43 protein-coding genes and 1 tRNA gene (1 of these 44 cut by a window edge) are annotated in these 57671 nt (G+C 73.2%); 16 read left to right on the top strand and 28 right to left on the bottom strand.

Translation table 11 applies throughout. The features are described 5' to 3' along the window. The 7 genes from rho to ACFWIS_RS03335 all read right to left on the bottom strand — a co-directional run. Positions 1–941, bottom strand: the 5' portion of a protein-coding gene (gene rho / locus ACFWIS_RS03365; RefSeq protein WP_380452888.1) for a transcription termination factor Rho. 1159 nt of this gene lie to the left of the window's left edge; only the first 941 of its 2100 coding nucleotides appear in the window; it begins with the start codon at positions 939–941; its stop codon lies beyond the left edge, outside the window. Between the two features lie 578 nt (positions 942–1519). After that, the gene (thrB, locus tag ACFWIS_RS03360; RefSeq protein ID WP_380452886.1) at positions 1520–2458 is read right to left on the bottom strand and encodes a homoserine kinase; all 939 of its coding nucleotides are present in this window, start codon (positions 2456–2458) and stop codon (positions 1520–1522) included. A 366-nt stretch (positions 2459–2824) separates the two neighbouring features. Beyond that, on the bottom strand, positions 2825–3922 hold the full coding sequence (gene thrC / locus ACFWIS_RS03355; protein ID WP_380452884.1) for a threonine synthase: 1098 nt from the start codon (positions 3920–3922) through the stop codon (positions 2825–2827). Between the two features lie 10 nt (positions 3923–3932). Next, a complete protein-coding gene (locus tag ACFWIS_RS03350) occupies positions 3933–5225 on the bottom strand; it encodes a homoserine dehydrogenase (protein ID WP_380452882.1) in 1293 nt (430 codons plus the stop codon). 138 nt (positions 5226–5363) lie between these two features. Next, entirely contained in the window at positions 5364–6755 is a 1392-nt protein-coding gene (gene lysA, locus ACFWIS_RS03345) for a diaminopimelate decarboxylase (protein WP_380452880.1), read from the bottom strand. Between the two features lie 91 nt (positions 6756–6846). Then, on the bottom strand, positions 6847–8508 hold the full coding sequence (gene argS / locus ACFWIS_RS03340) for an arginine--tRNA ligase (protein ID WP_380452878.1): 1662 nt from the start codon (positions 8506–8508) through the stop codon (positions 6847–6849). 85 nt (positions 8509–8593) lie between these two features. Then, the gene (locus ACFWIS_RS03335) at positions 8594–9022 is read right to left on the bottom strand and encodes a response regulator (protein ID WP_380452876.1); all 429 of its coding nucleotides are present in this window, start codon (positions 9020–9022) and stop codon (positions 8594–8596) included. Between the two features lie 171 nt (positions 9023–9193). Here ACFWIS_RS03335 and ACFWIS_RS03330 point away from each other — a divergent pair. Beyond that, positions 9194–9265: transfer RNA gene (locus tag ACFWIS_RS03330), tRNA-Arg, on the top strand. Between the two features lie 137 nt (positions 9266–9402). On the opposite strand, the gene ACFWIS_RS03325 is transcribed toward ACFWIS_RS03330, so the two are convergent. From ACFWIS_RS03325 to ACFWIS_RS03310, 4 genes are all read right to left on the bottom strand, one after another. Further along, positions 9403–10389: a trypsin-like serine peptidase gene (locus ACFWIS_RS03325; RefSeq protein WP_380452874.1), complete on the bottom strand. Its 987-nt coding sequence runs from the start codon at positions 10387–10389 to the stop codon at positions 9403–9405. A 110-nt stretch (positions 10390–10499) separates the two neighbouring features. Further along, positions 10500–11441: a carbohydrate kinase family protein gene (locus ACFWIS_RS03320; RefSeq protein ID WP_380452985.1), complete on the bottom strand. Its 942-nt coding sequence runs from the start codon at positions 11439–11441 to the stop codon at positions 10500–10502. A 101-nt stretch (positions 11442–11542) separates the two neighbouring features. Continuing rightward, the gene (locus ACFWIS_RS03315) at positions 11543–13213 is read right to left on the bottom strand and encodes an MFS transporter (protein ID WP_380452872.1); all 1671 of its coding nucleotides are present in this window, start codon (positions 13211–13213) and stop codon (positions 11543–11545) included. A 185-nt stretch (positions 13214–13398) separates the two neighbouring features. Then, entirely contained in the window at positions 13399–15105 is a 1707-nt protein-coding gene (locus ACFWIS_RS03310) for a DUF885 domain-containing protein (RefSeq protein WP_380452870.1), read from the bottom strand. A 164-nt stretch (positions 15106–15269) separates the two neighbouring features. Between ACFWIS_RS03310 and ACFWIS_RS03305 the strand changes: the two genes are divergently transcribed. Next, complete coding sequence (locus ACFWIS_RS03305; RefSeq protein ID WP_380452869.1) at positions 15270–16040, top strand: TetR/AcrR family transcriptional regulator; 771 nt, start codon at positions 15270–15272, stop codon at positions 16038–16040. Positions 16041–16088: 48 nt separating this feature from the next. Here ACFWIS_RS03305 and ACFWIS_RS03300 read toward each other — a convergent pair whose 3' ends face one another. Further along, positions 16089–16940, bottom strand: a complete 852-nt coding sequence (locus ACFWIS_RS03300; protein WP_380452867.1) for a fumarylacetoacetate hydrolase family protein — start codon at positions 16938–16940, stop codon at positions 16089–16091. 281 nt (positions 16941–17221) lie between these two features. Here ACFWIS_RS03300 and ACFWIS_RS03295 point away from each other — a divergent pair, with 281 nt between their 5' ends. Further along, positions 17222–17920 (top strand): MBL fold metallo-hydrolase, encoded by a 699-nt coding sequence (locus ACFWIS_RS03295; RefSeq protein ID WP_380452865.1) that lies wholly within the window; start codon positions 17222–17224, stop codon positions 17918–17920. Here ACFWIS_RS03295 and ACFWIS_RS03290 read toward each other — a convergent pair. The 7 genes from ACFWIS_RS03290 to ACFWIS_RS03260 all read right to left on the bottom strand — a co-directional run bounded on the left by ACFWIS_RS03290 (position 17876) and on the right by ACFWIS_RS03260 (position 24834). Next, on the bottom strand, positions 17876–19087 hold the full coding sequence (locus tag ACFWIS_RS03290) for a serine/threonine-protein kinase (RefSeq protein ID WP_380452863.1): 1212 nt from the start codon (positions 19085–19087) through the stop codon (positions 17876–17878). The two genes, ACFWIS_RS03295 and ACFWIS_RS03290, sit on opposite strands and share 45 nt — an antisense overlap. 100 nt (positions 19088–19187) lie before the next feature. Then, complete coding sequence (locus ACFWIS_RS03285) at positions 19188–20177, bottom strand: ABC transporter substrate-binding protein (RefSeq protein WP_380452861.1); 990 nt, start codon at positions 20175–20177, stop codon at positions 19188–19190. A 55-nt stretch (positions 20178–20232) separates the two neighbouring features. After that, positions 20233–20985: an amino acid ABC transporter ATP-binding protein gene (locus tag ACFWIS_RS03280; protein ID WP_380452983.1), complete on the bottom strand. Its 753-nt coding sequence runs from the start codon at positions 20983–20985 to the stop codon at positions 20233–20235. A 98-nt stretch (positions 20986–21083) separates the two neighbouring features. Next, entirely contained in the window at positions 21084–22130 is a 1047-nt protein-coding gene (locus ACFWIS_RS03275) for an amino acid ABC transporter permease (protein WP_380452859.1), read from the bottom strand. A 28-nt stretch (positions 22131–22158) separates the two neighbouring features. Further along, positions 22159–23103, bottom strand: a complete 945-nt coding sequence (locus ACFWIS_RS03270; RefSeq protein ID WP_380452857.1) for an ABC transporter substrate-binding protein — start codon at positions 23101–23103, stop codon at positions 22159–22161. A gap of 10 nt (positions 23104–23113) precedes the next feature. Then, entirely contained in the window at positions 23114–23638 is a 525-nt protein-coding gene (locus ACFWIS_RS03265) for a GNAT family N-acetyltransferase (RefSeq protein ID WP_380452855.1), read from the bottom strand. Positions 23639–23649: 11 nt separating this feature from the next. Beyond that, entirely contained in the window at positions 23650–24834 is a 1185-nt protein-coding gene (locus tag ACFWIS_RS03260) for an LLM class flavin-dependent oxidoreductase (RefSeq protein WP_380452853.1), read from the bottom strand. Between the two features lie 781 nt (positions 24835–25615). On the opposite strand from ACFWIS_RS03260, the gene ACFWIS_RS03255 reads away from it, so the two are divergent. After that, a complete protein-coding gene (locus ACFWIS_RS03255; RefSeq protein ID WP_380452851.1) occupies positions 25616–26575 on the top strand; it encodes an amino acid ABC transporter permease in 960 nt (319 codons plus the stop codon). Beyond that, positions 26572–28497 carry an FAD/NAD(P)-binding protein gene (locus ACFWIS_RS03250; protein WP_380452849.1) on the top strand — a complete coding sequence of 642 codons (1926 nt, stop codon included), beginning with the start codon at positions 26572–26574 and terminating at the stop codon, positions 28495–28497. The genes ACFWIS_RS03255 and ACFWIS_RS03250 overlap by 4 nt, the downstream gene beginning before the upstream one ends. 39 nt (positions 28498–28536) lie before the next feature. On the opposite strand, the gene ACFWIS_RS03245 is transcribed toward ACFWIS_RS03250, so the two are convergent. Continuing rightward, positions 28537–30498 carry a protein kinase gene (locus tag ACFWIS_RS03245; protein WP_380452847.1) on the bottom strand — a complete coding sequence of 654 codons (1962 nt, stop codon included), beginning with the start codon at positions 30496–30498 and terminating at the stop codon, positions 28537–28539. Between the two features lie 138 nt (positions 30499–30636). On the opposite strand from ACFWIS_RS03245, the gene ACFWIS_RS03240 reads away from it, so the two are divergent. Beyond that, complete coding sequence (locus ACFWIS_RS03240) at positions 30637–32922, top strand: FdhF/YdeP family oxidoreductase (RefSeq protein WP_380452845.1); 2286 nt, start codon at positions 30637–30639, stop codon at positions 32920–32922. Positions 32923–33012: 90 nt separating this feature from the next. Here ACFWIS_RS03240 and ACFWIS_RS03235 read toward each other — a convergent pair whose 3' ends face one another. Next, complete coding sequence (locus ACFWIS_RS03235; RefSeq protein ID WP_380452844.1) at positions 33013–34545, bottom strand: NlpC/P60 family protein; 1533 nt, start codon at positions 34543–34545, stop codon at positions 33013–33015. 367 nt (positions 34546–34912) lie between these two features. On the opposite strand from ACFWIS_RS03235, the gene ACFWIS_RS03230 reads away from it, so the two are divergent. Continuing rightward, positions 34913–36097, top strand: a complete 1185-nt coding sequence (locus tag ACFWIS_RS03230; protein WP_380452842.1) for an anion permease — start codon at positions 34913–34915, stop codon at positions 36095–36097. Between the two features lie 25 nt (positions 36098–36122). Next, entirely contained in the window at positions 36123–36371 is a 249-nt protein-coding gene (locus ACFWIS_RS03225) for a hypothetical protein (RefSeq protein WP_380452840.1), read from the top strand. 98 nt (positions 36372–36469) lie between these two features. Here the strand turns inward: ACFWIS_RS03225 and ACFWIS_RS03220 are convergent, their stop codons facing one another. Together ACFWIS_RS03220 and ACFWIS_RS03215 are read right to left on the bottom strand one after the other, a co-directional pair. After that, positions 36470–38023: an MDR family MFS transporter gene (locus tag ACFWIS_RS03220; RefSeq protein ID WP_380452838.1), complete on the bottom strand. Its 1554-nt coding sequence runs from the start codon at positions 38021–38023 to the stop codon at positions 36470–36472. A gap of 153 nt (positions 38024–38176) precedes the next feature. Further along, positions 38177–38626 (bottom strand): MarR family winged helix-turn-helix transcriptional regulator, encoded by a 450-nt coding sequence (locus ACFWIS_RS03215; protein WP_380452836.1) that lies wholly within the window; start codon positions 38624–38626, stop codon positions 38177–38179. A gap of 112 nt (positions 38627–38738) precedes the next feature. Between ACFWIS_RS03215 and ACFWIS_RS03210 the strand changes: the two genes are divergently transcribed. Further along, complete coding sequence (locus tag ACFWIS_RS03210; protein ID WP_380452834.1) at positions 38739–39797, top strand: ABC transporter permease; 1059 nt, start codon at positions 38739–38741, stop codon at positions 39795–39797. A 102-nt stretch (positions 39798–39899) separates the two neighbouring features. Here ACFWIS_RS03210 and ACFWIS_RS03205 read toward each other — a convergent pair whose 3' ends face one another. The 4 genes from ACFWIS_RS03205 to ACFWIS_RS03190 all read right to left on the bottom strand — a co-directional run bounded on the left by ACFWIS_RS03205 (position 39900) and on the right by ACFWIS_RS03190 (position 45109). After that, positions 39900–41111, bottom strand: a complete 1212-nt coding sequence (locus ACFWIS_RS03205; RefSeq protein ID WP_380452833.1) for an ROK family protein — start codon at positions 41109–41111, stop codon at positions 39900–39902. An 89-nt stretch (positions 41112–41200) separates the two neighbouring features. After that, positions 41201–41743, bottom strand: a complete 543-nt coding sequence (locus ACFWIS_RS03200) for a GtrA family protein (RefSeq protein WP_380452831.1) — start codon at positions 41741–41743, stop codon at positions 41201–41203. A 45-nt stretch (positions 41744–41788) separates the two neighbouring features. After that, positions 41789–44185, bottom strand: coding sequence for an endopeptidase La (gene lon / locus ACFWIS_RS03195; protein WP_380452829.1), 2397 nt, complete (start codon positions 44183–44185; stop codon positions 41789–41791). 165 nt (positions 44186–44350) lie between these two features. Then, positions 44351–45109, bottom strand: coding sequence for a rhomboid-like protein (locus ACFWIS_RS03190; protein WP_380452981.1), 759 nt, complete (start codon positions 45107–45109; stop codon positions 44351–44353). A 619-nt stretch (positions 45110–45728) separates the two neighbouring features. Between ACFWIS_RS03190 and ACFWIS_RS03185 the strand changes: the two genes are divergently transcribed. The 7 genes from ACFWIS_RS03185 to ACFWIS_RS03155 all read left to right on the top strand — a co-directional run bounded on the left by ACFWIS_RS03185 (position 45729) and on the right by ACFWIS_RS03155 (position 56276). Next, positions 45729–46466: a response regulator transcription factor gene (locus ACFWIS_RS03185; RefSeq protein ID WP_094742879.1), complete on the top strand. Its 738-nt coding sequence runs from the start codon at positions 45729–45731 to the stop codon at positions 46464–46466. Between the two features lie 79 nt (positions 46467–46545). Further along, on the top strand, positions 46546–47676 hold the full coding sequence (locus ACFWIS_RS03180; RefSeq protein WP_380452827.1) for a sensor histidine kinase: 1131 nt from the start codon (positions 46546–46548) through the stop codon (positions 47674–47676). Between the two features lie 285 nt (positions 47677–47961). Further along, positions 47962–51720, top strand: a complete 3759-nt coding sequence (locus ACFWIS_RS03175) for a multifunctional oxoglutarate decarboxylase/oxoglutarate dehydrogenase thiamine pyrophosphate-binding subunit/dihydrolipoyllysine-residue succinyltransferase subunit (RefSeq protein WP_380523464.1) — start codon at positions 47962–47964, stop codon at positions 51718–51720. 249 nt (positions 51721–51969) lie between these two features. Next, positions 51970–53889 carry a protein kinase gene (locus tag ACFWIS_RS03170; protein WP_380464108.1) on the top strand — a complete coding sequence of 640 codons (1920 nt, stop codon included), beginning with the start codon at positions 51970–51972 and terminating at the stop codon, positions 53887–53889. 33 nt (positions 53890–53922) lie between these two features. Beyond that, positions 53923–54105: a DUF6104 family protein gene (locus ACFWIS_RS03165; RefSeq protein ID WP_350504423.1), complete on the top strand. Its 183-nt coding sequence runs from the start codon at positions 53923–53925 to the stop codon at positions 54103–54105. 193 nt (positions 54106–54298) lie between these two features. Continuing rightward, positions 54299–55222, top strand: a complete 924-nt coding sequence (locus tag ACFWIS_RS03160; RefSeq protein WP_380462648.1) for a DUF4097 domain-containing protein — start codon at positions 54299–54301, stop codon at positions 55220–55222. Between the two features lies 1 nt (position 55223). Beyond that, positions 55224–56276, top strand: coding sequence for a PadR family transcriptional regulator (locus ACFWIS_RS03155; protein WP_380462646.1), 1053 nt, complete (start codon positions 55224–55226; stop codon positions 56274–56276). 61 nt (positions 56277–56337) lie between these two features. Here the strand turns inward: ACFWIS_RS03155 and ACFWIS_RS03150 are convergent, their stop codons facing one another. Beyond that, positions 56338–57300, bottom strand: coding sequence for a zinc-binding dehydrogenase (locus tag ACFWIS_RS03150; protein WP_380462644.1), 963 nt, complete (start codon positions 57298–57300; stop codon positions 56338–56340). Positions 57301–57671 lie beyond the last annotated feature (371 nt).

Below are 57671 nucleotides of genomic sequence, written 5' to 3'. Positions count from 1 at the left end.
GGGCCGGCCTCGAAGCCCTCGCGGCCGCGACGGCCCCGGCGGTCGCGGTACCGGCCGCGACGGCCCCGACGGCCCTCGCCGAACTCGTCGTCGTCGTAGCCGCCCTGCTGGGCCTGCGGCTGCTGGGCCTGCTGGGCCTGGCCGCCCTCGCGGCGCGGCTGGCTCTCGCCCTGACCCTGCTGCTGACCCTGCTGGCCGCCCTGGCGGTCGGTCCGCTCGCGGCGGTTGCGGCGGTCGCGGCGCGACTCGCGGCCGTCGGCGTCCTGCCCGGCCTGAGCCTCGCCGGCGTCCTGCCGCTCGGTGCGCTCGCCGCCGTCGCGGCGGTCGCGGCGCTCGCGGCGGTCACGACGGGTCTCACGGCCCTCCTCCCGGCCCTCGAAGGCACGGGTCTCGGCAGGACGGTCGGCCTGCTTGGGCTCGGCCACCGCGACGGTGGCGGCCTCGGCGGGGGCCTCGGCGGCCGCGACCGGGGCGGTGGGGGCGCCGGCGGCCGAGGTGGCGCGGCGGCGGGTGCGCTCGGCACGGGCCGGCGCGGCGGTCTCGGCGGCGGCCTGGACCGGGATCTCGATCTGGGCCTGCGGCTCGGCGGCCGGGGCCGCGGCTGCGGCGGCGGCGGCCTTGGTGCGGCGGGCCGGCTTCTCGGCCGGGGCCTCGGCGTCCGCCTTGGCGGCGGTGCGCTTGGCGGCCGGGGCGCCACCGGCGGCGAGCAGCGGGTCCCCGCCGCTCTTCTCCTTGATGGTCTCGATCAGCTGGCTCTTGCGCATGCGTCCGGTACCGGTGATGCCCAGGTCCGCGGCGAGCTTCTGCAGCTCGGCGAGGACCATGCCGTCCAGGCCCGCGGCGGCACTGCGGCGGCGGCGGGCCGGGGCAGCGGGGGCGGCGGCTGCGTCCGACGCCTCGGCGTCCGGGCGCGCGCCCATCAGATCGGTGGAGTCGCTCACTAAGGGTCCTTCCCTGGAGCGGACGTCGGCCTGTCTGGCTCGGCGACCGGTTGTGCTGTCCTGACCAACGCTCGACTGCGTCGGTCCGAGGCGGTGATCCCTCGAATGGCGGGAGCCCGTCGAGGGAGAGCTGCGAGGTGCGGTGCATGAAGCACGGTGGTGCTGAGGTGGCGCGTGGGCGGCCGTGTATCGGCCTCCCCAGAGGGCGTTGCCCCCACGCTGCCTGCGAATCCCGGGCCCCCGTCGCGTGACGGTGGCCCGCGCTCCGCCCGTCCTGTGCCTCCAGGTGGGAGGCCGCGGGTGGGAGTCAGGTGCCGTCACGGCTTCGGGATGCGGCCGCGTGTCGCGCAGGCAGGCTGCGTACGCGCTGCGGTGGGCTCCCGGAGAATCGTCGCCCCGGACATCGCGGCGGTTCCACGGCAGTGGAGCGCTGGGATCGGGACGCGGCGCACCGAGCCCCGGAGGGCACCTGGTGCAGCAATGAGGTTAACACTACCGACCCCCTCAGACATTCCCCGACCTCGGGCTTGCCAATCGTGTCCGGACGGCCCGGCTCGACGCCGGGCCGAACCCGCAGCTCAGACGTCCAACGGGAGCACGGTGGCCCCGGTCCGGTCGACGCCGAGGCGGTGCGCGGCGAACGCCGGGTCGCCGCCGTGGCCGTGGTGCCCGGCGAAGGCGAGCACCTTGTCGACGCCCGCCTCGTCGGTGAGCGCCAGCACGGTCGGGCCGGCGCCGGAGATGACCGCGGGGACGCCCTCCGCGCGCAGCACGCCGACCAGCGCGGCGCTGTCCGGCATGGCGGAGGCGCGGTAGTCCTGGTGCAGCCGGTCCTCGGTGGCGGCGAGGAGCAGCTCGGGCCGCCGGGTCAACGCCTCCACCAGCAGCGCGGAACGGCCCGCGTTGACGGCGGCGTCGGCCAGCGGGACGGTCTTCGGCAGCAGGCCGCGGGCGGTCTCGGTGAGCACCTCGCCGGCCGGGACGAACACGACCGGGACGACCTGCTCGGAGGGCTCCAGGGCGACCGCCTTGGCCGACTCCTCGTCGGTCCAGGCGATGGTGAAGTTGCCGCGCAGGCAGGCCGCGACGTTGTCGGGGTGGCCCTCCAGCTCGGAGGCGAGGGCCAGCAGCGCGTCGTCGTCCAGCGCGGACGGGCCGCCGATGGTGACGGCGCGGGCGGCCACGATGCCGGCGCAGATGGCGGCCGAGGAGGAGCCCAGGCCGCGGCCGTGCGGTATCCGGTTGGCGCAGACCACTTCGAGGCCGCGCGGCTGGCCGCCGAGCCGGTCGAAGGCGGCCCGCATCGAGCGGACCAGCAGGTGGCGCTCGTCCCGGGGCAGCGTCCCGGCGCCCTCGCCGGCGATGTCGACGGCGAGTCCGGAGTCGGAGACCCGGACGACCACGTCGTCGTACAGACCCAGCGCGAGCCCGAAGGCGTCGAAGCCCGGGCCGAGATTGGCGCTGGTCGCGGGAACCCTGACCCGGACGGCGGCGGCACGGAACGCAGGACCGGCCATGCGGTGGACTCTCCTGGGGAAATCGGGCGGCGCGGAGCGCGTCGTCGGTGCGAGGGTGGGGGAAGGGCCGCGGGCCACTCGGGCCTGGCGGTCGCTGTCGTCGGCGCGGCCCGTACCAGGACGAGCCCGGGGCATGTGCCACACGGCCGGACCCAGAGTATCGAAGAGAGGTTCCCCAGTGGTACACCCCGTGGGCCTTCGATCTGGTGTGTTGCCGGTTCTGGCCGGAATGCGCACCCCTCCCGGTCGAAGAGCGGGAGGGAATCGGATCGGAATGCGAAGCGGAATTGACACAAAAGTGTCACCGGAGAACTTCGACGGGCCGCCCCTCGAAAGGGTCGGCCCGTCGAAATGTCCGACCCGCCGTCAGTCGAGCAGTCCGAGCTGCCGGGCCGCGGCCGCCGGGTCGACCGGGACGACCTGCGGCTGCGGCGCGCCGGCCACCGCCCAGTCCGGGTCCTTGAGGCCGTTGCCGGTCACCGTGCAGACGATCCGCTGGCCCGGGTCGACCAGGCCGGCCTCCGCCTTGGCCAGCAGACCGGCCACCGAGGCAGCCGAGGCGGGCTCCACGAAGACGCCCTCCTGCGAGGCCAACATCCGGTAGGCGGACAGGATCTGACGATCCGTCACCTTGTCGATGAGGCCGCCGGACTCGTCCCGCGCGGCGAGCGCGAAGTCCCAGGAGGCCGGGTTGCCGATCCGGATCGCGGTGGCGATGGTCTGCGGCTTGAGGACGGGCGCGCCGTCCACGATCGGGGCCGAACCGGCTGCCTGGAAGCCCCACATCCGCGGGGTGCGGGCGGCCATCCCGTCGGTGGCGTACTCCCGGTAGCCCTTCCAGTAGGCGGTGATGTTGCCCGCGTTGCCCACCGGCAGGACGTGGATGTCCGGGGCGTCGCCGAGCATGTCGACGATCTCGAAGGCCGCCGTCTTCTGACCCTCGATCCGCACCGGGTTCACCGAGTTGACCAGCGCCACCGGGTACTTCTCGGACAGTTCGCGGGCCAGCGTCAGGCAGTCGTCGAAGTTGCCGTCGACCTGCAGGATCCGGGCGCCGTGCACCAGCGCCTGGCCCATCTTGCCCAGGGCGATCTTGCCCTGCGGGACGAGCACCGCGCAGACCATCCCGGCCCGCACCGCGTACGCGGCGGCGGAGGCCGAAGTGTTGCCGGTGGACGCGCAGATGACGGCCTGCGCGCCCACCTCCTTGGCCTTGGAGATGGCCATCGTCATCCCGCGGTCCTTGAAGGAGCCGGTCGGGTTGGCGCCCTCGACCTTGAGGTAGACCTCGCAGCCGGTGCGCTCGGAGAGCACCTGCGCGGGTACCAGGGGCGTGCCGCCCTCCAGCAGGGTGACCACCGGGGTGGCCGCGGTGACCGGCAGGCGGTCCCGGTACTCCTCGATCAGGCCGCGCCACTGGTGGGTGTGCGCGCCTCGGACGACGTTCTCGGCAACGGCGTTCATGGCTGGTTCCTTATTCCCCTTCGACCCGCATGATGCTGGCCACGTCCCGCACGCTGTCCAGCGCGCGGAGCTTGTCGACCGTCGCCGACAGCGCGGCGTCGGTGGCACGGTGGGTGACCACGACGAGCGAGGCGTCGCCGTCGCGGCCCTGCTGGCGCACGGTGTCGATGGAGACGCCGTGCTCGGCGAAGACGGACGCGACCTGGGCGAGCACGCCCGCCCGGTCGTCCACGTCCAGGCTGACGTGGTAGCGGGTGACCACCTCGTCCATCGGCTTGGCGGGCAGCTGCGTGTACACGGAGTCACCGGGGCCGGTGGAGCCGGCCAGCTTGTTGCGGCAGACCGCGACCAGGTCGCCGAGCACCGCGGAGGCGGTCGGCGAGCCGCCCGCGCCGGGGCCGTAGAACATCAGCCGGCCGGCCGCCTCGGCCTCGACGAACACCGCGTTGTACGCCTCGCGGACGGACGCCAGCGGGTGCGAGAGCGGGATCATCGCCGGGTGGACGCGCGCGGTGACGGACTCGCCGTCGGCGGCCCGCTCGCAGATCGCGAGCAGCTTGACCACGGCGCCCATCTCCTTGGCGGAGGCGATGTCGGCGGCGGTCACCTCGGTGATGCCCTCGCGGTAGACGTCCGCCGCGGTGACCTTGGTGTGGAAGGCGATCCCGGCCAGGATCGCGGCCTTGGCGGCGGCGTCGAAGCCCTCGACGTCGGCCGTCGGGTCGGCCTCGGCGTAACCGAGCGCGGTGGCCTCCTCCAGCGCCTCCGAGTAACCGGCGCCGGTGGTGTCCATCTTGTCCAGGATGAAGTTGGTGGTGCCGTTGACGATGCCCAGCACCCGGTTCACCTTGTCCCCGGCGAGGGACTCGCGCAGCGGGCGCAGCAGCGGGATCGCGCCCGCCACCGCGGCCTCGTAGTACAGGTCCACACCGGCCGCGGCGGCGGCCGCGTGCAGCTCGGTGCCGTCCTGGGCGAGCAGCGCCTTGTTGGCGCTGACCACCGAGGCACCCTGCTCGAAGGCGGACAGGATCAGCGATTTGGAGGGCTCGATCCCGCCCACCACCTCGACCACCACGTCGATGTCGCCCCGGCCCACCAGGGCCTCGGCGTCGGTGGTGATCAGGTGCTCGGGCACCCCCGGGCGCACCCGGCCGGCCCGGCGGACCGCGATCCCGGCGAGCTCGACCGGGGCACCGATGCGAGCGGCGAGGTCGTCGGCCGTCGTCGTCATGATGCGCGCCACCTCGGAGCCCACCACACCACAACCCAGCAACGCCACCTTCAGCGGGCGCGTACGCATCATCCGACTCCGCTCTGCATTCTCGTGCTTCGGTATTTCCGGCGGCTTTTTCGGGGGCCGCCGGGAACTTCGGTCCGTACCAGTCTCGGGGACTTTCCGCACGGATCTACGGTCGTTCCATGATCTGAGACAAGGATTTCGTCATCCGATATCCAGACGCAGGAGATCCTCCTCCGTCTCGCGCCGGACGAGCACCCGGGCCGCACCGTCCTTGACGGCGAGCACCGGAGGCCTGAGGGCGTGGTTGTAGTTGCTCGCCATCGAACGGCAGTAGGCGCCGGTGGCGGGCACCGCGACAAGGTCGCCGGGGGCCAGGTCGGCCGGCAGGAAGGCGTCCTTGACCACGATGTCGCCGGACTCGCAGTGCTTGCCGACCACCCGGACCAGCATCGGCTCCGCGTCGCTGGTGCGCGACACCAGGGCCACCGAGTACTCGGCGTCGTACAGCGCGGTGCGGATGTTGTCGGACATCCCGCCGTCCACGCTGACGTAGGTGCGCAGGCCCTCCAACGGCTTGACCGTGCCGACCTCGTACAGGGTGAACGCGGTCGGGCCGACGATCGCTCGGCCCGGCTCCACGCTCAGCCGGGGGGCGCTCAGGTTCGCGGCGGCGCACTCGCGGCGGACGATCTCGGCCAGTGCGGCGGCGATCTCGGCCGGCTCGCGCGGGTCGTCCTCGCTGGTGTAGGCGATGCCCAGGCCGCCGCCGAGGTCGATCTCGGGCAGTTCCACGCCGTGCTCGTCGCGGATCCCGGCCAGCAGGCCGACCACCCGGCGGGCGGCGACCTCGAAGCCCGCCATGTCGAAGATCTGCGAGCCGATGTGCGAGTGGATGCCGCGCAGCTCCAGGCTGTCGTGGCCGAGCACCCGGCGCACCGCCTCGGCGGCCGCTCCGCCGGTCAGCGACAGGCCGAACTTCTGGTCCTCGTGCGCCGTGGCGATGAACTCGTGGGTGTGCGCCTCGACGCCGACGGTGATCCGGATCAGCACCTGCTGACGCACGCCGTGGCGGGCGGCGATCGCGGCCAGCCGCTCGATCTCCTCGTAGGAGTCGACCACGATGTGCCCGACCCCGGTCTTCACCGCGTGCTCGAGTTCGTCCACCGACTTGTTGTTGCCGTGCAGCGCGATCCGCTCCGGCGGCATCCCGGCGGCCAGTGCCACCGCCAGCTCGCCGGCGCTGCACACGTCGAGGTTGAGGCCCTCCTCGTGCAGCCAGCGCACGACCGCCTTGGAGAGGAACGCCTTTCCGGCGTAGTAGACGTCCGCGCCGGTGCCGAAGGCGTCCCGCCAGGCGCGGGCCCGGCTGCGGAAGTCCTCCTCGTCGAGCACGTAGGCCGGGGTGCCGAACTCGGCCGCCAGCCGCTTGACGTCGATCCCGCCGACGGTGGCCACGCCGTCGGCATCACGGGCTACGGTGCGCGACCAGACCTTCGGGTCGAGCGCGTTCAGGTCGGCCGGCGGGGCCTGGTAGTGGCCCTCGGGCAGGACGTCGCCGTGGCGGGGGCCTGCGGGGTGTGCGGAACGACTCATCGTTTAGCCAGTCCTTCGAGACCTATGGCGAGGGGCGGCGACGGTCCCCGTTGACCGTCAGCCGCCCCCGCCGTGCGCTTGGGGGTGGTGCTTACATCCGCTCGGGCGCCGTCACGCCCAGGAGCGTGAGGCCGTTGGCGACGACCGTGCGCGTCGCGTCGGCCAGCCAGAGGCGGGCGCGCGTGAGGTCGGTGACCTCCTCGTCGCCCCGGGGCAGGATGCGGCAGTTGTCGTAGAAGCGGTGGTACTTGGCCGCCAGCTCCTCCAGGTACACGGCGACCCGGTGCGGCTCGCGCAGCTCGCCGGCCGAGGCCAGCACGCGCGGGAACTCGCCGAGGTGGCCGAGCAGGTCGGACTCCCAGTCGGTGGCCAGCAGCTCCGGTTTGAAGTCCTCGGCCGCACCGCGCGTGATGCCCTGGTCGTCGGCGTTGCGCTGGACGGCGCACATCCGCGAGTGGGCGTACTGGACGTAGTAGACCCGGTTCTCGTTGGTCTGGCTGGTCAGGATGTTGATGTCCAGCGTGATCGTCGAGTCCGTGGAGGAGCGCGCCAGGGTGTAGCGGGCGGCGTCGACGCCGATCCACTCGACCACGTCGTCGATCGTGATGATGTTGCCGGCCCGCTTGGACATGCGGACCTCTTCGCCGTCGCGAAGCATCTTCACGAACTGGCCGATCTTCACCTCGATGTTGCGGTTCATGTCGTCGCCCGCGCAGGCCGAGATGGCCTTGAGGCGGTTGACGTAGCCGTGGTGGTCGGCGCCCAGCATGTAGAGCGCGACCTCGGCGCCGCGGTCCCGCTTGGACAGGTAGTACGCGGCGTCGGCGGCGAAGTAGGTCTTGTCGCCGTCGGCCTTGATCAGGACGCGGTCCTTGTCGTCGCCGAAGTCGGTGGTGCGCAGGAAGACCGCGCCGTCCTGCTCGAAGACGTGGCCCTGCTCGCGCAGCCGGTCGATGGCCTTCTCGACGGCGCCGGAGTCGTGCAGCGACTTCTCCGAGAACCACACGTCGAAGTGGGTGCCGAACTCGTCCATCGAGCGCTTGATCTCGGCCACCATGAGCTTGAGGCCCTCGGTGCGGAAGACCTCCAGCTGCTCGGCCTCGGGCAGGTCGAGCACGCCCGGGATCGCGTCGGTGAGGGTCTTGGCGATGTCGACGACGTACTCGCCGACGTAGCCGCCCTCGGGCACCTCGCGGCCGTTCGCGGCGGCCTGCAGGGAGGCGGCGAACTTGGTGATCTGCACGCCGGCGTCGTTGAGGTAGTACTCGGTGGTGACGTCGGCGCCGGAGGCCCGCAGCACGCGCGCCAGCGAGTCCCCGACGGCGGCCCAGCGGACGCCGCCGATGTGGATCGGGCCGGTCGGGTTGGCGGAGACGAACTCCAGGTTGATCTTCAGGCCCTTGAGGGCCTCGTTGCGGCCGTAGGCCTCGCCCGCCTCGACGATGGTGCGGGCGAGCGCACCGGCGGTGGCGGTGTCCAGGGTGATGTTCAGGAAGCCCGGACCGGCGATGTCGACCTCGGCCACGCCGGTGATCCCTCGCAGGCGCCCGGCCAGGACCTCGGCAATGGCTCGCGGCGGCTTGCCGGCCGCCTTGGCGAGCTGGAGGGCCACGTTCGTCGCGTAGTCGCCGTGGTCCCGGTTCTTGGGCCGCTCGACCGTCACGTGCTCGGGCACGGCGACGGCCAGTTCACCCGCCTCGACGGCGGAGCTCACTGCGGCCTGGATTGCCTGGGAAAGGTCTGCGGGGGTCACGACGCCAAGCGTAGGCGAGACGGGGTACCCGCCCGCCACCCGGTTTGCCGGTTGAGACGCCGCGGCACCCCCCGCGCGGGGGGTGTCAGCCGCGATCCGTCCGTTCTGTTCGCTCAGGGCGAAACGCGTCGGACCGTTCCCCCGTCCGCACCAGCCGCCGGACCAGCGCCACCAGATCGGCGGGGTCGAAGGGCTTGCCGAGGTAGCCGTCCACCCCGACCGCCTCCCCCAGGTCGAGGTCCGCCGGGGTGCAGGCGCTCACGATCGCGATCGGCAGCGCGCTGGTGTCCGGGGTCGCGCGCAGCCGGGCCGCCGTCCGCAGGCCGTCCAGCCGCGGCATCACCACGTCCAGCGTCACCACGTCGGGCTTCACCCGGCGGATGACCTCCAGGCACTCGGCGCCGTCGGCGGCGGTCACCACCTCGAAGCCCTCGAGCTCCAGGTTGACCCTGATCAGCTGGCGGATCACCTCGCTGTCGTCCACCACGAGGACCCGCCCGGACACTCCCGACACCTCACCGAGGGTATCGGCGGCCCCGTCGCCCCGTCCGGCCTTTGGGCACTTCCGCCCACCGGGCCACCGGGCCCGCCCCGACGATCTTTCCGGAAACCCGTGCACGAGCCCCGTCGGAAGCCTGGTAGTGTTCATTCCGTCGGAACGCGCAAGTGGCCGACAGGCCAACAGGCCCCCGTAGCTCAGGGGATAGAGCACCGCCCTCCGGAGGCGGGTGCGTAGGTTCGAATCCTACCGGGGGCACTTAGCGGTAAGTGCGACCGAGGCCCAGATCAGTGGAGTTGATCCACGGATCTGGGCCTTCGTCATGTCCGGGCACGGCCGCACGGGGCCGGTGCCGGCGGGCCCGGCCCCGTGGGGGTGGGGCCGGGGCCGCCGGATCAGGGGGCGCTGCCCTCGACCTGGGTGTACAGGGTGGCGATGGTGTGGTCGAAGTAGGCGCTGTACGAGGTGTCGTCGGAGTCGCCGCCCTGCTGGTAGCCGCCGATGGCGCCGACCACGTCACCGGTGGCGATGTCGATCCACGGGCCGCCGCTGGTGCCGGCCGGGTAGGACGGGCACTGGATGACGCGCTGGTAAGTGCTCTGCTGGCCGGTGGTGTTGGTGCACAGGTTGGGCTTCTCGGCGTCGGCCGGGTAGCCGTAGAGGCGGACGGTGGAGCCGAAGGGCTCGTCGGCACCCAGCTTGTTGCCGCCGACCACGTCCTCGACGTTGCGGCCGTTGTTGGGGGCGGTCTCCAGGATCGCGAAGTCCTCGTCCACGTCGCCGTTCTGGGACCAGCCGGAGGCGGTGTGCACCGCGGTCACCTGCCAGGTGCCGTACGGGGCGGAGCCGTCCCGGTAGCCGGGGGCGAAGGTCACCCCGCTCGCGCTGCTGAGGCAGTGCGCGGCGGTCAGCAGCAGGTTGCCGGTGGCGCTGTGCAGCACGCTGGCGGTGCAGAAGTGGTCGCCCGCCCCGACCGGGCCGCTGAACAGGGCGCCGACGGTGGAGGTCTCCCGGTTGTCGGCGGGGGCGGGGGCGGTCGTGCCGAGCACGGCGTCGCGCACGTCGGGGGTGGCGGCGGCGGTGGGCGTCGGAGTGTCGGCGGGGGTCGGCGTGGCGGCCGGAGTCGGGGTCGGGCTGCCGCTCGGGGTGGTGTCCGCGACCGGGGCGGGCTCCGCCGTGGTGGTGGCGGTCGGGGACGGCGCCGGGGCGGAGACGACGGGCCGGGTGCTGCGGGCGACCTTCCCGGCGGCCGACGCGTCGGCCGGGCTGAACCCGTGCGTCCCGGCGACCACCCCGGCCACCACGACCGCGGACAGCGCGGTGAACAGCGAGGGGGCCAGCAGACGGTGACGGCGTGACCTCGCGCGGCTGTGCTGGCCCATTCCTGACTCCCCTGCCCTGCTCGGCGCCTCGTTCGGTCAATGACTATGACGCCTCAGCCTGGAAGGCTCGTTACCGCAGGCTTGGAGCTCGATGAGAATCCCTCACCGGCTCAGACCGACCGGCGTTCGGGGGCCAGTCCGAGGAGGGTATCCAAGGCGGACGCCTCGATGAAGCCGGTGTGCGTCCCGGCGGAGGTGCAGGCGAAGGCCCCCGCGGCCGAGCCGGCCCGGGCGCAGTCCAGCGGCGGGTGGCCGCGGAACCAGGCGTACAGGAAGCCGGCGGCGAAGGCGTCCCCGGCGCCGTTGGTGTCCACCACCGGGCGGCCCGGGTCGACGGCGGGCAGGTGGCGCAGCACGCCGTCCTCGCGGGTGAGCAGGTGGCAGCCCTCGGCGCCCGCGGTGGCGACCACCACGGCGGCCCGGCCCTCGGCGAGGATCGCCCGCATCACCCGCTCGTAGCGGTCGCGGCAGCCGGCCACCGAGAGGAACACCAGGTCGGAGCCCAGGGCGTAGTCGCGGTGGTGCGGGTTCTCGCCGTCCCAGTCGTGCAGGTCGGTGGAGGTGGTGCGGCCGAGCCGGTGGAGGTCGCCGTACATGTCCCGGTTGACGCCGGTGATCGAGAGGTGGACGTGCCGGCTGCGCTCGGCGTACGGGAGGTGGAAGGCGCGCGGCAGCCGCAGGCCGGCGGGGTGGCGGCTGTCGAAGAAGGAGAACCGGCGGCCGGCCCGGTCCACCAGGTTGACCCCGCGCGGGGTGCCGTGCGGGCTGACCAGGTGGGCGAAGTGCAGGCCGTGCCGGTCGAGGGCGGCGCGGACCAGCTCGCCCTGGGGGTCGTCGCCGAGGAAGTCCAGCAGGGCGGTGCGCAGGCCGAGGCGGTGGGCGCCGAGGGCGACGCCGGTGCCGGTGTGGCCCAGGTGGTCGCGCACCGGCTCGACGTGGTGGGAGTCGCCGGGCGGCAGTTCCAGCCGGTCGACCCGGACGATGGTGTCGACACCGACCCCGCCGACCACCAGCAGGTCGAACTCGGGCTCCGGCACGACGGCTTGCGGCAGCACGACGGCGCCTCCTCGATCCCTGGACGGTGGCCAGGAGTCAAGCAGGCGCCGGAGGTTGACTGCAAGACCTTGCTGCAAAATTCAGTCGGCTACTCCCGTCAGTCGGCCGGCGGCCGTTCCGCGCCCTTCTCCGTGCGGATCCCGGGCCGCACATTGGCCCGCACATCGGCGATGGCCACGGCCCTGGGGCTCGGCCGGCCGTCCACGACGGCTCCGTCCGCGCCCGTTTCGTCCACGCCCGTTCCGTCCACCGGGGACCCGTCCACGGCGGTCGGTACCGCGACGGGCACCTCCACCGCACCCGGGACGGCGGTCCCCTCGCCGGGCGCCGGACGGTGGTCGATCATCAGGAAGGCGACCAGCGCGGCCAGCAGCAGTACGCCCATCGCCACCCAGGTCGCGACCACGTAGCCGTGCACCGCACCCTGGGCCCGCACCAGTGGACCGCTCGCGATCCGGGTGGACAGCCAGGTCGCGGTGGCGCTGGCGGCGATCGTGTTCAGCAGCGCCGTACCGAGCGAACCACCCACCTGCTGGGCCGAGTTGATGGTGGCCGAGGCCGCGCCGGCCTCGTTCGGGGCGACCCCGAGGGTGGCCAGGCTCATCGCCGGCATGAACACCAGGCCCATGCCGAAGCCGATCAGCAGCACCGAGGGCAGCACCATGGCGGCCCACGGGCTGTCCACCTTCATCTGGGTCAGCCAGGCCATGCCGCCCGCGGCCAGCAGCAGCCCGGGGGTGATCAGGGCCCGGGACGGCACCCTGGTCATCAGCCGCGCCGCGACACCGGTCGAACTCACGATGATGGCGGCCGTCATGGGCAGGAAGGAGATGCCCGAGACCACCGGCGAGAAGTGCTTGATCGCCTGCATGTAGTAGGTCAGGAACAGGAACAGGCCGAACATGCCGACCATGGCCAGGCCCACCGAGAGCGCGCCGCCGCCGCGGTTGCGCTCGGCCACGATGTGGATCGGCAGCAGCGGGTGCGAGGAGCGCTTCTCGACCAGGACGAACACCGCGAGCAGCGCCACGCCCAGCAGCAGCGAGCCGATCACCAGGGCGTCGCTCCAGCCCCGGGTGACGGCCTCGGAGGTGCCGAACACGATGGCCAGCAGGCCGCCGCAGCCGAGCAGCGCCCCGGGCAGGTCGAGCTTGATCCGGCGCCCCTTCGCGACGTGGTCGCGGTTGAGCACCCGGAACGCCGCGAAGGCGGTGACCACGGCGATCGGGGTGTTCACGAACAGGCACCAGCGCCAGTCCAGGTACTCGGTCAGCAGACCGCCGGCGATGAAGCCGATCGCGGCGCCGCCACCGGCGATCGCGCCGAAGATGCCGAAGGCCGTACTGCGTTCCTTCGGGTTCGAGAAGGTGGTGGAGAGCAGCCCCAGCGCGGACGGGGCGAGCAGGGCGCCGAACGCGCCCTGGAGGGCGCGGGCACCGAAGAGCATGGCTGGGCTGACCGACGCGCCGCCGAGGGCGGAGGCGAGGGCGAAGCCCAGCAGGCCGACGATGAAGACGCGCTTGCGGCCGAAGAGGTCGCCCAGCCGGCCGCCGAGCAGCAGCAGCCCGCCGAAGGCGAGGGTGTAGGCGGTGATCACCCACTGCCGGTCCGCGTCGGAGATGCCCAGGTCCCGCTGGGCCGACGGCAGGGCGATGTTCACGATGGTGATGTCCAGGACGATCATGAGCTGGGCGATGGCGATGATCGCCAGCGCCCACCAGCGGCGGCTGTCCGCTTCCTCATGACCGGTGACGGCTTGAGCAGACACTGGCCGAGCCTTCCGGAGGGGGTACGGAGCGGTCACGCAGTCGCCTTCCAGCCAAACCCCGGCTCCGGGGAAGCGCAAGGAAAAACCTGTACAAATCGACCCTTCTCGGACAAAAGGACCAGGGCCCCGGGACTCCTGGCCGAGTCCCGGGGCCCTGATCCCCACCACGTCCGCCGGACAGGCTCCTAGAGCGCGGACAGCTCCGCGACCAGGTCGTCCAGCCCCAGCGAGCCCTGCGAGAGCGCCGCCATGTGCCAGGCCTTGAGGTCGAACTCCTCGCCGCGCGCCTCGTGCGCCGCCCGCGCCGCCGCCCGGCCGCGCAGCCAGGCCCGCTCGCCCAGCTTGTAGCCGATCGCCTGGCCGGGCATGCCCAGGTAGCGGACCAGCTCGCTGTCCAGGAAGTCGGCGGACAGCCCGCAGTAGCGGCCGAAGAACTCCCGCGCGTGCTCCGGGCTCACCGGCTCACCCGGCCGGTACGGGGAGTCCGCCGGGAAGTCCAGGCCGACGTGCATGCCGATGTCGACGATGACCCGCAGCGCCCGCATCATCTGGGCGTTCAGGAAGCCCAGCCGGTGGCCCGGGTCGGTGAGGTAGCCGAGCTCGTCCATCAGGCGCTCGGCGTACAGCGCCCAGCCCTCCATGTTGGCGCTCACCCCGCCGAGGCTCACCTGGTAGTTGGAGAGCCGGTCCGCGACGTACACCCACTGCGCGAGCTGCAGGTGGTGGCCGGGGACGCCCTCGTGGTACCAGGTCGACACCAGGTCCCAGACCGGGAAGCGCTCCTCGCCGAGCACCGGCAGCCAGGTCCGCCCCGGGCGGCTGAAGTCCAGCGCCGGCTGGGTGTAGTACGGCGCGGCGGCGCTGCCGGGCGGGGCGATGCGCGACTCGACCCGGGTGACCGGCTCGGCCAGGTCGAAGTGGGTGCCCTGGAGGTCCCGGATGGCCTGGTCCATCAGGCCCTGGAGGTACTCCCGGGCCGCCTCGGCACCCTCGATCGACGGGCCGTCCGTCTCCAGCCACTTCATCGCCGCCATCGGGCCGACGCCCGGGCGGACCTTCTCGGCCTCGGCCTCCATCTGCGCGAGCAGGTCGTGGAACTCGCTCCAGGCCCAGGCGTAGGCCTCGTCCAGGTCCAGGTCGGCACCCGTCCAGTAGCGCACCCAGCGGGCGTAGCGCTCCCGGCCCGTGGTGTCCGGGGTGTCTGCCGCGGCCGGGCCGTACACGTCGCGCAGCCAGTCGCGCAGTGCGGCCAGCGCGTCGGCGGCGGCGACCGCGTGGCCGGTCAGCTCGGCCCGCACGCTCTCCGGCGCGGCCTGGACGAACTCGCCGAACCAGCCGCCGGCCACCTCACCGGACAGCCACTCGCCGAACTGCCCGACCACCGTCTCCACCTGGCGCGGGCCGGACAGCAGCCCGCGCTCGACGCCCTCGGCCAGCGTCCGCCGGTACTGCTCCAGCGCCAGCGGGAAGCGGGCCAGCCGGCGACCGATCAGCTGCCAGTCGGCCTCGGTGTCGGTGGCCATCAGCGTGAAGGCCTCCCGCGTGTTGTGCACCGGGGAACCCAGGTTGCGCACCGCGCGGTAGTCCTCCCCCGCGTCGTGCACGGCGAGTTCGGCGGTCAGCCGCTCGCGCAGCAGGCGGGCGCAGCGGCGCTCCGCCTCGTCGTCGGCGGCGCCGGACCGCTCGGCCTCGTCCAGCCGGGCCAGGGTGCGGCGGGCGAGGTCGGCGATGGCCTCGGCCCCGGCCGGGGACAGGTCGGGCAGCCGGTCGTCCTCCGGGTTGAGGCCGAGGTACACCGCGGTCAGCGGATCGAGGTCGGCCAGGGCCTGGACGTAACCGTCGGCGATGCGGCGGGGGGTGTCCCCGCCGGTGGTGATCAGTTCTTCAACCATTCGGACATCATCGCGGGGCCCGGGCCGATTGCAAGCCCCTTTGAGCGGTCCGTCGACCGGCCGCGGTCCGGTTCCGGCGCCCGGCACAGGACCTGAACACCCGTTCGGGGAGATCCGGTGCGCGACAGGTCCCGATCGGTCCGACGCCCATTACGCTGACGACCATGGAAGCCCGCCCCACCACGGCAACCGGGCCGGTGCCCGCCCAGGCCGCCCCCGAACCGCGTCCGCGCCGCTCCGGCTACCGGCGGCTACCGGTCGAACAGCGGCGCGAGCAGCTGATCGCGGTCGCCCTGGAGCTGTTCGCCTCCCGGCCGCCCGAGGAGGTCGGGCTGGACGACGTGGCCGAGGCCGCCGGCGCCTCCCGGCCGCTGGTCTACCGCTACTTCGCGGGCGGCAAGCAGCAGTTGTACGAGGCCGCGCTGCGCACCGCGGCGGACGAACTGACCGCCCGCTTCGCCGTCCCGCCGACCGGGACGCCGTCCGAGCAGCTGGCCTCCGCGCTGGACGGCTACTTCGCCTTCGTGGCCGAGCACGACGCCGGCTACTCGGCGCTGCTGCGCGGCGGTTCGGTGGTGGAGACGGCCCGCACCTCGGCGATCGTGGACGACGTCCGGCGGGCGGCGCTCAAGCGGACCCTGCGGCACCTGGGCGTGCGGGAGGCCGGGCCGCGGTTGACCCTGCTGGTGCGCTCGTGGATCGCGGTGGTCGAGGGCGCCTCGCTGAGCTGGCTGGACGAGGGGCGCGCGCTGCCGGTGGACGGGCTGCGGGACTGGCTGGTGGACCAGTTCACGGCGATGGCGGCGGCCACGGCGCTGCACGATCCGCAGACGGCGGAGGTGCTGGCGGGGCTGCTCGCGCTGGAGGGGCCGCGGGCGGAGCGGGCCGAGCGGCTGCGGGCGGTGCTCGGGGGCGCTTCCCCGGACGGGGACTGACGGCCTCCCGACCCCCGTGCCAAGGGTCGGGGCGGCGCGGCGCGGCGGTCAGGCCTTGCCGAGCACCTGGCGCTGGCGGCCGAGGCCGTCGATCTCGATCTCGACGACGTCCCCCGGGGCGAGGAACGGCTTGCCCGGGTGGCCCAGGGTGACCCCGGCCGGGGTGCCGGTGACGATCACGTCGCCGGGCTCCAGCACCATGAACTGGCTTGCGTAGCGGACGAGTTCGAGCACCGGAAAGATCATCTCGGCAGTGTTGCCGTGCTGTCGCCGCTCGCCGTTGACCCACAGCCGCAGTGCCAGGGACTGCGGGTCGGCCACCTCGTCGGCGGTGACCAGCCAGGGCCCGAGCGGGGTGAAGGTCTCCGCCGACTTGCCCTTGTCCCACTGGCCGCCGCGCTCGAACTGGAAGGCCCGTTCGGTGACGTCGTTGGCGATCGTGTAGCCGGCGATCACCCCGGCGGCCTCGGCGTGCGAGTCCAGGTAGCGGGCGGTGCGGCCGATCACGATCGCCAGCTCGGCCTCGTAGTCGGTCTTCTCGCCGCCGCGCGGCACCAGCACCTCGTCGTACGGGCCGACCACGGTGGAGCTCGGCTTGAGGAAGATCACCGGCTCGTCCGGGATCGCGGCCCCGGCCTCGGCCGCGTGGTCGCGGTAGTTGAGCCCGATGCCGACCACCTTGCCCGGTCGGGCCACCGGCGCGCCCACCCGCAGGCCGTCCAGGTCCACCACCGGCAGGACGCCGTCGGCCACCTCCCGGGCCAGCCCGGCGGTGTCCAGCCCGGACAGGAAGGCCCCGTCGAGGTCGCGGGCCCGCCCGGAGAGGTCGTACGCGGTGCCGTCCTCGCCCAGCACGACCGGGCGCTCGGCGCCCGGGGGTCCGACACGGAGGAGCTTCATCGATCCGTCACCAGCCTTTCGTCGCAGCTCACCGGGGCGGCGCGGACACCGCTCCCGAGTCTGGCAACGAGGTATATCAACGGCCCGGGTCGGTGGACCAGACCGTTCCGATGGGCGGATTCCCATCAAATCGCACAGCGGCACAGGGCCCCGAATCAGCGGCCCGTACGGTTGACAGCCGCCGGGCGCCCGACGTCACCCGGAGGATCCGCCGGCGAATCCGTACACGCCCAGGGCGAACGTCCGTGTGCCGGACCGCCGCGGGGCGCAGGATCCGGGACATGGAGATCACCCGGGTACGCGACGAATTGCACATGATCACCCTGGAGTTCGGCACCGCCTACCTCTGGCGGGACGACCACGGACTGACCCTGGTCGACACCGGCATCGCCGGATCGGCGGACGGGATCGAGAAGGGCATCCGCACCATCGGGCTGGAGCCGGCGGCGGTACGCCGGATCGTGCTCACCCACCACCACGAGGACCACACCGGCTCGGCCGCCGAGCTGGCCTGCCGCTGGAGCGCCGAGGTGGTGGCGCACCGGCTGGAGGCGCCGGTCGTCCGGCGCGAGCAGCCGGCGGCGCCGCCCGTGCTCAGCCCCTTCGAGCAGCAGTTGTGGGACGGGCTGCCGCCGATCCCGCCGGCCGAGCCCTGCCCGGTGCACCGCGAGGTCGAGGACGGGGACGTGCTGGACATCGGCGGCGGCGCGGTGGTGGTGCACGTGCCCGGCCACACCGACGGCAGCATCGCGCTGCACCTGCCCGGGCCCGGGGTGCTGTTCACCGGCGACGTGGTGTCCAACGTGCAGGGCCGGACCGGGCCCGGGGTGTTCCACACCGACCCGGCCCGCGCCCTCGCCTCCTTCCACCGGCTGGCCGCGCTGCCGGTGGAGACGGCAGTCTTCGGGCACGGCGACCCGATCGCCGCGGGTGCCTCAGCCGCGCTGCGCGCCGCCGCCGAGCAGCACCCGCAGGTCTAGCGCCTGCCCCGGGCCCGGGCCGAGCCGGGCGGCCTCCCGCTGCCAGTGGGCGAGGTCGCGCCGCAGGTCGGCCCGGGCCTCCGGGGTGGCGCCGGGCTGCTCCGCAAGCGCCTCCATCAGCGCGGCGCCGGCGCCCCGGAGGCCGTCCCGGGCAAGCCAGAGAGCCAGGTCGTGGCAGGTGCGCAGGGTGCGCGGGTCGGCCGGCCCGCAGATCCGGGCGAAGTCCGGGACGAGCTGCACCAGGATGTCCACCGCGTCCCCGGGCCGGCCCTCGGCGCCGTGCTGCCAGGCCAGGTCGGCCCGGCGGCGCAGCTGCTCCGGGCTGGGGTCGTCCGGCCGCAGCATCCCGGGGCGCACCGCGCTCAGCCGCTCCAGCACCTCGGCGGCGGTGGCGGGCCGGTCGGCGGGCCGCTTGGCGAGCAGCTGGGCGACCAGCTCGGCCAGGGCCGGGTCCTTGCCGCGCACCCGGGGCGGGGTCTCGGACATGTGCTTGCGCATGTAGTCGTACGGCGAGTCGGCGCGGAACGGGCGCCGGCCGGTGCTGACCTCGTACAGCATCACGCCGAAGGCGTAGAGGTCGGCCCGGCCGTCCACGGTGCCGCCGGACCAGCACTCGGGCGCCAGGTAGGGGACGGTGCCGACCACGCTGCCGGTGGAGGTGAGCCCGGTGGACTGGGTGAGCAGCCGGGCGATGCCGAAGTCCAGCACCTTGGCGCGGTTCCCGTTGTCCGCGATCATCACGTTCTCGGGCTTGATGTCCCGGTGGATGACACCGCTGCGGTGCGCGGCGTCCAGCGCCTCGCAGATCTGCGCCATCCAGGCGAGCGCCCGCCCGTGGTCGGGCAGGCCGTCCTTGAGGACCGCGGACAGCGGGCGGCCGCGGACCAGCTCCATCACCAGGTAGTGGAGCTCCCCGGAGAGGTCGGTGGCCCGGCCGTAGTCGTGCACCGTGACGATGTGCGGGTTGGACAGGTTGCCCGCCAGCTTGGCCTCCCGGACGAACCGGCCGACGGCCTCCCGGTCCGCGGCGTGCTCGGCCAGCAGCAGCTTGACCGCGACCGGCCGGTCCAGCACGGTGTCGGTCGCCCGCCAGACCACGCCGAAGCCGCCCTTGCCCAGCCACTCGTCCAGCCGGTAGCGTCCGCCGAGCACCTCTCCCTTGTGCATGCACTCCCCCAACGTGCCCGCGCCCGAACGGCGTTCGCCGTCGGCGGGGTCACCATAGCGGCGGTCGGGGACGAACGGGTGAACGAAGCCGGCCCCGGTGTCAGGGCTTGGGCTTGGGCAGGCCGACCGGGTTGATCTCGGAGGTCCGCACCGCCTCGTTCTCCAGGCCCCAGCGCTTGAGCACCTGCCCGTACGTGCCGTTCCTGATCGTCTCGTCGATCGCGCCGTTGAGCGCCTTGACCAGCCCGTTGTCCTTGCGGGTGGTCGCCGCGATCTTGCCGAGGACGTCGGCGCCGCCGCCCGAGTAGGTGCCGACCACCTCGGTCCGGCCGGTCTGCACGGCGTGGAAGGCCAGGCTGGGGTTGGGGCCGGTGTAGACGTCGATCCGGCCGGAGGAGAGCGCCAGGTAGTACTCGGTGCCGGAGAAGTACTTGATGTCGATCGGCTTGAGGCCGTTGCGGACGTTCTCCTCGCTCCAGGAGATCAGCAGCTTCTCCTGGTTGGTGCCGGTGGCGACGCCGACGGACCGGCCGGCCAGGTCCTTGGCACCGCCGACCTTGATCCCGCTGCCCTTCCTGGTCTCGAAGCCGAGGACGTCCAGCCGGTAGGTGGCGAAGTCGTACTTCTCCTTGCGCTCCTCGGTGACGGTGATGTTGGACAGGCCCGCGTCGTACTTGCCGCTGTCCAGGCCGACGAAGATGTTCTCCCAGGAGACCGGGTTGAACTCGACCTTGAGGCCGAGCACGTCGCCGATCAGCGAGGCGATGTCCGGCTCGACGCCGATGACGGTCCTGTCGTCGTCGGCGTAGAAGTCCAGCGGCGGGGTGGTACCGATGGAGGCGACGACCTTCAGGGTGCCCCTCTTCCGGATCTCCTCCGGCACCAGCGCCGCGATCGCGTCGACCTTGGGCGTGCCGACCCGGTTCTGCCGGGGCGAGAGGTTCACCACCGTGCCGTCGGGCGCGGTGCTGCCCTTGGCTCCGGCGAGGTCCGCCGAGGCGCCGGTCGCGCCGCTGCCGCAGCCGGCCAGCAGGAGGGCGGCGGCGAGCGGGCCGGCGGCGGCCACGAGGGCGCGACGGGGTAGGGACATGGCGGAACTCCTGCTCGGTGAAGGCGGGTTGGGGGGATCGCCGAGGGAAGGGCGACTACAGGACCTTGGCCAGGAAGGCCCGGGTGCGCTCGTGCCGCGGGCGGTCCAGGACCTCGGCGGGCGGGCCCTGCTCGACCACCACACCGCCGTCCATGAAGACCACGGTGTCGGCGACCTCGCGGGCGAAGCCGATCTCGTGGGTGACCACGACCATCGTGGTGCCGCTGCGGGCGAGGTCCTTGATGACGTCCAGCACCTCACCGACCAGCTCGGGGTCGAGCGCCGAGGTGGGCTCGTCGAACAGCAGCACCTTGGGCTCCAGCGCCAGCGCCCGGGCGATCGCCACCCGCTGCTGCTGGCCGCCGGACAGCTGCCGGGGGTACGTGGCGGCCTTGTCGGCGAGCCCGACCCGCTCCAGCAGGGCCAGCGCCACCGCCCTCGCCCCGGCCCGGGACCGGCCCAGCGCGGCGACCGGCGCCTCGACCAGGTTCTCCAGCACGGTCAGGTGCGGGAAGAGGTTGAAGTTCTGGAACACGAAGCCGATGCCGGTGCGCTGGCGCAGCACCTCGCGCTCCTTGAGCTCGTACAGCCGGTCGCCTGAGCGCCGGTAGCCGATCAGCTCGCCGTCGATGGCGACGTGGCCGCGGTCGAGTTTCTCCAGGTGGTTGATCGCCCGCAGCAGGGTGGACTTGCCGGAGCCGGACGGGCCGAGCACCACGGTGACCGAGCCGGCCGGGACGTCCAGGTCGACCCCGCGCAGCACCTCCAGCCGGCCGAAGCTCTTGTGCAGGCCGCGGACCTGCACCATCGGGGCGGCCTCGGTCGGCGCGGCCTCGGTCGGCGCGGTCGTGGTCGGCGCGGTCGTGGTCGGCGCGGTCGTGGTCGGCGCGGTCGTGGTCGGCGCGGTCACGGGGTCCCTCCAGGGGTACGGACGACGGTACGGACGGCGGTACGGACGGCGGCACGGGCACTGGTACGGGCGGGCAGGCTCCGCAGGAAGGTCCGCAGGCGCTGCGGCGGGGTGGGCGGCGGGGTGCGCCGGGTGCCGCGGGAGAAGTAGCGCTCGACGTAGTACTGGCCGATCGACAGCACCGTGGTCAGCACCACGTACCAGACGGTGGCGACCATCAGCAGCGGCACCACCCGGCCGGTCCGGCCGTAGATCACCTGGGCCTGGTAGAACAGCTCGCCGATGGCCATCACATAGACCACCGAGGTGCCCTTGAGCAGCGAGATCACCTCGTTGGCGGCGGCCGGCAGGATGCCCCGCATGGCCTGCGGCAGCACGATCCGCCAGGCCTGCCGCCGGCGCGGGATGCCGAGCGCGGCGGCGGCCTCGCGCTGTCCGGCGTCCACCGCGATGATGCCGCCGCGGATGATCTCGGCGGCGAACGCGGCCTGGTGCAGCCCGAGGCCGAGCACGGCGGCGCCGAGCGCGCCGAGCACGCCGACCGTCTCGAACTCGCCGAAGGTCGGGCCGAACGGGATGCCGAAGCCGAACCGCTTGTAGAGGTAGGAGAGGTTGAACCAGAACACCAGCTGGACGATCAGCGGGATCGAGCGGAACACCCAGACGTACGCCCAGGCGATGGTCCGCAGCACCGCGCTGCGGGACAGCCGCATCCCCGCCACCACGGCGCCGAGCAGGAAGCCCAGCGCGGTGCCGTAGGCGGTGAGTTCGAGGGTGCGGCCGATCGCCTGGAGGATGGTGTCGGCGGTGAAGTACCGCCGGAAGGTGGCCCAGTCCCAGGCGGGGTTGGTGGCCAGGCCGTGCAGGAACTGGGCCAGTACGACGAGGGCGGCGATCCCGGCCGCCCAGCGCCACGGGTGCCGGGCGGGGACGGTCCGCAGGCCGTCCAGTCCGGCGGCGTCCAGGCCGGGGCCGGTCGCGGGTCCGGTCGCCGGTCCGGGCGGGGACGGCGGTGCTGGGGTGTCGACGGTCACGGGGGTCATCTGGGGACTCCTTCAACGGGCCCTGGCGTCACGGGTGTTCGGGCGGGCTGAGCTGCGACTCCTGGATCGCCGAGTCGGTGAGCCCCCACTTGCGGAGGATCCGCTCGTACGTCCCGTCCTTGATCAGCTGATTGACGGCCGCCTGGAACGCCGGGGCGAACGGGGAGCCCTTCTTGAAGGCGAAGCCGACGTCCAGCCGGTGGAACTCGTTGAGGAAGCGCACCCCGGCGGCCTCCTGCGCGGCCTGGTGGCGCAGCCCGTTGATGGTGGACATCTCGACGTCGACCCGGCCCTGCTGGAGGCCGGTGAGCAGGGCGCCGCCCTCGCTGAACGCCTTGACCTCGTACGGCTTCCTCCCGGCGTCGGCGCACACGCCCCTCTTGCTGTTGAGCGTGGTCTCGAAGGTGGTGCCGGCGCCGGTGCCGATGGTCAGCCCGCAGAGCTGGGTCAGGTCGGTGACCGGCTGGACGGCCGTGTTGTCCTTCTTCACCGCGAAGCCCTGGCCGTCGTCGATGTAGGTGACGAAGTCGACGGTCTTCAGCCGCGCGGCGGTGACCCCGAAGTTCCCGGTGCCGACGTCGAACTTGCCGCTGTCCAGGGCGGGCAGGATGGTCTCGAAGGCGGCCTCCTGGCGCTGCACCGTCAGGCCGAGCAGCTTGGCGACGGCGTCGGTGAAGTCCACGTCGACCCCGACCGGTTTCTTGCTCGCCTGGTCGGCGTAGAAGGCGCTGGGCGGGGCGCCGACGGACGAACCGAACTTCACCACACCGGACTTGCGCACCTCCTCGGGCAGCAGCGCGGCGGCGGCCTCCGACCTGGCCAGGCCGGAGACGACGTCCTCGGTGGCGGCGGCCGGCCCGCCCGCCCCGGCCCCGCCCACGATCTTCGGGTCCGAGCCGCACGCGGCCAGCGCCAGGACCGGCAGCAGGGCGGTGGCCGCGAGGAGGCGGCGGCGGACGGTGGTGGTTCTCACGGGGGGCCTTTCAGTGGGTCGGGAGCAGAGCCGGCAGGGGCTTCTCGAACGGGAGCGGGCCGGTGGGAACGGGCCGCCCCTGCTGCCCGTCGGCGGTGACGTCGAACAGCGGGGTGTAGCCGGCCGCCAGGTACAGGGCCTTGGCCTCGGGCTGGCGCGGGCCGGTGGTGAGGTACATCCGGTGGTAGCCGGCGGCCGCGGCCGTGCGCTCCAGCTCGGCCAGCACCCGGCGGGCCAGGCCGCGGCGGCGGTGCGCGGAGTGCGTCCACATCCGCTTGACCTCGGCGGTCCGCTCGTCATGGCGCATGTACGCGCCGCCGGCCACCGGTTCGCCGCCCGCCAGCAGGAGCAACAGCGCGCCGTGCGGCTCGGCGAAGGCGTCGGCCGGATAGCGGGCCATCTCCTGGTGGGCGCCGGGGCCGTAGCGGGTGACGTACTCGTGGGTGAGTTCGCGCAGCAGCGGTTCGACCAGCGGGTCGTCCAGGGTGACCTTGCGGAACTCCTCGCAGGGCACGTCGGGGGGCACCTGGCTCACGACCGCACCGCTCACGCCCGCACCGCGATCAGCTGGTGCCGGTCGCGTTCGGCGCGCGCCGCGGCCTCGGCCTTGGCGGCGTCCCGCTTGGCGGCGTCCCGCTTGGCGACCTCCTCGCGGACGATCGGGATGACGTACCGGCCGAAGTCGATCGCGTCGTCCAGCAGGTGGTAGCCGCGGGCGGAGAGGATGTCCACGCCGAGGTCGTAGTAGTCCAGCAGCGCCTCGGCGACCGTCTCCGGGGTGCCGACCAGCGCGTTGGAGTTGCCCGCCCCGCCGGTGGCCGCGGCGGTCGGGGTCCACAGTGCGCGGTCGTAGCGCTCGCCGGCTTCGGCGATCTCGATCAGCCGCTGGGAGCCGGTGTTCTCAGGTGTCGCAGCCTCCGGCTGGGCGGTCACCGGACGGCGCCTCGGCGCGAGCTCGCCGCTCTCCCGGCGGGCCCGGATGGCGGCCACCGTGCGGTGCGCCTTCTCCCAGGCCAGTTCCTCGGTCGGCGCGATGATCGGCCGGAAGGCCACCTGGATCCGCGGCGGGTCCGTCCGGCCGGCGGTCCGCGCGGCCTCCTTCACCCGCTCGATCTGCTCGGCGGTGCGGGCCAGCGGCTCGCCCCACAGGCAGTAGATGTCGGCCTCCGCGCCGCCGGCCGCGTAGGCGGCGTCCGAGGAGCCGCCGAAGGAGACCGCCGGGCGCGGCTGCTGCACCGGGAAGACGTCGGAGACGAAGTCGTTGAAGCGGTAGTGGGGGCCCTCGTGGTCGAAGGGCTCCCGGCTGGTCCACGCCTTCTTGACGATGCCGATGTACTCGCGGGTGCGCTCGTAGCGCTGGTCCTTGGTGAGGAAGTCGCCCTCGCGCTGCTGCTCGTGGTCGGTGCCGCCGGTGATGAAGTGGACGGTCAGCCGGCCGTCGCTGATCCGGTCGAGGGTGGCGAAGGTCTTGGCGGCGAAGGTCGGGTAGGAGACGTTCGGCCGGTGGGCGAGCAGGATCTGCAGCTGGTCGAGGTGCGAGGCGAGGAAGGCCGCCGCGGCGGCGGGCTCCGGGGAGCCGGAGCCGTACGCGAAGAGCACCCGGTCCCAGCCGTGGTCCTCGTGCGCCCGGGCCAGCCGCAGGGTGTAGTCGCGGTCGAAGGAGGCGGTGGTGCGCGGACTGGTCTCCGAACCGTCGCCGGTGGCGGCGATGCCGAGGAATTCGACGGGCATGGCGGAACCTTTCGGGGTGGGTCTGGTCCGGTGGGCTGCGGGCGGGCAGGCCGGAGGTGGCCGTGGCAGGGCGCGGCCGTCGGGCAAAGGGGCGGTGGAGCGGTGGAGCCGTGGCGGGGCAAACGGGTGCGAAGGGTGCGGGGGCACGAGGAGGGAGGGAACGGCCGGAGCGCGGTGCGAGGGCAGTGCGAGGGCGGTGAAGTGCGAGGCGGCAGCGTGTGCCTGACGATTCGTCAGCTCAACTAACGGACGACGGATCCCGGCCCGCGACGGGGCACACCGAGGGAGGACTCCCCGAAGGGATCAGAGCCGGACGGGCGGCCCGCTGCCGGGTCAGCCGCGACACGCCGCGGACCACACCCGACCGAAGTCGATGTGGTCGCGGGTGACCAGGGGCTGCTCGGCGTACATGGCCTCAAGTTGAGCAGTCGGCCGAGCGGTACGTCAACCATCCATCATTGCCGCACTGTTGCGATCTCCTGTCGCGTTTCCGGCGTGTTGCGGGCGGCCCCGAAGCGAGCCGGATCGCAGCCCGATCGCCGTCCGGTCGAGGCCCGGTCGCGGCCCGGTCGCGGCCCGGTCGCGGCCCGGTCGCGGCCCGGTCGCGGTCCGGTCGCAGCCCTATCACCCTTGACAGCCGTCGATCGCGCATGCGTACGATCGAAGCGGAGTGCAGTGCGCTGCGCCGGCCGTGTTGAGGGACGCGGGCCGGCTCCCGAGGGCCCGTACGTGATCACCCCCGTACCTCTCCCCGCCCGCACTCCGCCCAGGAGCCGCCGCCATGGCCACCCCGCAGGACGTCCTGCCCACCCCCGCCCCGGCCCTCGCCGGGAGCCCACCACCGCCCCCGGCCCCCGAGGCCCGGATCGTCGCCCGCCGCAAGCCCGGACAGTGGATCGCCGCCGCCGTCGCCCTCCTGCTGGCCGCGATGGCGGTCGACTCGGTGATCCGCAACCGGGCCTTTCAGTGGAGCGTGGTAGCCGAGTGGTTCACCGCCCGGTCCGTGCTCGACGGCCTGGCCCTCACCCTGTGGCTGACCGCCGTCACCCTCGCCCTCGGCTTCGTGTTCGGCACCGTCCTGGCCACCATGCGGCTGTCCACCAACCCCGTACTGCGAAGCATCGGTTGGGCCTACATCTGGATCTTCCGCTCCACCCCGCCACTGGTGCAGCTGCTGTTCTTCTTCAACATCGGCGCGCTCTACCCGACCCTCGGCCTGGGCATCCCGTTCGGCCCCGAGTTCGTCACGGTGAAGACCGTCAACCTGATCGGCCCCACCCTGACCGCCGTCATCGGCCTCACCCTGCTGGAGACCGCGTACGCCGCCGAGGTGATCCGCGGCGGCATCCTCTCCGTCGACCGCGGCCAGTGGGAGGCCGCGGCCGCGCTCGGGCTGGGCCGGTGGCGGGTGCTGCGCCGGATCGTGGTGCCGCAGGCGATGCGCTCGATCGTGCCGACCGCCGGGAACATGCTGATCGGCGCGCTCAAGGGCACCAGCATCGTCAGCGTGCTGGCCGTCTCCGACCTGCTCTACTCGGTGCAGCTGGTCTACCTGCAGTCCTACCGGGTCATCCCGATGCTGATGGTCGCCACCCTCTGGTACCTGGTGGTCACCACCGTGCTGTCCGTCGGCCAGTACTACCTGGAACGCCACTTCGCCCGGGGCGCCACCCGGGACGGCCTGCCGCCCACCCCGCTGCAGCGCGCCCGCGTGGCCCTCGGGAAGGCGGTCCGGGCATGACGTCCCTGGTCATCGTCGGCGCCGGGCCGCGCGGCACCGGGCTGCTGGAGCGGATCGCCGCCAACACCGCCGAACTGCTGCCCGCCGACCGGCCGTTGGAGATCCACCTGGTCGACCCGTACCCGCCCGGCGCGGGCCGGATCTGGCGCCACGAGCAGTCCCCGCTGCTGCGGATGAACTCGATGGCCGAGGACGTCACCATGTTCACCGACGAGCGCGCCACCATCGAGGGGCCGGTCCGGCCCGGCCCCTCACTGGCCGAATGGGCCCTGCGGCAGCGGGAGTTCGCGCCCTACCGGGAGGTCGCCGACCCGGCCGTCCGGGCCGAACTGGCCGCCCTGACGGCCACCGACTTCCCCACCCGGCGGGCCCAGAGCGCCTACCTGGACTGGGTGTTCCGCCGAGCCGTCGCCGACCTGCCGGCCCACGTCACGGCCACCGTCCACCGCGGCACCGTACGGCGGATCGACGGACCGGCCGACGGACCGCAGACCGTCCACCTCGACGACGGCACGCTCACCGCCGACCACGTCGCCCTCACCCTCGGCCACCTCGACTCCGCCCCGCACCCCCGGTACGCCGCCGACACCGCCTTCGCCGCCCGGCACGGCCGCTTCCACCTCCCGCCCGCCTACTCCGCCGACGTCGAGGCAGAGCTGGCCCGGATCGCCCCCGGCGAACAGGTGGTGCTGCGCGGCCTCGGCCTGGCCTCCGTCGACCTGGTCGCGATGCTCACCGAGGGGCGCGGCGGCCGCTTCGTCCCCACCGGCGACGGGCCCGCCCTGCGCTACCTGCCGTCCGGCCGCGAACCGGTGCTGCACCTGGGCTCCCGGCGCGGCGTCCCGTACCACTCCAAGACCGACTACCGGCTCCAGGGGCCGCCCGCCCCGCTGCCCCGGTACTTCGACGCGACCGTCGTGGACGCCCTGCTCGCCACCGGCCGGCCGCTCGAACTGCGCCGCGACGTCTGGCCGTCGATGGCCAAGGAGATCGGCTTCGGGCACTACCACGAGCTGTTCCACGCCCACCCGGAGCGCACCGCCCTGCCCTGGCCGGAGTTCCTGGCCCGCTACGACCGGTACGACTGGTACTCCCCCGAACTCGCCGCGCTGGTCGCCGAGGCCGTCCCCGACCCGGCCGACCGGATCGACTTCGAACGGCTCGACCACCCGCTGGCCGGCCTCGAACTCGGCTCCACCGAGGAACTCCAGGCCCGGCTGCGCGGGTACGTCACCGCCGACGCCGACCGCCGCGCCGACCCGGCCCACAGCGCCGACCTCGGCGCCTTCCTCGCCCTGCTCTCGCTGTTCGGCCAGCTCCCCCGGCTGCTGGCGGCCGGCCGGCTCACCGCCCGCTCGGTCGCCGAGGAGGTGGACGGCTGGTTCTTCGGCTACTTCGGCTTCCTCGCCTCCGGCCCGCCCGGCTTCCGGCTGCGCCAGCTGGTCGCGCTCTCCGAGGCCGGCGTGGTGCGCTTCCTCGGTGCGGGCGTACGGGTCGAACGGGACGAGCCCACCGGCACCTGGCGGGCCTCCGGCGCCACCGTGCCCGGCCACACCGTCACCGCCACCGCGCTGGTCGAGGCCTACCTGCCCAAGCACGCGTTGGCCCGCACCCTCGACCCGGTCCTGGGCGAACTCCACCGCGCCGGACGGGTGGTGGAGGAGGTGGTCAGCGACCGGGAGCACACCCACCGCTCCGGCCTGGTCACCATCGACCCGGCCGACAGCCGACTGATCGACCCCGCCCTGGGCGGCGCCCCGCACCCCCGCCGCACCGCGCTCGGCCCGCACACCAGCCTGCGGGCGGCGACCGCCTTCGCCCGCCCGCGCACCGACTCACCGGGGTTCCGGCAGAACGACGCCGCCGCCCGGGCGCTGCTGCGGGCCCTGGCGGCGCTCCCGACGGCGGCGCTGGTGGGGTGAACCGCGCCGGGGCCGACCGGAGCGGCTCGCCCCGGGCGGTCAGGGGCCGAAGACCTCCTCCACCAGGTCCTCGTCCGAGACGTGGTCCGGCGCCTCGAAGACCAGGTCGGCGACGCCCTTGAGGCCGACGCCCCGCTCCAGCGCGGCCACGCAGGCGGCGGCCTCCTGGTCGGTGGCGAAGTCCCACACCCGCAGCCGCCGGACCAGCACCAGCGCCTCGACCGGGCTCATCCTCGGCGTCCGGCGGCGGTGGGTGCCGCCCTTGCGGCCGGCCTGGGCGAGGCGCTGCTGGTAGCCGGCCAGGTCCTGCCAGGCCTGGACGGTGCTCGGGTGGTGCTCGCCCAGCGAGCGGGCGAGCTCGGGCAGCAGCGCGTGCAGGTGCGCCGTCGCGCCGTGCAGGTCGCCCCGGTTGGCCAGGTGGACGGCGAGGTCGTGCCGGGCCTTCAGCACCCGGCTGTCCTGCGGGCCCCAGGCCGCGGTGAGGTCCGGCAGCAGTGCGTGCAGCAGCCGGACAGCGGTGACCGAGGAGCCGCTCTCGCCGATGCACCAGGCCAGGTGGTAGCGGGCGCCCAGGGTGTCCGGGTCGGCCGGACCGAGCGCCGCGTGCATGTCGCCGACCACGCTGGACAGCAGCCGGATCGCACCGTCCAGGTCCCCGGCGCGGCTGAGGTACCAGGTGAAGTCCCGCCAGGCGCCCAGGGTGTCCCGGTCGGCGGCACCGAGCGCGGTGACGCTCTCCTGGGCGATCGTCTGCAGCAGCATCGCCGACTCCCCGGCCGTCGCCGCCCGGTACGCGGCCGACCGGCGCTCGCGCAGCCCGGCCCGGACGGCGTCGTCGACCGGCGCGGGGGCCACCACCGGCGGGGTCGTCAGCGGGGGCAGCACGGACGGTGCCCCGGGAACGGCGGGCGGCACGGCGGGCGGCGCCGGAGGCATCGCGGGCCTCGCCGGCGCGGCGGGCGGCGTGGGCAGGGCGGGCGGGGTGGACGGAGTGGACGGGGCGGACGGGGCGGACGGCGGCAGCGGCAGCGGCGGAGGCACCACCGGCCCCACCGGAACGGACCCGACGGAATCCGAGGGAGCCGCCGACGGGACGGTCGAAGGAGCCGGCGGCACGGCCGCCCCCCGGTCCACCACCGTCGGCACCGCGCCCCCCGCCCCGCTGCCCGGCCACCCGGCCAGCTCGGCGAGCCGCCGCTCGACCGTACGGGCGTCGGCCGGCCGCTGCTGCGGGTCCTTGGCCAGCAGCTCCGCGACCAGCCCGGCCACCTGCGGCGGCAGCCCGAACTGCGCCGGGTCCAGCGCGGGGGGCGGCTCGTTGAGGTGCTGGTACATCAGCACCGGCGTCGAGCCCCCGCTGAACGGCCTTGCCCCGGTGAAGAGTTCGACCAGCACGCAGCCCAGCGCGTAGAGGTCGGCCCGCCCGTCCACCCGGCCGCCGGTCCAGCGCTCGGGCGCCATGTACGCGGGGCTGCCGACGATCGTCCCGGTGGTGGTCAGTCCGCCGGCGCCGGTGTCCAGCTGGGCGATCCCGAAGTCCAGCACCTTCAGGTGCCCGGCGTCGGTGATCATCACGTTGTCCGGCTTGATGTCCCGGTGCACCATGCCCGCGTCGTGGGCCGCCGCCAGGGCCCCGCAGATCTCCCGCCCCCAGCGCAGGCTGAGCGCGGGCTCGGGCAGGCCCGTCCGCAGCACCTCGGTCAGGGTGCGGCCGGTGAGCAGCTCCATCACCAGGAAGGTGACCTGCCGGTCGGCGAGTTCGCTCTGCCCGAGGTCATGCACGGTGACGATGTGCGGGTGCGAGAGGTTGCCGGCCGCGCAGGCCTCCCGGACGAACCGCAGCGCGGCCTTCGCCTGGTCGCCGCCGTGGTGACCGATCACCTTGACCGCCACCGGCCGCCGCATCCGGGTGTCCTGGGCCCGCCACACCACCCCGAAGCCGCCCTGGCCCAGCTTCTCCCGCAGCTCGTACCGGCCGTCCAGAACGTCCCCGACTCGCACGGCGCCCCTCCCCTCCCGTTGTGACGCCCAGACTCTACCGACGGCCCTCCCCCTGCCACGGGCCAGGTGGAAGGATGGGCGGAGAGCCCCCGCAACGGTGCGCCGGCTCGCACCAGCACAGCCCCGAGGAGCGCAGTCATGGCCAAGCAGGCCCCGCAGAGCGACCCGGTGCAGGACGCCCCCGAGGTGTCCGCGCCCCAGCACGCGGCCGCCGGCCTGCCCGCCGTCGGCCACAGCCTGCGGATGGCCGCCGAGCAGATGGGCGTCCGCCGCACCGTCGCCACCCTGCTCAAGGTCAACCAGCCGAACGGCTTCGACTGCCCCGGCTGCGCCTGGCCCGAGCCGGACAGGACCCACACCGCCGAGTTCTGCGAGAACGGCGCCAAGGCCGTCGCCGAGGAGGCCACCGAGCGCCGGATCCGGGCCGAGTTCTTCGCCGCCCATCCGGTCGCCGACCTGGCCGAGCGCTCCGGCTACTGGCTGGGCCAGCAGGGCCGGCTCACCCAGCCGATGCTGCTGGACGAGGGCGCCACCCACTACACCCCGGTCTCCTGGGACGACGCCTTCGCGCTGATCGCCGAGGAGCTGCGCGCCCTGGACACCCCGGACGGCGCCGCCTTCTACACCTCCGGCCGCACCAGCAACGAGGCCGCGTTCGCGTACCAGCTGTTCGCCCGCCGGCTCGGCACCAACAACCTGCCGGACTGCTCCAACATGTGCCACGAGTCGTCCGGTTCGGCGCTGACCGAGACGCTCGGCGTCGGCAAGGGCAGCGTCAGCCTCAAGGACCTCTACCAGGCCGACCTGATCATCGTGGCCGGCCAGAACCCGGGCACCAACCACCCCCGGATGCTCTCCGCCCTGGAGCGCGCCAAGCGGGCCGGCGCCACCGTCGTCAGCGTCAACCCGCTGCCGGAGGCGGGCCTGGAGCGGTTCAAGAACCCCCAGCACGCGCGCGGCCTGGTCGGCCACGGCACCAAGCTCACCGACCTGTTCCTGCAGATCCGCCTCGGTGGGGACCTCGCGCTGTTCCGCGCGCTCAACCGGATCGTGCTGGAGCAGGACGGCGTCGACCGCGCCTTCGTCGCCGAACACTGCCACGGCTACGAGGAGTTCGAGGCGCAGGCGCTGAAGACCGAGCGCGACGAGGTGCTCGCCGCGACCGGCCTGCCCTGGGAGCAGATCGAGGAGCTGGGCCGGCTGGTGCTGGCCTCGAAGAAGATCATCGTCTGCTGGGCGATGGGCCTCACCCAGCACAAGCACGCCGTGCCGACCATCCGCGAGGTGGTCAACTTCCTGCTGCTGCGCGGCAACATCGGCCGCCCCGGCGCCGGGGTCTGCCCGGTGCGCGGGCACAGCAACGTCCAGGGCGACCGCACCATGGGCATCTTCGAACGCCCCAGCAAGGCCTTCCTCGACGCGCTGGAGAACGAGTTCGGCTTCGAGCCGCCGCGCGAGCACGGCCTCGACTCGGTGGACACCATCCGCGCGATGCGGGACGGCCGGGTCAAGGTGTTCTTCGCGATGGGCGGCAACTTCGTCGCGGCCACCCCGGACACCGAGGTCACCGAGGCGGCGATGCGGCGCTGCCGGCTGACCGTCCACGTCTCCACCAAGCTCAACCGCTCGCACGTGGTCACCGGCGCCCGCGCCCTGATCCTGCCCACCCTCGGGCGCACCGACCGGGACGTCACCGGCGCCGGCGCCCAGTTCGTCAGCGTCGAGGACTCGATGGGCCAGGTCCACTCCTCCCGCGGCGGACTGCGCCCGCCCGCACCCGGCCTGCTCTCCGAGACGGCGATCGTCTGCCGCCTGGCCCGTACCGTCCTCGGGCCGCGGGACACCGTGCCGTGGGAGGACTTCGCGACCGACTACGACACCCTGCGCGCCCGGATCGCCCGGGTGGTGCCGGGCTTCGAGGACTTCAACGAGAAGGTCCGCCGCCCCGGCGGCTTCACCCTCCCGCACGGCCCGCGCGACACCCGCACCTTCCCCACCGCGACCGGCAAGGCCAACTTCACGGTCAACCCGCTGACCGCCCCCGAGGTCCCGCCGGGCCGCCTGCTGCTGCAGACCCTGCGCTCCCACGACCAGTACAACACCACCGTCTACGGCCTGGACGACCGGTACCGCGGCATCAAGGGCGGCCGCCGGGTGGTCCTGGTCAACCCCGCCGACGCCGCCGAACTCGACCTCGCCGAGGGCCGGTACGTCGACCTGGTCAGCGAGTGGACGGACGGCACCGAACGCCGCGCCCCGCACTTCCGGGTCGTCCACTACCCCGTCGCCCGCGGCGGCGCGGCGGCCTACTACCCGGAGACCAACGTCCTGGTCCCGCTCGACTCCACCGCGGACATCAGCAACACCCCCACCTCCAAGGCCGTCGTCATCCGCTTCGAGCCCGACTCGGCGCCGACGGGCTGACCCGCCCCCGGACGGCACGGAGGCCGCCCCGCGTCACCGGACGCGGGGCGGCCTCCTAGGTCCTGGCCGGACAGGGCCCGGGCCGCCGGTTCAGTGCAGCAGGCCGCCCAGCGGCAGCGTGGCCGTGGGGCTGCCCGGTGCGGCGGCGCTCGACGAGCCGGTGGTGCTCGGCGTACCGGTACCGGTCGGGGTCTGCGTCGGGCTCTGGGTCGGGCTGCCCGTGGGGGTCTGGGTGGGCGTGCCGGTCGGCGTCTGGGTCGGCGTGCCCGTCGGGGTCTGGGTCGGGGTGCCGGTGGGCGTCCCGGTCGGCGTACCCGGGTCGGTCGGCGTGGGCGTGCCGGTGGACGGCGTGCCGCCCGGGGCGGGCGTCGCCGGGGTGCCGCCGGGCGCGGGGGCCGGGGTCGTCGGGGCCGGGCTGGGCGCGATCGGGGTGGCGGAGTCCCAGCCCTTGGGCAGGTCCGGCACCTTCCAGGCGCCGCCGGCGTCGTCCGCCGCGCCGTCCGGGTCGGGCCGGACGGCGCCGAGGATCGGCATCGAGCCGATCGGCGACACCTTGATGAAGGCGCCGGGCCGCGGGGCCTGGACGATGAGTCCGCCGCCGATGTACATCGCGACGTGCGAGGCGTCCTGGAAGTAGACCACCAGGTCGCCGGGCCGCAGCTGGTTGAGCGGGACGTGCTGGAGCTGTGCCCACTGCTCCTGGCTGGTGCGCGGGATGGCCTTGCCGGCGTGCAGCCACGCCTGCGAGGTGAGGCCGGAGCAGTCGTAGGAGTCGGGGCCGGTGCCGCCCCACAGGTACGGCTTGTTCAGCTGGGCGAGGGCGAAGGCGACGGCGCCGCGGCCGGCCAGCGAGGGGGTGCGCTCGCCCTTGCCGAGGGCGCCGGAGGCGAGGAAGGCGAGCTGGGCCTCGTCGGCCTGGGCCTTCTCCAGCTGTTCGAGTTCGGTCCGCTGGGCGCCGGTCAGCGAGGAGACCAGCTGTTCGACCGAGGCGAGGTCGGCGGCGACCTTGGTCTTGGCCGCGTCCTGCTGGGCGACCAGCGTCCGGGAGGTCGCGAGGGCGTCCTCGGTCTGCTTCTTCAGGCCGTCGAGGGCGTCCCGGTCGGCCTTCAGCTTGTCCAGGAACTCGGACTGCGAGCGGCTGGCCGCGGCGAGCAGTTCGGCGATGGTGACGGCCTCGTACGGGTCCTTGGAGAGCAGCAGTTCAGCGTAGGCGGAGGTGGCGCCGTTGCGGTACTGGGCGGCGGCGAGCTGGGAGGCGATGTCCGTCCCGGCGTCGACCTGCTTCTGCTGCCGGTCGAGCTTGCCCTGGAGGTCGGTGAGCGCGGCCTGCTGCTCGGTGACCTTGGCGACCGCGCCGTTGTACTGCTCGGTGGCGGCCTCGGCGCTCTGGTACAGCCCGTGGAGCTGGTCGAGCAGCGGTCCGAGGGTGGCCTTGGCGGCGGCGAGCGGGTCGGCGCCGGGCGCGACGGCGATGCCGGAGCCGGGGTCGGGCGAGGCGTAGGCGGCCTGGGTGGCGACCGGCAGGGCGAGTGCGGCGGCCGCGAGAACGGCTCCGCACCTCAGGGCCGCCCGTACCCAGGGACGCGCCCCCGACGTCTCCGTGCGCTGTGCAGCCCCGCCCATGGGTTGGTCCTCCCCGCCCTTGCCCTGTCCTGCCCCGGTGGCGCCGTCCGCGGGCTCCCCCGGGGACGATCCCGGAGATCCTCCCACGGGTTACTCGGCGGAAACAGAGCGCACGCGGACCAGGAGGTTAATTTCCGATTCATCTGTTGATCTGTGAGACAGCTCTCAGCAAACGGGGGCGAACCAGGACGTTCTCGGCTAAGGTCCAGCTCAGCGCGGCCAAGGTCACTCTCCCGAAAGCTCCTGGCCACCGCCGGGACACCGGCAGAACCACGATTCCCGACCCAGTTCACCTTCCGTTCACCAGACGGACCTACGGTCGCGACGTCATCAACGTCCGTGCGACAACTAAGACGATTGTTTGGGTATGGAACACATCTCGTTCCTGGTGGCCGTTGTGATCATCACGGCGCTCGCCTTCGACTTCACCAACGGGTTCCACGACACCGCCAACGCGGCCGCCACCGCGATCGCCACCGGCGCCCTTCGCCCCAAGGTCGCGGTCACCATCGCGGCCCTGCTCAACTTCGCGGGTGCGTTCCTGTCCGTGAAGGTCGCCACCACCATCTCCGGCGGCATCGTCAACGAGAAGGCGGGCGTCCACCCCGAGATCATCTTCGCCGCACTGGCCGGAGCGATCCTGTGGAACCTGCTGACCTGGCTGCGCGGCCTGCCGTCCAGTTCCTCGCACGCGCTGTACGGCGGCCTGATCGGCGCCACGATCGTCGGCGTCGGCATGAACGGCGTCAACTTCGACACCGTGATCACCAAGATCATCATCCCGGCGGTCGCCTCCCCCGTCGTCGCCGGACTCGCCTCCTGGGGCGCCACCAAGCTGGCCTACGCGATCACCCGCAAGGGCAACGGCGCCGCCACCGACAAGGGCTTCAAGACCGGCCAGATCTTCTCCTCCTCGCTGATCTCGCTCGCGCACGGCACCAATGACGCCCAGAAGACGATGGGCATCATCACCCTGACCCTGGTCTCCGTCGGCGCCCTTCCGCACGGTGCGCTGCCCCCCACCTGGGTGATCGTCTCGGCCGGCGCCGCGATCGCACTCGGCACCTACATGGGCGGCTGGCGGATCATCCGCTCGATGGGCAAGGGCCTGGCGGACATCAAGCCGCTGCAGGGCTTCGCCTCCGAGTCGGCCGTCTCCACCGTCATCCTGACCTCCTCGCACATGGGCTTCGGCCTCTCCACCACCCAGGTCTGCACCGGCGGCATCATGGGCGCCGGCCTCGGCGGCCCGAAGCCGGAGCTGCGCTGGAGCCTGGTCCGCCGCATGGTCTACACCTGGGGCCTGACCCTGCCGGCCGCGGCCCTGGTCTCCGGCGGGGCGGCCGTGCTGGCCCGCCAGGGCACCTGGGGCGTCGCCCTGGTCGGCGCGGTGCTGGTGGCCGGTTCGGCCACCATGTGGATGATCTCCCGCCGTCAGCCGGTGGGCGCGGACAACGTCAACGACGTCCCCGAGATCACCCCCGTCGAGGTCACCACCGCCACCCCGGCCAACGCCGCCCCCACCCCCGCCTCGACCACGGTCGCGGCCTGAGCGCCGAGACCGAGGAGCACTCACCATGCACATCAAGTGGAACGCCCTGGCCCAGACCGCCGGCATCAGCTTCGGCGTCACCGTCGCCGTGGTCTCCGTATTCGCCCTCGGCATCCTGGCGCTGTCCCGCCGGGAGGCCGCGCTGAGCGCCCGTGAGGCGGGCGGCCGGGCGGCCGGCGGCGGCAAGCCCGCCCTGCTGGCCGGCGCGTACGCCTGTTTCGCGCTCTGCGCCTGCGCCGTGGTCTACGGCCTGGTGCTGATCGCCGCGCCGTAGCAGCACCAGGCCGTAGGGCCTGCCAGCACCCGCAGCACGCCGAACGGGCCGGGGAGTGTCGAACACTCCCCGGCCCGTTGCGCGTTTCCCCGCCGCCGTCAGCTCTCCTGGCTGGTCCGCAGCGCGGTCTCCCGGATGAACAGCACGGTGACGAAGGCCAGCGCCGCGAAGGGCGCGGCCCACAGGAAGACGGTGCCCACGCCGTGGCCGAAGGCGTCGGTCACCAGCGGGAGGATCGGGGCGGGCAGCTTCGCGAGGTCCGGGATGCCGCCGCCGGCCGCCGCGTGCCCGGCCGGGATGTGCGCCGCGGCCAGGTTCTCGGTCAGGTAGTGGCCGACCTTGTTGGTCATCAGCGCGCCCAGCGCGGAGACGCCCATCGCGCCACCCATGGTGCGGAAGAAGGTGACGACGGAGCTGGCCGCGCCGAGCTCGTGCCGGGGCACCGTGTTCTGCACCGCGAGCACCAGGTTCTGACTGGTCAGGCCGAGGCCGATGCCGGTGAGCGCCATGTAGAGGGAGAGCAGCCCGTAGTCGGTGTCGACCCGGGCGGTGCCGAGCAGGCCGAAGCCGACGGCCAGCAGCGCGGTGCCGGTGACCAGGTAGGCCTTCCACCTGCCGTACTTGGTGATCAGCCGGCCGGCCACGGCGGAGGAGACCGCCAGGCCGACGATCATCGGCAGGGTCATCAGGCCGGCCGTCGTCGGCGACTTGTCCCGGGCCAGCTGGAAGTACTGGCTGAGGAAGGTGGTCGCGCCGTACATCCCGACGCCGACCAGCACGCTGGCGATCGCGGCCAGGGTGACGGTGCGGTACTTGAAGAGGTCCGGCGGGATGATCGGCTCGGCGGCGCGGCGCTCGACCACGATCGCCAGGGCGCCCAGCAGCAGGCCGCCGCCGACCATCACCGCGGTCTGCCAGGACAGCCACGGGTAGTTGGTGCCCGCCAGGGTGATCCAGATCATCAGCAGGCTGACGGCGCCGGTGATGACCAGCGCGCCCAGGTAGTCGATCTTCACCTTGCGCTTGACCACCGGCAGCTTGAGGGTGCGCTGCACCACCAGGATCGCGGTCACGGCGAACGGGATGCCGACGTAGAAGCACCAGCGCCAGCCGAGCCAGGAGGTGTCGACGATGACGCCGCCGATCAGCGGGCCGCCGATGGTGGCGAGGGCGAAGACCGCGCCGAAGTAGCCGCTGTACCGGCCGCGCTCGCGCGGCGGGACCATCGCGGCCAGGCAGATCTGGCCGAGCGCGACGACACCGCCGGCGCCGACGCCCTGCAGGGCTCGGCAGGCGATCAGTTCGCCGGTGTTCTGCGAGAGCCCGGCCAGCGCGGAGGTGGCGATGTAGATCAGCAGGGCTATCTGGAGCAGCAGCTTCTTGCTGACGAGGTCGGAGAGCTTGCCCCAGATCGGGGTGGCGGCGGTCATGGTGAGCAGCGCCGCGGTGATGACCCAGGTGTAGGCGGACTGGCCGCCGTGCAGGTCGGTGAGGATGTGCGGCAGGGCGTTGGAGACGACGGTCGAGGAGAGCACGGCCACGAACAGGCCGAGCAGCAGGCCGGACAGTGCCTCCATCACCTGCCGGTGGGTCATCGGTCGGTCGTCGACGGCGGCTGCGGTGCCGGTCGAGGCCTCGGTGGTCACGGTCATCTGGGTCCTTCGGCGAGGCGGGCTGGGCGTGGAGCGCGGGGTGCGGGGGTACGCGGGGCATGAAAATTTGTTGCCTTAAGCAACCATACGACCGATGGTTGACTAGGGCAACTTTCTTCAAGCTCCAGCAAAGCCCGCGCCCGGGCGGCCCGCTCACTCCGCGGGCGGCTCCCCCAGCACCTCGTTGAAGCGGTGCAGCAGCTCGGCGAACCGGTCCACGTCCTCGCGCGGCCAGCCGTTCATCACCTCGCGCACCCGTCGCATCCGGACGTCCCGGGCCGACTCGTAGCGCCGCCGGCCGTCCTCGGTCAGCGAGACCAGCGCCGCCCGGCGGTCCAGCGGGTCCGCCTCCCGGGCGACCAGGCCGAGCTCCTCCAGCGCGCGGATCTGCCGGCTCACCGTCCCCTTGCCGACCGCGAAGTGCACGCCGACGTCCGTCACCCGCACCCGCCCGGCCTGCTCGATGTAACCGAGCATGCTGTACGCCATGCCGTCCAGCCCGGGGTGCACCCGACGTGAGAGTTCCGCCACTCTCGCGCGGCCCCGCCGGAACATCAGCCCTACCTCACGCTCCACCGCCACCAGGGCTTCCTCGTCCGTCACCGCGCCAGTATCGCCCAGCGGCGGTGGCCGAGAATCGGCGCGGGAGGTAGGACAACCCAGTTAGTTCATGGTATTAAGTATCCGTTTTCCGCCGATACGCAAGGAGATGTGGATGGCCGCCCGGGGGCAGGGATTCGTCGCGGAACTGAAGGGCGCGGTCACACCGCGTGCGGCACTGCTCGTGATCGGGGTGCTGCTGCTGCAGCTCGGCTTCATCACCTCGTACGTCGGAGCGCTGCACCACCCGACCCCGCACAAGCTGTCGATCGCGGTGGTCGCCCCGCCGCAGGTCACGCCCAAGCTGGTGGCGGCCCTGGGGTCGGTGCCGGACGAGGCCGTCAAGCCCGTCACCGCGCCGGACACCGAGACGGCGACCCAGCAGATCAAGGACCAGAAGATCTACGCCGCGCTGGTCGTGGACCCGAACGGCACCGAGGACACCCTGCTCACCGGCAGCGCCCGCGGCACCTCCGCCGCCAAGGCCGCCGAGAGCATCACCACCGCACTGGACAAGTCCCAGGGCCGCACCGTCAGGGTCGAGGACGTCGTCCCGCTGGCCAAGGGCGACACCAACGGCCTCACCGCGTTCTACCTGGTCATCGGCTGGTGCGTCGGCGGCTACCTGGTCGCCTCCATCCTCGGCATCAGCGCCGGCTCCAAGCCGGCCAACGTCCACCGCCTGCTGATCCGCCTCGGCGTCCTGGCGCTGTACTCGGTCGGCGCCGGCCTCGGCGGCACGATCATCGCCGGACCGGTGCTGGACGCGATGCCCGGCTCGATCCTGGCCCTGACCGCGATCGGCGCCCTGGTGGTGTTCACGGTCGGCGCCTTCACCATGGCGTTGCAGTGCCTGTTCGGCATCATCGGCATCGGCCTGGCCGTGCTGGTCTTCGTGGTGCTCGGCAACCCGAGCGCCGGCGGCGTCTACCCCGCCCCGATGATGCCGCCGTTCTGGCGCGCGATCGGCTCGCTGATCCCCAACGGCGCCGGCACCAGCGCCACCAAGTCGATCGCCTACTTCAGCTCCACCAACCTGGGCATGCCGATCCTGGTCCTGGTGATCTGGGCGGTGATCGGCATCGGCGTCGCCTTCCTCGCCGTCCTGCGCGGCCCGCGCGGCCCGCGCGACGGCGAGCGCGAGCTCACCACCGAGGCCCCCGCCACGGCCTGAGCCCCGACGCGGCACCGATCCGGCACCGCTCCGGCACCGACCCGAGCCCCTGGCCAGCACGGCCGGGGGCTCGGTCGCGTTCCGAAGGGGTACGGGCCGGGCTCAGCCGCCCGCGAGCGGCCCCGGGTCGGCGACGATCGCGCGCACCACGCCCACCGCCGCGCCCAGCAGCGGGCCGCGCCGGCCCAGCCGGGAGACCGTCAGCCGCTCCGGCGTCCACGGCCGTACCGTCACCCGGGCGGTCAGCTCGCGCCGCATCGCCGACAGCAGCCAGGGCGCCAGCCGGGCGTAGCCGCCGCCCAGCACCACTTCGGCCGGGTCCAGCAGGTTGACCGCCCCGGCGGCCGCGATGCCGAGTGCCGAGCCCGCCCCGGCCAGCGCGGCCCGGACCGGTTCGTCCCCGGCGGCGGCCCGTTCGGCCAGCAGCGTCACCCAGTCGCCGCGCACGCCGGCCAGCCCGGCCGCCCGCAGCACCGCCGTCTCGCCCGCGTACTGCTCCAGGCAGCCGTGCGCCCCGCAGGCGCAGCGCGGCCCCTCCGGGTGGACGGGCATGTGCCCGAGTTCGCCCGCGTAGCCGCGCGCCCCGCGCAGCAGTCGGCCGCCGACCACCACGGCCGCGCCGACGCCCGCCTCGGCGGAGACGTACAGGAAGTCCTCCGGGCTCTCGCCCAGCCACCGTTCGGCCAGTCCGCCGAGGTTGGCCTCGTTGTCCGCCTCCACCGGCAGCTCCCCCAGGCCGTCCCCGGCCAGCCGCAGCGCCGGGCGCAGCGCGGCGGCCAGCGGGACGTCCTGCCAGCCGAGGTTGGCGGCCCGCTGGAGCACCCCGCCGCCGACCAGCCCGGGGACGGCCAGGGTGAGCCCGGCCGGGCGCAGGCCCGACTCGGCGACGGCCGAGTGGATCAGCCGGGCGAGGTCGGTCATCACGGCGGCGGGCGGCCGGCCGCGGTTGGCGCTCTCCTGGCGGCGCCAGGCGCGGACCTCCCCGCGCAGGTCGACCACGCAGACGCCGAGGTGGCGGACGCCGATCTCGGCGCCCAGGCCGCCGGGGCCCAGCGGGTTGAGTCCGAGCGCGGTGCCGGGGCGGCCGACCTTGCCGCTGGGGGCGGCCGGGCCCTCCTCGACGACCAGGCCGCCGGAGATCAGCTGTTCGGCGAGCGAGGAGACCGCGGCCCTGGTCAGCCCGGTCTCGGCGGCCACCTCGGCGCGCGAGCGGGGGCCGCGGGCGATCACCCCGAGCACCAGGGCCAGGTTGGCCCGGCGCATCCCCTGCTGGCTGGCGGGCCCGGCCCGAACGCCGTCCGGCTCCCCGCGCATAACTCTCACCTCACGGTCTCGGAGCGCTCACGGTCACGGAGCGGCTCACGGTCACGGAGCGGCTCACGGTCACGGCGCACCTCTTGGACTCAGGTCGCGTCCCGTGGCATCTCGGGTGCAGCGTAACCGGGTTCCACCTCGGAGTGCGTCCGCACGACGGGGCTGGTGAAGACCCAGCGCCGCATCGCCCAGAAGCGGAACAGCATGGCGACGAAGGTGCCGACGACCATCCCGCTGAGGAAGTCCGCGACCTCCTGCTGGAACGGGCTGAGGTAGGGCTCGCGCAGGCCGAGGGCGTACCGGGAGAGCGCCAGCGGGATCACGTTCACGCCGATCGCCACCGCGCTGACCAGGAAGAACAGCAGGGCCTCCGGTGGGCGCCCGTCCGTCCGGAAGGCCCAGCGGCGGTTGAGTACATAGGAGACGACGGTGGCGATCACCGTCGCCACCGTCAGCGCCACCACCGGCGCGTGCGCCAGGACGGTGAACTTGAGCTCGAAGTCGATCACCGTGGTGAGCGCGAAGCAGCCGCTGCCGACCAGCAGGAACTTCACCGGTCGGCGGTGCCGCACCAGGAACGGGCGCAGCCGGGCCGGCACCCGGGCCAGGGCGCGCTGCGTGGGGGACGGCATCTCCGCAGTGTTGCACGCGGAGCGGCCGTCCCCCCGTCGGCCACGTCAGGCCGCGGCGACCAGCACCCCGGCGGGCTCCAGGGCCAGCGCGAGCACCTCCCGGACGTCCGCCACCGGGTGGACGGTGAGCCGCTCCAGCACCTCGGCGGGGACGTCGTCCAGGTCGGCCTCGTTGCGCTTGGGGATGATCACCGTGGTGAGGCCGGCCCGGTCGGCGGCGAGCAGCTTCTGCTTCACCCCGCCGATCGGCAGCACCCGCCCGGTCAGCGACACCTCGCCCGTCATCGCCACGTCGGTGCGCACCTTGCGGCCCGAGAGCAGCGAGGCCAGCGCCGTGGTCATGGTGATGCCGGCGCTCGGCCCGTCCTTGGGGACGGCCCCGGCCGGGACGTGCAGGTGCACGCCGCGGTCGCGCAACGAGGTGACCGGCAGTTCCAGCTCGGCACCGCGCGAACGCAGGAAGGAGAGCGCGATGTGCGCGGACTCCTTCATCACGTCGCCCAGCTGCCCGGTGAGGGTCAGCCCGGTGCCGCCGGTCTCGGCGTCGGCCAGCGAGGCCTCGATGTAGAGGACGTCGCCGCCGGCTCCGGTGACGGCGAGGCCGGTGGCCACCCCGGGGACGGCGGTGCGCCGCTCGGCGGGCTGCTGGGCGGACTCCGGCACGTGGTGCGGTCGGCCGATCAGGGCGCGCAGGTGCTCCGCGCCGACCGTGGCGGGCAGCTCGCGCTCGCCCAGCTCGGCCTGTGCGGCGATCTTGCGCAGCACCCGGGCGATCGAGCGCTCCAGGGTGCGCACGCCCGCCTCCCGGGTGTACTCCCCGGCGAGGCGGCGCAGCGCCTCCTCGTCGACGCTGACCTGTCCGTCGCCGAGGCCGGCCTTCTCCAGCTGGCGCGGGAGCAGGTGGTCGCGGGCGATGACGACCTTTTCGTCCTCCGTGTAGCCGTCCAGGCGGACCAGCTCCATCCGGTCGAGCAGCGGCTCGGGGATGGCCTCCAGCACGTTGGCGGTGGCGAGGAAGACGACGTCGGAGAGGTCGAGCTCGACCTCCAGGTAGTGGTCCCGGAAGGTGTGGTTCTGGGCCGGGTCCAGCACCTCCAGCAGGGCGGCGGCCGGGTCTCCCCGGTAGTCGGAGCCGACCTTGTCGATCTCGTCGAGCAGGACGACCGGGTTCATCGAGCCGGCCTCCTTGATCGCCCGCACCAGCCGGCCGGGCAGCGCGCCGACGTAGGTGCGCCGGTGGCCGCGGATCTCCGCCTCGTCCCGGACGCCGCCGAGCGCGACCCGGACGAACTTGCGGCCCATGGCGCGGGCCACCGATTCACCGAGCGAGGTCTTGCCGACGCCGGGCGGGCCGACCAGGGCGAGCACCGCGCCTCCCCGGCGGCCGCCGATCAGGCCGAGCCCCTGGTCGGCCCGGCGCTTGCGGACGGCCAGGTACTCGACGATCCGCTCCTTCACGTCGCCGAGGCCGGCGTGGTCGGCGTCCAGCACGGCGCGGGCGCCGGCGATGTCGTACGCGTCCTCGGTGCGCTCGTTCCAGGGCAGCTCCAGGACGGTGTCCAGCCAGGTGCGGATCCAGGAGCCCTCGGGTGACTGGTCGGAGGAGCGCTCCAGCTTGTCGACCTCCTTGAGCGCCGCCTCGCGGACCTTCTCGGGCAGGTCGGCGGCCTCGACCCGGGCGCGGTAGTCGCCCTCCTCGTCGGCCGGGTCGCCGTTCAGCTCGGCCAGCTCCTTGCGGACGGCCTCCAGCTGGCGGCGGAGCAGGAACTCCTTCTGCTGCTTGGCCACGCCCTCCTCGACGTCCTTGCGGATGGTGTCGTTGACCTCCTCCTCGGCGAGGTGGTCGCGCAGCAGGGTGAGCGCGTACTCCAGTCGGGCGACCTGGTCGGCCTCCAGCAGCACCTTGAGCTTCTGCTCGGCGGTGGCGAAGGGCGCGTAGCCGATGTTGTCGGCGAGCTCGCCGACGCCCTCGATCCGGTCGACGCGGTCGACGATCTGCCAGGCGCCGCGCCTGCGCAGCCACTGGGTGGACAGCGCCTTGTACTCCTTGACCAGCTCGGCGGCCCGACCGGCCACCGGCATGCCGACCGAGGACTCCTTGAAGGGCGTGGTCTCCACCCAGAGCGCGGCGCCGGGGCCGGTGGTGCCGACCCCGATCCGGACCCGGCGCACGGCGCGCACCAGTGCGGCGGGGTCGCCGTCGGCGAGGCGGCCGACCTGCTCCACGGTGGCCAGCGTGCCGGCCGCCGCGTACGAGCCGTCCACCCGCGGGACCAGCAGGACCTGCGGCTTGCCGGAGCCGGTGACCGCCGCGCGGGCGGCCTCGACCGCGGCGCGCACCTCGGTGTCCTTGAGGTCCAGCGGAACGACCATGCCCGGGAGGACGACCTCGTCGTCGAGCGGCAGCACGGGCAGGGTGAGCGGTGTGGACGTCGATGCCATGATCTCTCCCCAGTCAGCGAACTTGAGTCGACCTGACTAAGTCTTCGCGGGCACCGGATGTTCCCGGCATCTTGTTCGCTGTGAGCGAACGCGCCGTCACCGGGGCGGTCGAGTGGAGGCGCCGTCAAAAGGGCGGGGAAAGAACGGCCCAAGAGGGCCCCGGCGTCAGCGCGCGGCGGACGGCGGCCGCACCCCGGCCCGCACCACCGCGAAGACCTGAGCGGTCGAGGAGGCGGCGGAGCCGACCCCCCGGAGCCGCGCCGAGCGGATCCGCGGCCGCGGCGGGCGGCGCTCGATCCGGCGCAGCCAGGGCCACAGCGCCGTCCCGGTGAGCAGCGCGGCCGGGTGCCCCACGGCCGTGACCAGGTCCTTCCCGGTGACGATCTGCTGGACGATCATCAGCCCGGCACCGGCCAGCACCGCCACCCGGGCGGACCGCGGCAGTGCCCCGGCCGCCGCGCCCAGGCAGGCGAACACCCCGTAGCTGACCCCGATGTCCAGCCGGTCCATCGCCTCCGGCGCCAGCCGCCCGGCCTCCACCGCGGTGATCACCACGCCCTGGGAGAGCAGCGTGGCCGCGACGTGCCCGATCGCGAACACCGCCGCCGCCCGGGCCGGGCCGACCCGGCGCTCCAGCGGCGCCAGGGTGAGGGCGAATCCCCACAGGTAGGGGACCCAGTCGCCGCCGGCCACCCAGACCCCGCTGAGCACGAGAGCCCGCAACGGGTGCTGGAGCAGGTTGTGGCCGTCCGAACTGGAGGCCTCCTGCAAGCGCTGGACGAGTTCCGGATCGGCGAGCCGGGCGAGGGTGGAAGTCGCTCCCACCACGGCCAGATATCCGAGCGTGAAGGGAGTGCGCCGGGGCGTCGGCACGCGTTCCAGCAGCCATTCGAGGACGCCGCCGCGAAGTCCGCACCGGAGCATTCCGTACGGCACCCGCGCGGACCCGCGCCCGGCGGAGTCCCGCCGCAGTCCCGCCATGACGCCTCCGCTCCACGCCCGCGGCCGGCGGTGCCCGAAGGTGCCCGGAGTACCGGCGCGGACGCCGGATTCCGCCCTGCGCGGCGTTGTCGCGGCCACGCTACGTCGAGGTTCTGAGAGGCACCTGAGAAAAGCCCGTGAAGACCGTCGACGCGGGGAGCGGCCGGATTACCGACATTGGTCCAGACCTTCTCCCGATTAACGCGTCAGTAGGGGCTCTGACCGGCGACTTGGCGTCAACTGAACTGCATACGTACCGTTACGCAGTGAAAATTCGCCGGGTAAGGTATCGGCCCGTGCCCACTCGTGCAGTGGGCCCAAGGGCGGCCGGACAGCCGCTCTCCGCGGGCCGGAAACGTCCGGTCCACCTGCCGGGAGGCATCCGCTGTCCGTACGCTGCGGAGTGCGCGGGAGAAGTGGGCGGAAGACCATCCGCCCGCCGCTCCCGGGCGCGCGACGGGACGGCGGACCCGGCACAGTCCACGACGGAACAAGACTACGAGCGGAGCCCCGCCATCCCCACAGGTGGCCGGCCCGCAGCCCTGGGGGCGGTGGCGTGACCGTGACAGAAATTCAGCAGGACAACCCCAACACCGGCGGCACTGTGAGCAGCCAGCGCAGAGTGCTGGTGGTGGAGGACGAACCCACGATCGCCGAGTCGATCGCCGCCCGGCTGGGCGCCGAGGGGTTCAAGGTCGCCGTGGCCCACGACGGCCCCGGCGCGGTGGACGGCTTCCACACCTGGCAGCCGGACCTGGTGGTCCTGGACATCATGCTGCCCGGCTTCGACGGGCTGGAGGTGTGCCGCCGGATCCAGGCCCAACGCCCGGTGCCGGTACTGATGCTGACCGCCCGCGACGACGAGACGGACCTGCTGGTCGGCCTCGGCGTCGGTGCCGACGACTACATGACCAAGCCCTTCTCGATGCGCGAACTGGCCGCCCGGGTCAACGTGCTGCTGCGCCGCGTCGAGCGCGCCCAGCAGGCCGCCCGCACGCCCGCGCTCGGCAGCCTGCGCTTCGGCGAGCTGGAGATCGACCACGTGCAGCGCCGGGTCCGGCTCGCCTCGGGCGACGTCCACCTGACGCCGACCGAGTTCGACCTGCTGGCCTGCCTGGCCGCCCAGCCGCGCGCGGTGCTCACCCGCGAGCAGCTGCTGGCCGAGGTCTGGGACTGGACCGACGCGTCCGGCACCCGCACCGTCGACAGCCACGTGAAGGCGCTCCGCCGCAAGATCGGTGCCAGCTGGATCCGCACCGTCCACGGCGTCGGATACGCGCTGGAGGCCCCGCTCTCCTGACGGGGGCTCCGGGCGACGGGCCACCGGGGGGCCCGTGTCCGGCACCGCCGTGACACCACGCGGGGATCACAGGGGACCAATGACCTTTCCACAGCAACGCAACGGGGACGCCGACGGCGCGCGCCCGCAGAACCTGGCAGCCCGCGCGGCCAGCCGGGTCTGGGCCGACATCCGTCCGCTCGACCCGGTCCGCTCGATCAAGGGCAAGCTCGCCCTGCTGGTGATCGTCTCCGTGTTCCTGGCCACCGGGATGGTGGTCGTCGCGATCAGGTCCGAGACCCAGATCCGGATCATCATGGTCTTCTCCATGATCGCCTCGCTGCTGTTCATGCAGTTCCTCGCGCACGGGCTGACCGCCCCGCTGCGCGAGATGACGGACGCCGCCCGCGCGATGGCCTCCGGCGACTACAGCCGCCGGGTCGAGGTGAGTTCGCGCGACGAGATCGGCGAGCTGGCGGCCGCCTTCAACGCCATGGCCGCCGACCTCCAGGCCGCCGACCGGCACCGCCGCGAGCTGGTCGCCAACGTCTCGCACGAGCTGCGCACGCCGATCGCCGCGCTGCGCGCCGTGCTGGAGAACGTGGTGGACGGCGTCGTCCAGCCCAATCCGGCGACGCTGGGGGCCGCGCTGGAGCAGACCGAGCGGCTCGGCCGACTGGTCACCCACCTGCTGGACCTCTCCAAGATCGACGACGGCGTGGTCGACCTGGACGCCCGCCCGTTCGAGGTGCGCGAGTTCCTGGACGGCGTGCTGCGCGGGGTCACCGTGGACGGCGCGACGGCCGGCGGGGCGTTCTCCCGGCGCGGCGACGTCCGACTGGCCCTGGAGGTCAGCCCCGCCGGGCTGACCGCCGTGGCGGACCCGGAACGGCTCCACCAGGTGGTCGCCAACCTGGTCGACAACGCCTGCAAGCACTCCCCGCCCGGCGGCACCGTCACGGTGCGCGCCAGACCCGAGGGCGAGGAGGGCGGCCTGCTGCTGGAGGTCCAGGACGAGGGTCCGGGCATCCCGCCGGCGGACCGCGGCCGGGTCTTCGAACGGTTCAGCCGCAGCGGCACCGCGACCGCCGCCGGACCGGGCGCGGACGGCGGCACCGGGCTGGGCCTGGCGATCGCCCGCTGGGCGGTGGACCTGCACGGCGGCCGGATCGCCGTGGCGGAGTCGCCGCGCGGCTGTCGGATCGAGGTCCGGCTGCCGGGACAGTCCTGAGCGCCGGGACATTTGTCACAGATCCGACACAGACGCATACGAAGATCGTCAATCGATTCGCCTGGCTGTTTGTCCGCTTTCGCCCCGCTTTGCGGGGCGATCGGGCCCGATCGGTTCCCCTCAGATACGGCTTTCTAACGTACTTTTTCAGCCAACCTGCAGGTCAGGACTGTGATCTGGGCGACGCCTGGGGCCCGGGGACTGCGCGATCACTGGTCAGGGGCGTAGCCTTAATCCCCGCTGTCCAAACATCCCAAAAGGAAGCGGAAGAGGGCGGTTGCCGCCGTGTCGCCACAGTCCCCTGAAACCCCCAACAGCTCGGCCCCACGCAGTACGGAGAAGCCCACTGGCTTCGGCCCCAATGAGTGGCTCGTCGATGAGATCTACCAGCAGTACCTCCAGGACCCGAACTCGGTAGACCGAGCCTGGTGGGACTTTTTCGCCGACTACAAGCCCGGTACCGAGGTGACCCCAGTGACCCAGGCCGCGACCCAGGCCGGCCCCACGCCGACCCCTGCCGCTGCCCCCGTGCCCGCCGCTGCTGCTGCTCCGGCCGCACCTGCCGCACCCGCCGCCCCGGCCGCTCCGGCCCCGGCTGCCGCACCGCTCGCCGCCGCGCCCGCCGCGCCGCCGGCCCCCAAGGCCGCCGCCCCGGCCGCGCCCGCCGCCACCGCCGCGGCCGGCCCCGAGCTGGTCCAGCTGCGCGGCCCGGCCAAGGCCGTCGCCACCAACATGGACGCCTCGCTGGAGGTGCCGACCGCGACCTCGGTCCGCGCCGTCCCGGCGAAGCTGTTGATCGACAACCGCATCGTCATCAACAACCACCTGCAGCGCGCCCGCGGCGGCAAGGTCTCCTTCACCCACCTGATCGGTTACGCCCTGGTCCAGGCCATCAAGGCCGCCCCGGGCATGAACTACAGCTACAAGGTGGAGGACGGCAAGGCCTTCCTGGTCAAGCCGGAGCACGTCAACCTCGGCCTGGCCATCGACCTGGTCAAGCCGAACGGCGACCGCCAGCTCGTCGTCGCGGCCATCAAGAAGGCCGAGACCCTCGACTTCTACGGCTTCTGGCAGGCCTACGAGGACATCGTCCGCCGGGCCCGCGCCAACAAGCTGACCATGGACGACTTCACCGGCGTCACGGTCTCGCTGACCAACCCCGGCGGCATCGGCACCGTGCACTCCGTGCCGCGCCTGATGCAGAACCAGGGCACCATCGTCGGCGTCGGCGCCATGGAGTACCCGGCCGAGTTCCAGGGCTCCGCCCCGGAGACCCTGTCCCGGCTGGGCGTCTCCAAGATCATGACGCTGACCTCGACCTACGACCACCGCGTCATCCAGGGCGCGGCGTCCGGCGAGTTCCTGCGCGAGATCCACCGCCTGCTGCTCGGCGAGAACGGCTTCTACGACGAGATCTTCGAGTCGCTGCGGATCCCGTACGAGCCGGTCCGCTGGGCCACCGACGTCGCCACCACCCACGACGACGAGGTCAACAAGACCGCGCGCGTCATGGAGCTGATCCACGCGTACCGCGTGCGCGGCCACCTGATGGCCGACACCGACCCGCTGGAGTACAAGCAGCGCAAGCACCCCGACCTGGACGTCACCACCCACGGCCTCACCCTGTGGGACCTGGAGCGCGAGTTCGCGGTCGGCGGCTTCGGCGGCCAGAAGATGATGAAGCTCCGCGACATCCTCGGCCTGCTGCGCAACACGTACTGCCGCACCGTCGGCGTCGAGTACATGCACATCCAGGACCCGAAGCAGCGCAAGTGGCTGCAGGAGCGCCTGGAGAAGCCGTACGCGAAGCCCGAGCGCGAGGAGCAGCTGCGGATCCTCCGCCGCCTCAACTCGGCCGAGGCCTTCGAGACCTTCCTGCAGACCAAGTACGTCGGCCAGAAGCGCTTCTCGCTGGAGGGCGGTGAGTCGCTGATCGCCCTGCTGGACGCGACCATCGACGCCGCCGCCGAGCACCGCCTCGACGAGGCCGTCATCGGCATGGCCCACCGCGGCCGCCTGAACGTGCTGGCCAACATCGTCGGCAAGCCGTACGGCAAGATCTTCGGCGAGTTCGAGGGCAACCTCGACCCGAAGTCGATGCACGGCTCCGGCGACGTCAAGTACCACCTGGGCTCCGAGGGCACCTTCACCGGCCTGGACGGCGAGACCATCAAGGTCTCGCTCGCCGCGAACCCCTCCCACCTGGAGACGGTCGACCCGGTCGTCGAGGGCATCGCCCGCGCCAAGCAGGACATCCTGGACCAGGGCGGCACCACCTTCCCGGTGCTGCCGATCCAGATCCACGGCGACGCGGCCTTCGCCGGCCAGGGCGTCGTCGCGGAGACCCTGAACATGTCGCAGCTGCGCGGCTACCGCACCGGCGGCACGATCCACCTGGTGGTCAACAACCAGGTCGGCTTCACCGCCGCCCCGGCGTCCTCGCGCTCGTCGATGTACTGCACCGACGTGGCCCGGATGATCGAGGCCCCGATCTTCCACGTGAACGGCGACGACCCGGAGGCCGTGGTCCGCGTCGCGCGGCTCGCCTTCGAGTTCCGCCAGGCGTTCCACAAGGACGTCGTGATCGACCTCATCTGCTACCGCCGCCGCGGTCACAACGAGGCCGACAACCCGTCGTTCACCCAGCCGCTGATGTACGACCTGATCGACAAGAAGCGCTCGGTGCGCAAGCTGTACACCGAGGGCCTGATCGGTCGCGGCGACATCACCATGGAAGAGGCGGAGCAGGCGCTCCAGGACTTCCAGGGCCAGCTGGAGAAGGTCTTCGCCGAGGTCCGCGACGCGGCCCAGGCTCCGGCCGACGCCACCGCCGGCAAGCCGGTCGCCGACTTCCCGGTCTCCATCCAGACCGGCATCTCCCAGGAGATGGTCAAGCGGATCGCCGCCTCGCAGGTCAACCACCCGGACTGGCTGACCGTCCACCCGCGCCTGCTGCCCCAGCTGCAGCGCCGCGCCGCCTCGGTCGAGGACAACACCATCGACTGGGCGATGGGCGAGACCCTCGCCATCGGCTCGCTGCTCATGGAGGGCCACCCGGTCCGCCTGGCCGGCCAGGACAGCCGCCGCGGCACCTTCGGCCAGCGGCACGCCGTCCTGATCGACCGCAAGACCGGCGAGGACTACACCCCGCTGCAGTACCTCACCGAGGACCAGGCCCGCTACACCGTCTACGACAGCCTGCTGTCGGAGTACGCGGCCATGGGCTTCGAGTACGGCTACTCGCTGACCCGCCCGAACGCGCTGGTCATGTGGGAGGCGCAGTTCGGCGACTTCGTCAACGGCGCGCAGACCATGGTGGACGAGTACATCGCCTCCGCCGAGCAGAAGTGGGGCCAGCACTCCGGCGTCACCCTGCTGCTGCCGCACGGCTACGAGGGCCAGGGCCCGGACCACTCGTCCGCCCGCCCGGAGCGCTTCCTCCAGCTGTGCGCGCAGGACAACATGACGGTCGCGATGCCGACCCTGCCGTCGAACTACTTCCACCTGCTGCGCTGGCAGGCGCACAACCCGCACCACAAGCCGCTGATCGTCTTCACCCCGAAGTCGATGCTGCGCCTGAAGGCCGCGGCGAGTGCGACCGAGGAGTTCCTGTCGGGCTCGTTCCGCCCGGTCATCGGCGACACCACCGTCGACCCGGCGCAGGTCCGCAAGGTGGTCATCACCTCCGGCAAGTTCTACTACGACCTGGCGGCGGCCCGGACCGAGCGCGGCGTCACCGACACCGCCATCGTCCGCATGGAGCGGCTCTACCCGCTGCCGGTGGCCGAGCTCCAGGAGGAGCTGGCCCGCTACGGCGACGACGTCCAGTTCGTCTGGGCGCAGGAGGAGCCGGCCAACCAGGGTGCCTGGCCGTTCATCGCGATGAACCTGGTCGACCACCTGCAGGTCGTCATCGGCCGCAGCGGCGGCGACGCCCGTCTGCGCCGGGTCGCCCGTGCCTCGGCCTCGTCGCCGGCCGTCGGCTCGGCCAAGCGCCACGGTGCCGAGCAGCAGGCGCTGATCGAGGAGGTCTTCGCGCTCTGACGCGCCGAGGCCCCGCACCGCAGTGACGCCCGCGGCCCCGTCTCCCGACCAGGGAGGCGGGGCCGCGGGCGTTCCGCACTCCTGTCGTGCCCCGGCAAAGGTCGCAGCTCTGCAACCAATGCCGGACCTGCCCGCACGCCCTCCTGACGGATCGATAGGTTATGCATCGCCAGATCGCCGCCCGGCGCCCTTCATCGCGCCCGCGGCCCCGGCCGAACGACCTCACCGCGCTCCCAGGGGGACCACCACATGACCGCCGACACGCCACGTGACCCGGGCCAGCTCCCTCCGGTCTTCCAGCCGCTGCTCCCCGAGGATCCCCGGGAGGTCGGCGGCTACCGGCTGTTCGCCCGGCTCGGCGCCGGCGGCATGGGCCGGGTCTACCTCTCGTACACACCGGGCGGGCGCCCGGTGGCGCTCAAGGTGGTCCGTCCCGAGTTCGCCGAGGACGGCGAGTTCCGCCGCCGCTTCGCCCAGGAGGTCAGCAACGCCCAGCGGATCCACGGGCTGTACACCGCCCAGGTGATCGACTCCGGCGGCCTGGACTCGGCCGCCCCCTGGCTGGTCACCGCGTACGTCCCGGGCCCGTCCCTGCAGCAGGTTGTGCGGGAGCACGGCGCGCTGCCGGTCCGCACCGTGCTGCTGCTGATGGGCGGCATCGCCGAGGCGCTGCAGGCGATCCACAGCGTCGAGGTGGTCCACCGCGACCTCAAGCCCGCCAACGTGCTGGTCGCCGGGGACGGCCCCCGGGTGATCGACTTCGGCATCGCCCGGGCCGCCGACGCCACCGCGCTCACCGGCACCGGCTACCGGATCGGCTCCCCCTCCTTCATGGCCCCCGAGCAGGCCCAGGGCCGCGCCGTCACCCCCGCCACCGACGTCTTCGCGCTGGGCGCCCTGGCCGCCTACGTGGCGGGCGCCAGCGCCCCGTTCGGCGACGGCCCGGACACCGCGGTGCTCTACCGGGTGGTGCACGAGGAGCCGGACCTGGAGGCCGTCCCGGCTGACCTGCGCGAGCTGATCCAGCGCTGCCTGGCGAAGTCCCCGGAGGACCGGCCGAAGCCCGCCGAGATCATCCAGGCCGCCCGCAACCACCCGGAGGTCGGCGGCCAGCTGCGGTTCGCCGACGACTGGCTGCCCCGGCAGGTCAACACCGAGATCACCCGCCGATCCGACCTCCCCCGGACGCCGCCCACCCCGGCACCGGCCGCACCCACCGCCCCGCCGGTCCCGGCCGCACCCCCGCAGCCGCTCGCCGCGCCGACCCACCCGGCCACCGCGATCGCCCCGCCGCAGCAGCCCGTCGGCCCGCCGTCGGGCTTCACCCCGCCGCCGCTCGGCGCGTACGGCGCCCCGCAGCCGCCCACCGAGATGCCCACCGCCCCGGTGCTGCCCGCCCCGCCGACCGTCCGGCTCCAGCCGGAGCCGCCGACCTTCGACACCCCGCCGCCCGGCCCGGCGGTCACCACTGCCGTCCCGCTGCCCGCGCCGGAGCCGAAGCGGAAGGGCGGGGTGTCCTGGAAGGTGCTGCTCACCGTCGCCCTGGTGATGGCGGTCGGCGGCACGGTCGGCGGCGTGGTGCTGGTGAAGAAGCTGGACGACGGCAAGAAGCCGGCCGCGGCCACCACCCCGGCCCCCGCGGTCTCCGTCCCCCAGACCTCCCAGCCGCTGCCGCCGACGGCCTCGCCCAGGCCGACCACGTCGTCCGGCTCCCAGACCGGCTCCCCGACCGGCTCCCCGAGCGCCACCACGACGCCGAACCCGGCGATGAGCGCCACGGCGAGCCAGGTCAGGTACACCCCGGTCTACGAGAACCGCGATCTCTCCGCGCCGAGCCACAACTACTACTTCGACCTGATCGCGGGCAAGGTGACGTCCGCGTCCGGCGCGTGGGGCATGAGCCCGAGCTACGACGACTTCAACTGGAGCGACGCGGACCCGTACATCTCCCAGGCCTCCTCGCTCACGCCCGAGGAGTGCTCCGCGGCCATCGACAAGGAGCCGACGGCCAACCTGAAGTACTCCGACCTGCCCCCGGGACGGCTGTTCTGCCTGCGTCACCGCGCCAACGGCAACATCGTGATCGCCAAGGTCGTCGAGATCAACGGCAGCGCGGGCTCGGCCAAGCTGACGCTGTCCCTCTACCGCAAGGACGTCGGTCTATCCTGACCAGGTCAATCCCCATCCGACCGGAGCGAAACCGTGTACTTCACCGACCGAGGCATCGAGGAGCTGGAGAGCCGGCGCGGCGAGGAGGAGGTCACCTTCGAGTGGCTGGCCGAGCGCCTGCGCGAGTTCGTCGACCTCAACCCGGACTTCGAGATCCCGGTCGAGCGGCTGGCCACCTGGCTGGCCCGGCTCGACGACGAGGACGACGACGAGTGACGCCCTGACGGCACGCGCGAAGGGCCCGGGAGGCAACCGCCTCCCGGGCCCTTCGCGCGTTTCCCGTAGGGGACGGCTCCGGGAAGCGTCCGGGCTCGTCCCGGGGGCGAACCGCTTGCTTTTCCCAGCACGCGATATATCGTCTTCAGGAGAGAACGCGATACATCGCGATCCGCGACGGGAGGCGGCAGACATGAGCCAGTGGACGATCGAGGGGCCCGGCAGGACCACCTTCGAGGAGCCGGTCAGCGCGCTGCACGTGCGTGTCATCGACGGCACCGTGAACGTGGTCGCGGCCGAGGGCCCGGCCCGACTGGAGGTCACCGACCTCAAGGGCGACCCGCTGCACGTCACGCTGGTGGACGGCGTCCTGACCGCCACCTACAAGGACATCAACAGCTGGGGCGAGTTCGGCGACTGGATCAAGTCGATCGGCTCGGTCCGCAGCTTCTTCGACTCCTTCAAGCGCAAGCGCTCCGTCGACCTCACCCTGACCGTGCCGGCCGGCACCGAGGTCAAGGTCGGCACCGTGTCGGCCCACTCCACCGTCACCGGCATCGACGGCCACGTCTCGGTGCAGAGCGCCAGCGGCGACACCACCCTGGCCGGGGTCACCGGGCGGATCGACGCCGGCACCGTCACCGGCGACGTGGACGCCCAGGCGGTCGGTGGCCAGCTCAAGGTCAACACCGTCTCCGGGCAGCTCACCGTGATCGCCGGGACGGCCGACCGGGTGCAGGCCAACACCGTCACCGGCGCCGTCACCCTGGACCTCGACGTGGCCGGCGAGACCGACGTCAAGGTCAACACCGTCAGCGGCCCGGTCGTGGTCCGCATCCCCTCGCTGGCCGACGCCACCGTCGAGGCCGGCTCCACCAGCGGCGACGTCTCCAGCACCTTCGACGAGCTCACCATGAGCAGCACCTGGGGTGCCAAGAAGATCTCCGGCCAGCTCGGCGAGGGCCGCGGCAGCCTCAACGTCACCACCGTCTCCGGTGCGGTCACCGTGCTGCGCCGCCCCGAGTCGGAGGACGACGCCCCGGTGGTGGTCAAGGAGCTCCCCGCCTCCCCCGCCGCCGACCGGCCCGCCGGCCCCGACCTCACCAAGGAGGCCTGAGATGACCCCCGTGTTCGGCCACGGCCGGCTCCGGCTCTACCTGCTGAAGCTGCTGGACGAGTCCCCGCGGCACGGCTACGAGGTGATCCGCCTGCTGGAGGAGCGCTTCCAGGGCCTGTACGCCCCCTCCGCCGGCACCGTCTACCCGCGGCTGGCGAAGCTGGAGCAGGAGGGCCTGGTCAGCCACAGCACCGAGGGCGGCCGCAAGGTCTACCGGCTGACCGACGCCGGGCGCGCCGAACTCGAAGCCCGGCAGGGCGAGTTGGACGATCTGGAGCTGGAGATCCACGACTCCGTGGCCCAACTCGCCGGGGCGATCCGGGAGGACGTCCGGGACAGCGCCAAGGACCTGCGCGAGGAACTGTGGCAGGCCGCCAAGCAGGCTCCCCGGCCGGACCGCCCGGACACCGGCGGCACGGCCGGCGGCGACCCGTGGGCCGGGCCCTGGGGCGACAACGAGTCCTGGCAGCGCGCCAAGGAGGAGTTCGCCCAGTTCAAGCGGCAGGCCAAGGAGCAGGCCAAGCGCGCCCGGGAGCAGGAGCGGGCAGCCAAGGCCAAGGCGAAGGCCGCCGAGGAGGAGGCCCGCCGACTGCGCGAGCAGGCCAAGGCCTCCCGCACCGCCGCCCAGCAGGAAGCGCTGCGGATCAAGCGCCGGGTCGAGCAGCAGGTGCGCGAGCACGCCGCGAAGGGCGACTGGCCGACCGGACTGGCCGAGGGCCTGTCCGAGCTGACCAAGGGCCTGGCCGGGCTGGCCGACGCGGCCCGCTGGGGCCACCCGACGAAGGAGGCCGCCGAGCCGTCCGAGCGGATCACGGTGACCAGGATCGACCTGGACAAGGACCAGGACGCCGCGGACGCCGCCGCCGACCTGCCGGAGTGGGCCCGCACCGACCCGGCCGGCGACCCGGCCCGCGAACTGGAACGGCTGCTCGACCGCTTCCGCGACCAGGTCCGCGACGCGGCCCGGGACGGCGGGGTGAGCGCCGACAAGCTGGCCGAGGCACGCTCGGTGCTGGGCGCGGCCGGCGAGCGGCTGAAGCGCCTGCTCGGCTGAGCCGGACGCCCGGTGACGGTCCGGTGCCCCTCCCGCGGAAGGGGCACCGGACCGTCGCGGCTCAGGGGTTGAGCACGATCTTGCCGAAGACCTCGCCCTTGGCCAGCTTGGCGAAGCCGTCCCGGGCCTCGGCCAGCGGCAGCACCGAGTCGATCACCGGACGGACCCCGGTGTTCGCGCACAGCGCCAGCAGCCCGGCCAGCTCCTCCTTGGTGCCCATGGTCGAGCCGACCACCTTGAGCTCCAGGAAGAAGATCCGGTTCAGCTCGGCGGCCTTCGGACTGGGGCCGGAGGTGGCACCGGAGATGACGATGGTGCCGCCCGGGCGCAGCGACTTCACCGAGTGCGACCAGGTCGCGGCGCCGACCGTCTCCATCACCGCGTCCACCCGGGCGGGCAGCCGGGCGCCGCTCTCGAAGGCCGCGTCCGCGCCGAGCTCGACGGCCCGGCGGCGCTTGGCCTCGTCCCGGCCGGTGACCCAGACCCGCAGGCCGGCCGCCTTGCCGAGGACGACCAGCGCGGTCGACACCCCGCCCCCGGCGCCCTGCACCAGGACGGTGTCACCGGGCTTGACCCCGGCGTTGGTGAACAGCATCCGGTACGCCGTCAGCCAGGCCGTGGGCAGGCAGGCGGCCTCCTCGAAGCTCAGCTCGGCGGGCTTGGGCAGCAGGTTCCAGGTGGGCACGGCCACCTGCTGGGCGAAGGTGCCCTGGTAGCGCTCGGTCAGGATGGAGCGGGGCTCGTTCGGGCCCACCCCGTGGCCGGACTGGCCGATCACCGAGTGGATGACCACCTCGTTGCCGTCCTCGTCGACGCCGGCGGCGTCGCAGCCGAGGATCATCGGCAGCTTCTCGGCGGGCAGCCCGACCCCGCGCAGCGACCACAGGTCGTGGTGGTTGAGACTGGCGGCCCTGACCGTGACCACGCTCCACCCGGGACGGGCCTGCGGCTCGGGGAGTTCGCCCAACTCCAGCCCGCTCAGCGGGTCGTCGGCGTCGATACGGGCGGCATAGGCAGCAAACATGCCCCGGACACTAGCCGGGACGGCCGGGGCCGGGAACCACGCGTAAGTGTGACGCGTGTCCCGCGCCCTGCTTTCCCCCGCTCGCCTCCGGGCGCTCGGACCCGCTGCCGACGGTCGTCGCTCCGGCGCCCGTACCTCGCTTGTCGCTCCTCGCTTTCGGCAGCGGCGCGCCCTTCGGCTCGGGCGGAGGCTTGGGAGGCGGGGCGGGACGGGGGGGCAGGGGCGGGGACGGGGGGCAGGGGCGGGGACGGGGGGCAGGGGCGGGGGGGGGGGCCCCCCCGGCGGGGCCCCCCCCCCCCCCCCCCCCCACCCCCCCCCCCCCCCCCCCCCCCCCCCCCCCCGCCCCCCCCCCGAGTGTGAGCCCCGCCGCC

Source organism: Kitasatospora sp. NPDC127060 (assembly GCF_042724935.1).
Classification (GTDB): Bacteria; Actinomycetota; Actinomycetes; order Streptomycetales; family Streptomycetaceae; genus Kitasatospora.
This window is presented reverse-complemented; position numbering and strand designations above follow the sequence as displayed.

Bases quoted from the DNA above. Each gene is read 5' to 3' on its own strand.
- thrB (WP_380452886.1), bottom strand. From the start codon at position 2,458: ATGGCCGGTCCTGCGTTCCGTGCCGCCGCCGTCCGGGTCAGGGTTCCC.
- thrC (WP_380452884.1), bottom strand. From the start codon at position 3,922: ATGAACGCCGTTGCCGAGAACGTCGTCCGAGGCGCGCACACCCACCAG.
- ACFWIS_RS03350 (WP_380452882.1), bottom strand. From the start codon at position 5,225: ATGATGCGTACGCGCCCGCTGAAGGTGGCGTTGCTGGGTTGTGGTGTG.
- lysA (WP_380452880.1), bottom strand. From the start codon at position 6,755: ATGAGTCGTTCCGCACACCCCGCAGGCCCCCGCCACGGCGACGTCCTG.
- ACFWIS_RS03325 (WP_380452874.1), bottom strand. From the start codon at position 10,389: ATGGGCCAGCACAGCCGCGCGAGGTCACGCCGTCACCGTCTGCTGGCC.
- ACFWIS_RS03310 (WP_380452870.1), bottom strand. From the start codon at position 15,105: ATGGTTGAAGAACTGATCACCACCGGCGGGGACACCCCCCGCCGCATC.
- ACFWIS_RS03305 (WP_380452869.1), top strand. From the start codon at position 15,270: ATGGAAGCCCGCCCCACCACGGCAACCGGGCCGGTGCCCGCCCAGGCC.
- ACFWIS_RS03300 (WP_380452867.1), bottom strand. From the start codon at position 16,940: ATGAAGCTCCTCCGTGTCGGACCCCCGGGCGCCGAGCGCCCGGTCGTG.
- ACFWIS_RS03295 (WP_380452865.1), top strand. From the start codon at position 17,222: ATGGAGATCACCCGGGTACGCGACGAATTGCACATGATCACCCTGGAG.
- ACFWIS_RS03290 (WP_380452863.1), bottom strand. From the start codon at position 19,087: ATGCACAAGGGAGAGGTGCTCGGCGGACGCTACCGGCTGGACGAGTGG.
- ACFWIS_RS03285 (WP_380452861.1), bottom strand. From the start codon at position 20,177: ATGTCCCTACCCCGTCGCGCCCTCGTGGCCGCCGCCGGCCCGCTCGCC.
- ACFWIS_RS03280 (WP_380452983.1), bottom strand. From the start codon at position 20,985: ATGGTGCAGGTCCGCGGCCTGCACAAGAGCTTCGGCCGGCTGGAGGTG.
- ACFWIS_RS03275 (WP_380452859.1), bottom strand. From the start codon at position 22,130: ATGACCCCCGTGACCGTCGACACCCCAGCACCGCCGTCCCCGCCCGGA.
- ACFWIS_RS03260 (WP_380452853.1), bottom strand. From the start codon at position 24,834: ATGCCCGTCGAATTCCTCGGCATCGCCGCCACCGGCGACGGTTCGGAG.
- ACFWIS_RS03255 (WP_380452851.1), top strand. From the start codon at position 25,616: ATGGCCACCCCGCAGGACGTCCTGCCCACCCCCGCCCCGGCCCTCGCC.
- ACFWIS_RS03250 (WP_380452849.1), top strand. From the start codon at position 26,572: ATGACGTCCCTGGTCATCGTCGGCGCCGGGCCGCGCGGCACCGGGCTG.
- ACFWIS_RS03240 (WP_380452845.1), top strand. From the start codon at position 30,637: ATGGCCAAGCAGGCCCCGCAGAGCGACCCGGTGCAGGACGCCCCCGAG.
- ACFWIS_RS03235 (WP_380452844.1), bottom strand. From the start codon at position 34,545: ATGGGCGGGGCTGCACAGCGCACGGAGACGTCGGGGGCGCGTCCCTGG.
- ACFWIS_RS03230 (WP_380452842.1), top strand. From the start codon at position 34,913: ATGGAACACATCTCGTTCCTGGTGGCCGTTGTGATCATCACGGCGCTC.
- ACFWIS_RS03225 (WP_380452840.1), top strand. From the start codon at position 36,123: ATGCACATCAAGTGGAACGCCCTGGCCCAGACCGCCGGCATCAGCTTC.
- ACFWIS_RS03220 (WP_380452838.1), bottom strand. From the start codon at position 38,023: ATGACCGTGACCACCGAGGCCTCGACCGGCACCGCAGCCGCCGTCGAC.
- ACFWIS_RS03210 (WP_380452834.1), top strand. From the start codon at position 38,739: ATGGCCGCCCGGGGGCAGGGATTCGTCGCGGAACTGAAGGGCGCGGTC.
- ACFWIS_RS03205 (WP_380452833.1), bottom strand. From the start codon at position 41,111: ATGCGCGGGGAGCCGGACGGCGTTCGGGCCGGGCCCGCCAGCCAGCAG.
- ACFWIS_RS03200 (WP_380452831.1), bottom strand. From the start codon at position 41,743: ATGCCGTCCCCCACGCAGCGCGCCCTGGCCCGGGTGCCGGCCCGGCTG.
- lon (WP_380452829.1), bottom strand. From the start codon at position 44,185: ATGGCATCGACGTCCACACCGCTCACCCTGCCCGTGCTGCCGCTCGAC.
- ACFWIS_RS03190 (WP_380452981.1), bottom strand. From the start codon at position 45,109: ATGCTCCGGTGCGGACTTCGCGGCGGCGTCCTCGAATGGCTGCTGGAA.
- ACFWIS_RS03180 (WP_380452827.1), top strand. From the start codon at position 46,546: ATGACCTTTCCACAGCAACGCAACGGGGACGCCGACGGCGCGCGCCCG.
- ACFWIS_RS03170 (WP_380464108.1), top strand. From the start codon at position 51,970: ATGACCGCCGACACGCCACGTGACCCGGGCCAGCTCCCTCCGGTCTTC.
- ACFWIS_RS03160 (WP_380462648.1), top strand. From the start codon at position 54,299: ATGAGCCAGTGGACGATCGAGGGGCCCGGCAGGACCACCTTCGAGGAG.
- ACFWIS_RS03155 (WP_380462646.1), top strand. From the start codon at position 55,224: ATGACCCCCGTGTTCGGCCACGGCCGGCTCCGGCTCTACCTGCTGAAG.
- ACFWIS_RS03150 (WP_380462644.1), bottom strand. From the start codon at position 57,300: ATGTTTGCTGCCTATGCCGCCCGTATCGACGCCGACGACCCGCTGAGC.